41 protein-coding genes and 1 pseudogene (2 of these 42 running past the window's edge) are annotated in these 57,671 nt (G+C 59.8%); 27 read left to right on the top strand and 15 right to left on the bottom strand.

Features of this window, described 5'->3' with window-relative positions:
* The 6 genes from selD to LAP85_13680 form a co-directional block, all read left to right on the top strand.
* Window positions 1-951, top strand: the 3' portion of a protein-coding gene (gene selD, locus LAP85_13705; protein ID MBZ5497451.1) for a selenide, water dikinase SelD. It extends 753 nt beyond the left edge of the window; 951 of the gene's 1,704 nt are visible here — the last part of the coding sequence; its start codon lies off the left edge, out of view; the stop codon is at window positions 949-951.
* Window positions 952-955: 4 nt separating this feature from the next.
* Window positions 956-2,944, top strand: coding sequence for a selenocysteine-specific translation elongation factor (gene selB, locus LAP85_13700; protein MBZ5497450.1), 1,989 nt, complete (start codon window positions 956-958; stop codon window positions 2,942-2,944).
* A 7-nt stretch (window positions 2,945-2,951) separates the two neighbouring features.
* A complete protein-coding gene (locus LAP85_13695) occupies window positions 2,952-3,209 on the top strand; it encodes a hypothetical protein (GenBank protein MBZ5497449.1) in 258 nt (85 codons plus the stop codon).
* Between the two features lie 110 nt (window positions 3,210-3,319).
* Window positions 3,320-4,027 carry a 4Fe-4S binding protein gene (locus LAP85_13690; GenBank protein ID MBZ5497448.1) on the top strand — a complete coding sequence of 236 codons (708 nt, stop codon included), beginning with the start codon at window positions 3,320-3,322 and terminating at the stop codon, window positions 4,025-4,027.
* 351 nt (window positions 4,028-4,378) lie between these two features.
* A complete protein-coding gene (locus LAP85_13685; GenBank protein ID MBZ5497447.1) occupies window positions 4,379-5,599 on the top strand; it encodes a hypothetical protein in 1,221 nt (406 codons plus the stop codon).
* A gap of 156 nt (window positions 5,600-5,755) precedes the next feature.
* The gene (locus LAP85_13680; GenBank protein MBZ5497446.1) at window positions 5,756-6,481 is read left to right on the top strand and encodes a hypothetical protein; all 726 of its coding nucleotides are present in this window, start codon (window positions 5,756-5,758) and stop codon (window positions 6,479-6,481) included.
* 62 nt (window positions 6,482-6,543) lie between these two features.
* On the opposite strand, the gene LAP85_13675 is transcribed toward LAP85_13680, so the two are convergent.
* From LAP85_13675 to LAP85_13665, 3 genes are all read right to left on the bottom strand, one after another.
* The gene (locus tag LAP85_13675; GenBank protein MBZ5497445.1) at window positions 6,544-7,995 is read right to left on the bottom strand and encodes a hypothetical protein; all 1,452 of its coding nucleotides are present in this window, start codon (window positions 7,993-7,995) and stop codon (window positions 6,544-6,546) included.
* A gap of 246 nt (window positions 7,996-8,241) precedes the next feature.
* Entirely contained in the window at window positions 8,242-9,609 is a 1,368-nt protein-coding gene (locus tag LAP85_13670) for a M24 family metallopeptidase (protein ID MBZ5497444.1), read from the bottom strand.
* A 242-nt stretch (window positions 9,610-9,851) separates the two neighbouring features.
* Window positions 9,852-11,381: a hypothetical protein gene (locus LAP85_13665; protein MBZ5497443.1), complete on the bottom strand. Its 1,530-nt coding sequence runs from the start codon at window positions 11,379-11,381 to the stop codon at window positions 9,852-9,854.
* A gap of 361 nt (window positions 11,382-11,742) precedes the next feature.
* Between LAP85_13665 and LAP85_13660 the strand changes: the two genes are divergently transcribed.
* From LAP85_13660 to LAP85_13650, 3 genes are all read left to right on the top strand, one after another.
* Window positions 11,743-13,170, top strand: coding sequence for an insulinase family protein (locus tag LAP85_13660; protein MBZ5497442.1), 1,428 nt, complete (start codon window positions 11,743-11,745; stop codon window positions 13,168-13,170).
* A 137-nt stretch (window positions 13,171-13,307) separates the two neighbouring features.
* Window positions 13,308-14,744: an insulinase family protein gene (locus LAP85_13655; protein MBZ5497441.1), complete on the top strand. Its 1,437-nt coding sequence runs from the start codon at window positions 13,308-13,310 to the stop codon at window positions 14,742-14,744.
* Window positions 14,745-14,777: 33 nt separating this feature from the next.
* A complete protein-coding gene (locus LAP85_13650; GenBank protein ID MBZ5497440.1) occupies window positions 14,778-16,190 on the top strand; it encodes an MFS transporter in 1,413 nt (470 codons plus the stop codon).
* A 33-nt stretch (window positions 16,191-16,223) separates the two neighbouring features.
* Here LAP85_13650 and LAP85_13645 read toward each other — a convergent pair whose 3' ends face one another.
* On the bottom strand, window positions 16,224-16,937 hold the full coding sequence (locus LAP85_13645) for a hypothetical protein (protein ID MBZ5497439.1): 714 nt from the start codon (window positions 16,935-16,937) through the stop codon (window positions 16,224-16,226).
* A 291-nt stretch (window positions 16,938-17,228) separates the two neighbouring features.
* Here LAP85_13645 and LAP85_13640 point away from each other — a divergent pair, with 291 nt between their 5' ends.
* From LAP85_13640 to LAP85_13620, 5 genes are all read left to right on the top strand, one after another.
* A complete protein-coding gene (locus tag LAP85_13640) occupies window positions 17,229-19,259 on the top strand; it encodes a hypothetical protein (GenBank protein ID MBZ5497438.1) in 2,031 nt (676 codons plus the stop codon).
* A gap of 45 nt (window positions 19,260-19,304) precedes the next feature.
* Entirely contained in the window at window positions 19,305-20,594 is a 1,290-nt protein-coding gene (locus tag LAP85_13635; protein ID MBZ5497437.1) for an aminotransferase class V-fold PLP-dependent enzyme, read from the top strand.
* A gap of 82 nt (window positions 20,595-20,676) precedes the next feature.
* Window positions 20,677-21,261: an LOG family protein gene (locus tag LAP85_13630; protein MBZ5497436.1), complete on the top strand. Its 585-nt coding sequence runs from the start codon at window positions 20,677-20,679 to the stop codon at window positions 21,259-21,261.
* 298 nt (window positions 21,262-21,559) lie between these two features.
* A complete protein-coding gene (locus LAP85_13625; protein ID MBZ5497435.1) occupies window positions 21,560-22,510 on the top strand; it encodes a ketopantoate reductase family protein in 951 nt (316 codons plus the stop codon).
* Between the two features lie 66 nt (window positions 22,511-22,576).
* Window positions 22,577-24,082, top strand: coding sequence for an MFS transporter (locus LAP85_13620; GenBank protein ID MBZ5497434.1), 1,506 nt, complete (start codon window positions 22,577-22,579; stop codon window positions 24,080-24,082).
* A gap of 284 nt (window positions 24,083-24,366) precedes the next feature.
* On the opposite strand, the gene LAP85_13615 is transcribed toward LAP85_13620, so the two are convergent.
* A complete protein-coding gene (locus LAP85_13615; GenBank protein ID MBZ5497433.1) occupies window positions 24,367-25,335 on the bottom strand; it encodes an arginase family protein in 969 nt (322 codons plus the stop codon).
* Between the two features lie 442 nt (window positions 25,336-25,777).
* Between LAP85_13615 and LAP85_13610 the strand changes: the two are divergent.
* Window positions 25,778-26,617 (top strand): annotated as a pseudogene (locus tag LAP85_13610) (hypothetical protein).
* Between the two features lie 2,074 nt (window positions 26,618-28,691).
* Here LAP85_13610 and LAP85_13605 read toward each other — a convergent pair.
* From LAP85_13605 to LAP85_13590, 4 genes are all read right to left on the bottom strand, one after another.
* On the bottom strand, window positions 28,692-29,657 hold the full coding sequence (locus tag LAP85_13605) for a class A beta-lactamase-related serine hydrolase (protein MBZ5497432.1): 966 nt from the start codon (window positions 29,655-29,657) through the stop codon (window positions 28,692-28,694).
* 298 nt (window positions 29,658-29,955) lie between these two features.
* The gene (locus LAP85_13600; GenBank protein ID MBZ5497431.1) at window positions 29,956-32,388 is read right to left on the bottom strand and encodes an ABC transporter permease; all 2,433 of its coding nucleotides are present in this window, start codon (window positions 32,386-32,388) and stop codon (window positions 29,956-29,958) included.
* Between the two features lie 33 nt (window positions 32,389-32,421).
* Window positions 32,422-33,273, bottom strand: coding sequence for an energy transducer TonB (locus LAP85_13595; GenBank protein MBZ5497430.1), 852 nt, complete (start codon window positions 33,271-33,273; stop codon window positions 32,422-32,424).
* The gene (locus LAP85_13590) at window positions 33,270-33,566 is read right to left on the bottom strand and encodes a hypothetical protein (GenBank protein MBZ5497429.1); all 297 of its coding nucleotides are present in this window, start codon (window positions 33,564-33,566) and stop codon (window positions 33,270-33,272) included. The genes LAP85_13595 and LAP85_13590 overlap by 4 nt, the downstream gene beginning before the upstream one ends.
* A gap of 248 nt (window positions 33,567-33,814) precedes the next feature.
* Between LAP85_13590 and LAP85_13585 the strand changes: the two genes are divergently transcribed.
* Window positions 33,815-34,738: a TIM barrel protein gene (locus tag LAP85_13585; GenBank protein MBZ5497428.1), complete on the top strand. Its 924-nt coding sequence runs from the start codon at window positions 33,815-33,817 to the stop codon at window positions 34,736-34,738.
* A 101-nt stretch (window positions 34,739-34,839) separates the two neighbouring features.
* Window positions 34,840-36,114: a Gfo/Idh/MocA family oxidoreductase gene (locus LAP85_13580; protein ID MBZ5497427.1), complete on the top strand. Its 1,275-nt coding sequence runs from the start codon at window positions 34,840-34,842 to the stop codon at window positions 36,112-36,114.
* A 179-nt stretch (window positions 36,115-36,293) separates the two neighbouring features.
* Here LAP85_13580 and pepT read toward each other — a convergent pair whose 3' ends face one another.
* Together pepT and LAP85_13570 are read right to left on the bottom strand one after the other, a co-directional pair.
* On the bottom strand, window positions 36,294-37,544 hold the full coding sequence (gene pepT / locus LAP85_13575; GenBank protein MBZ5497426.1) for a peptidase T: 1,251 nt from the start codon (window positions 37,542-37,544) through the stop codon (window positions 36,294-36,296).
* 223 nt (window positions 37,545-37,767) lie between these two features.
* Window positions 37,768-39,015 carry a hypothetical protein gene (locus LAP85_13570; GenBank protein ID MBZ5497425.1) on the bottom strand — a complete coding sequence of 416 codons (1,248 nt, stop codon included), beginning with the start codon at window positions 39,013-39,015 and terminating at the stop codon, window positions 37,768-37,770.
* 244 nt (window positions 39,016-39,259) lie between these two features.
* Here LAP85_13570 and LAP85_13565 point away from each other — a divergent pair, with 244 nt between their 5' ends.
* The 3 genes from LAP85_13565 (at window position 39,260) to LAP85_13555 (ending at window position 43,037) form a co-directional block, all read left to right on the top strand.
* Window positions 39,260-40,159: an endonuclease/exonuclease/phosphatase family protein gene (locus LAP85_13565; GenBank protein ID MBZ5497424.1), complete on the top strand. Its 900-nt coding sequence runs from the start codon at window positions 39,260-39,262 to the stop codon at window positions 40,157-40,159.
* Window positions 40,160-40,421: 262 nt separating this feature from the next.
* The gene (locus LAP85_13560; protein MBZ5497423.1) at window positions 40,422-41,405 is read left to right on the top strand and encodes an aldo/keto reductase; all 984 of its coding nucleotides are present in this window, start codon (window positions 40,422-40,424) and stop codon (window positions 41,403-41,405) included.
* Window positions 41,406-41,642: 237 nt separating this feature from the next.
* Window positions 41,643-43,037 carry a SpoIIE family protein phosphatase gene (locus LAP85_13555; GenBank protein ID MBZ5497422.1) on the top strand — a complete coding sequence of 465 codons (1,395 nt, stop codon included), beginning with the start codon at window positions 41,643-41,645 and terminating at the stop codon, window positions 43,035-43,037.
* 83 nt (window positions 43,038-43,120) lie between these two features.
* Here the strand turns inward: LAP85_13555 and nrfD are convergent, their stop codons facing one another.
* Genes nrfD through LAP85_13540 form a run of 3 tightly spaced genes read right to left on the bottom strand, consistent with a single transcriptional unit; the run spans window position 43,121 to window position 45,832 of the window.
* Window positions 43,121-44,338, bottom strand: a complete 1,218-nt coding sequence (gene nrfD, locus LAP85_13550) for a polysulfide reductase NrfD (GenBank protein MBZ5497421.1) — start codon at window positions 44,336-44,338, stop codon at window positions 43,121-43,123.
* A complete protein-coding gene (locus tag LAP85_13545; GenBank protein MBZ5497420.1) occupies window positions 44,335-45,075 on the bottom strand; it encodes a 4Fe-4S dicluster domain-containing protein in 741 nt (246 codons plus the stop codon). Before LAP85_13545 ends, nrfD begins: the two co-directional genes overlap by 4 nt.
* A 16-nt stretch (window positions 45,076-45,091) precedes the next feature.
* Window positions 45,092-45,832, bottom strand: a complete 741-nt coding sequence (locus LAP85_13540) for a hypothetical protein (GenBank protein ID MBZ5497419.1) — start codon at window positions 45,830-45,832, stop codon at window positions 45,092-45,094.
* A 540-nt stretch (window positions 45,833-46,372) separates the two neighbouring features.
* On the opposite strand from LAP85_13540, the gene LAP85_13535 reads away from it, so the two are divergent.
* The 4 genes from LAP85_13535 (at window position 46,373) to LAP85_13520 (ending at window position 51,572) form a co-directional block, all read left to right on the top strand.
* Window positions 46,373-48,382 (top strand): hypothetical protein, encoded by a 2,010-nt coding sequence (locus LAP85_13535; GenBank protein MBZ5497418.1) that lies wholly within the window; start codon window positions 46,373-46,375, stop codon window positions 48,380-48,382.
* A gap of 284 nt (window positions 48,383-48,666) precedes the next feature.
* A complete protein-coding gene (locus LAP85_13530) occupies window positions 48,667-50,016 on the top strand; it encodes a Gfo/Idh/MocA family oxidoreductase (protein MBZ5497417.1) in 1,350 nt (449 codons plus the stop codon).
* 71 nt (window positions 50,017-50,087) lie between these two features.
* Entirely contained in the window at window positions 50,088-50,930 is an 843-nt protein-coding gene (locus LAP85_13525) for a sugar phosphate isomerase/epimerase (protein MBZ5497416.1), read from the top strand.
* 165 nt (window positions 50,931-51,095) lie between these two features.
* Complete coding sequence (locus LAP85_13520) at window positions 51,096-51,572, top strand: thioredoxin family protein (GenBank protein MBZ5497415.1); 477 nt, start codon at window positions 51,096-51,098, stop codon at window positions 51,570-51,572.
* Between the two features lie 5 nt (window positions 51,573-51,577).
* Here LAP85_13520 and LAP85_13515 read toward each other — a convergent pair whose 3' ends face one another.
* Window positions 51,578-52,921: a M48 family metallopeptidase gene (locus LAP85_13515; GenBank protein ID MBZ5497414.1), complete on the bottom strand. Its 1,344-nt coding sequence runs from the start codon at window positions 52,919-52,921 to the stop codon at window positions 51,578-51,580.
* 156 nt (window positions 52,922-53,077) lie between these two features.
* On the opposite strand from LAP85_13515, the gene LAP85_13510 reads away from it, so the two are divergent.
* The 3 genes from LAP85_13510 to LAP85_13500 form a co-directional block, all read left to right on the top strand.
* Window positions 53,078-53,788, top strand: coding sequence for a hypothetical protein (locus LAP85_13510; GenBank protein MBZ5497413.1), 711 nt, complete (start codon window positions 53,078-53,080; stop codon window positions 53,786-53,788).
* Between the two features lie 1,252 nt (window positions 53,789-55,040).
* Window positions 55,041-56,618, top strand: a complete 1,578-nt coding sequence (locus LAP85_13505) for an alpha/beta fold hydrolase (protein MBZ5497412.1) — start codon at window positions 55,041-55,043, stop codon at window positions 56,616-56,618.
* Between the two features lie 134 nt (window positions 56,619-56,752).
* Window positions 56,753-57,671 carry the 5' portion of a SpoIIE family protein phosphatase gene (locus tag LAP85_13500; GenBank protein MBZ5497411.1) on the top strand. It continues 62 nt past the right edge of the window, so 919 of the gene's 981 nt are visible here — the first part of the coding sequence; the start codon lies at window positions 56,753-56,755; the stop codon falls past the right edge of the window.

Genomic DNA, 57,671 nt, shown 5'->3' with positions numbered 1-57,671 from the left:
TCCATGGCGACCCTCAACCGGGATGCCGCGGAACTCATGCAGGAATATCAGGCTCACGCCTGCACCGACATCACCGGATTCGGCCTGGCAGGCCACCTCGTCGAAATGGTCCGTACCAGCGGGGTTTCTGCCGAGATTGACTTGTCGCGAATTCCCGTTTTCGCAGCCGTGCGGGCCTGTCTTGATAACGAGATCCTCCCCGGCGCCATTGAACGGAACCAGGAGTATGCCATGGCCTGGATTCGGGCAGCCGATCCGGAGGCCGGGCAGGATCTGCCGCTACTTTATGATCCTCAAACCTCGGGCGGTCTGCTGGTAGCGTTGCCTGAGGAGAGGGCCGCGGCATATGTTGAAGCGATGCACAACCTGGGTCACAAGGCCACGTCGATCATCGGCCGGATCCAGGAAAAGACAGGTCCTGAAAGTGAAGTTGTCGTGGTCGATGCACATCTCGGCCGTTTTGTCGCAAATGAAAAAGGGGACATGCCGCATTCCCGGTATCATTCTGATCTTGCGGACGATAGTAGCAGGAAGAGCGGAATGTCCCCTCTATCACCGGAGGAAATCATGGTCCCAACCAAACCGAGACAGGAGGGAAACCCCGCCAATCCCGCGGCTGGTCACTCCGCCCCCTCTGAATCTGCCTGTTGCGCATCCCCGCCGGGGCCGGGAGCTGAGATATCCGAGGAGGACCGCCTGGCCCTTTTCAAGGACTTCATGAAAGCGGCCAACCAGCCGGGTCTGATCGATCGCCGGGCCAAGAAACTGATGGCCATTGCGCTCTCGGCCGTTCAGCGATGTGAGCCCTGCATGAAAAGCCACGTCAAATCAGCACTCGCCATGGGCATCACGCCGGCTGAGATCGATGAAGCTGTCCAACTGGCAGTCTCTTTCGGCGGCTGCACCGTCATGATGTTCTATAGTGAGATTCGCAAAGAACTGAAGATCTGATCCTATGAGTCCGCGGCCGCCCGGTTTGCTTCGCCCAGAGCTTAATCCCGACGTCATCATGATGATGGCGACGGCCGGCCATGTCGATCACGGCAAGACCAAGCTCGTGCGCCTGTTGACGGGGTGCAATACCGACCGGCTCAAAGAGGAGCAGGAGCGCGGCCTCACCATTGAGTTGGGTTTTGCTCCCTGCTGGATCGGCGGCAATTTGTGCGTGGGGGTGGTCGATGTGCCGGGTCACGAAAAGTTCGTGCGCACCATGGTGGCCGGCGTCTCCGGCATCGACCTGGCGCTCCTGGTCATAGCCGCCGACGACGGCATCATGCCTCAAACCATAGAACACGTGGAAATCATGTCCATGATGGGTGTGCGCCACGGCATGGTGGCGCTCACAAAAATCGACCTGGTAGACAAGGTCCTGGTTGAGCAGCGCAGCGCGGAGATTCGTTCCTTCCTCAAAGGCACCCTCTTCGAAGGTGCGCCGGTCTGCCCGATCTCCTCGGAAACGTTCGAAGGTTTTGAGCCTTTCTATGAGCACCTGGTCGAACGCGTGAAGGCCAGTGTTTCCACGCGGGGGCGCGGCATTTTCCGGATGCCCGTTGCACAATACTTCTCCCGCCCCGGTTTTGGCACGGTCGTCACCGGGATTCCGGTGGATGGCTCCATTTCGATAGGGGCGCAGGTTGAGTTAACCCCCGGCGGTGGGACTGGCCGCATTCGCGGCATCCAACGATTCCTGCGCGATGCCGGCGAGGGAGGTTGCGGCCAATGCCTGGCTCTGAATATTCCCGAGTTGCCCAAACTGCAATTGGCGCGAGGCCAGGTGGTCTGCCTGCCGGGTTACCTGCATCCCGTTCGTCAGGTCCAGGTAAGGCTCACGGCTGTCAGCCGGCTGGAAAGGCCGCTGCAAAATGCTGAATTGATCAAATTTCACACCGGCACCAGCGAAACAGGAGGCAAGCTTTACTTGCTGGAGGAAAAAGTCCTCCCCGGCAGCCGGCAGAGTTTTGCCACCATCCTGCTTGACAGCCCGATCGCCGCAGCGGCTTACGACCGATTCATTCTCCGGCGCCTCTCGCCTGCAACGACGGTTGCGGGCGGAACCATCATGGAGGTAAGTGAAGAAACACGGCGACTGCCGCGCAAGGAACAGGCGCACGATCTCATGGCCCAGCAGGCCTTTCTTGAAAAAAACGTTCCCTCGAGTGAGCAATGGGATGCCGGGCGAGTGGAGTATTTCCTGCTCCATGACAGGCCCATGGGAGCCTCTCCGCAGGAAATTTCGGCGGGAACGTTGCTGCCCATCGACACCATCCGCCGGATCATGCCTCGCCTGAATCGCGACAGCCTGGTGATTGCCTTGGAGGCAGAATATTTCATACATGCTCACAATTACCGGTCTTTCTATGACGCCGCGCGAGAACGGATCCTGCAGGCAAGCAACTCCAAGCAAACGATGAGTCTTCGGCGTGAGGAGCTGCGCCAGGAATTGAACTATCCCGCGCCTTTGTGGGACAGGCTGTTGCTGGAACTGGAACAGGCGGAGCTCATCCGTCCTCAAGGGCACAAAGTAGTGCTCCCGGCGGCAGCGGAGATGATGGATCAGGCTGAAGGCCCCTTGATCAGGCGTCTGCTCGATATATACGCGCAAACGGGCTTCAAATCACCGCGGCCTGATGAGCTGCCCGGCATGCTGAGCGAGTCCGAGGAAAAGATCCATCGGGTGCTCGAGCACCTGTTTGACCAGGGAAAGCTGGTTTCTGTTTCAAAAAACGTGGTTTTGAGTGCACAATCATTCCATCGGGCGCAAGCCCGGGTCGTCGCAATCATCCAGGAAAAAGGAGTGCTTAACTCGGCAGACTTTAAATATGAAATCGATTCCAGCCGAAAATATGCATTAGCCATCCTGGACTGGCTCGATGCCCGGCGTGTCACGCTGCGAATCGGCAACGACAGGAAACTGGCACCCGATTATCAGATACACCTTTTGTGAAATGTCCATGAAGATTACGCGCGAAAGAATCCTCCAAATTGTTCTGGGGCTCGCAGCAGTCATCTTCTTGATCGCCGGCAGCTACCGAGAGCACAAGGTCTACGACAAATCCAAGGAGGAGTTCGGGCTGCGGAGTTACACCGGAATAAGCGAATACAAACTGGTCGAGGATGCCACCTTCAGCGGCACGATTCGCAAATGGGGCGAGCTGTACAGCACTTACGATCGTGCTGTGCCGAAGGGTAAGATGGCTTGTCCTACTTGACAATGATATACCGGGCAGTCATGGCGGCTGCCACTCTATAGCCAATGCAAAAACGGCGTACGATACAATATATTTCTCTTCTGCTGCTGCATAGCTCGTGGGGCCCGGAATTGAAGTGGCTCTGTAATCCGGTTCTCAGCTGTCATTCGTGCGCGCTGTCCTGGTTCGCCTGCCCCATCGGGGTTTTCGTCCATTTCTCCGGATACCACGTTTTCCCTTTCCTGCCGCTGGGGATGGTCCTGCTGGCGGGTGTATTCCTGGGGCGGCTGCTTTGCGGCTGGGTATGTCCGTTTGGTCTGCTGCAGGATCTGCTTCACAAGATCCCTTCCGTCAAGGTCATCCTGCCGAATTGGACCAACTATATCAAGTATGCCCTCCTGTTTCTGGTGGTCATCCTGACTCCTTACCTTTGGGGTGAGAGCACGCTGTACTCCTTTTGCCGGCTCTGTCCCGCAGGCACTCTCCAGTCCAGCGTGCCGAGCGTGATTGCGGCGGGCTTTTCAACATTTCAAAGCGCGACCCTGGTGCGCTGGTTGGTGCTGCTGGCCATTCTGGTGTTCGCGATTGTGAGTGCGCGTTCCTTTTGTAAAGCGCTCTGCCCGCTGGGCGCCCTTCTGGCTCCATTGAACTACTTGAGTGTGTGGGCAATCAAAGCGCCCCAGGAAACCTGCCTGAACTGCAAAAAGTGCGATGCCGCCTGCTCGATGGATATCCAGCCCTCGGTCCGCATCAACCAGGGGATCCCTGCCAACCGCGACGCCGAGTGCATCGTCTGCCACGAATGCCAGACCGCCTGCATACACGAAAATAAAAGATAACAGTATTCTTAACCCGGATTATTCATGAATGTGCGACCAAAATGCAGTTTTGGACGCGGAAAAGCTCCAGCCTGCGTTTATCCGCGTCCAATTCTGTTGCTTTTCACGGGCGTGCGGTTCTGCTTTAATAATTCACGTTAAACCGGGAGAGGCGCAGCGCCTTTTGAGCCTCCATCTCCAACTCTCCGCAACTTCAACTGTGGTCCGCGCGCTATGCGTTGATCTTTTGGTCTCCATCAATGTCAATGCAACAGCAAAATAGGTGGATTCGGCGCGGCGGACTGGCTTAATATGTAATGAGATTACCGGGCACTGCTATTCACCTGAAGCCATCGGATATTGTGTGAGACCATGATTTCCAAAACCAAGAGAGTAGCTTTCACTCGCCTGTTCAGGAAACCTTCTTTTATTCTCTTTTTCGGCTGCCTGCCGGCATTGTTTATCGCTCCGGGCATATGCCTTCTTCACCTGCCCGCACAGGCTCAAACGCGGTCCACGGGGGCGGTTGTCTCCTTTCCCCTGAACTACGTCAAAAAAAGCACCGTTTTTCCCATCAGCCCGGGGAAGCAGGAAGTGAAATTCCGCAAGGAGCCGGATTTCGGCAGAGACAAAATCTTGCGGCGCGCGCTCGTGACCGGGCCTGACAAGAACGACTTCATGGGATTCGCCGTCAACTTCACGGAACGAACCCTATACCTGGACCTCAATCAAAATCTGGATTTGTCCGACGATCCGCAAGGCATCTATAAGGGAACGGGAGGCAGCAGCTCTCTCCAATTCAAGGATGTCCAGGTCAGTCTCCACAAAAACGGAGTGGATCGCTTCTATTCATTGGACTTACTTCTAATCAACGGAAACATCGCCTATCTCTATGTAACATCCTCCTACAATGGTGATATCGAGCTCGATGGCAGGAAATGGCGGCTCATGGTGCAGGACAATCTCGACGGGGAAATCAATCACCAGGACCGGTTCTCAATCAGTCTCATTGCCGGCAGTGCCGAAGATAGACAGCGGGGCCTGGCCTACGATGCGATGCCGGTCTCAAAGGACCTTTTTCTGTGCGGCCACAACTACCAGGTGGATTTCAGTTTTAGCGCCGGATCCGAGGCCTTCGCGCCCCTCACCGCCCATTTCACGGAAATCAATTCGCCCACGGGAGAACTGATCCTTGACGGTCAATTCATTCAGCGGTTGGTTCTTCAAGGGGAAGACGTGCTTGCTCTTGTGGATGTTTCAGCCCAGTCTACCGTTCTTCCGATCGGGAAATATCGTGTTCAGGCGATTTATCTGGAGTCTCCATTCACGAATTCCTTTAATGCGACCAGTTTAGATCAAATACCGCAGTTTTCCCTCGTCCCGGGCACTCCGTATCGCTTGAAGGCAGGCGGGCCATTGGAAAGTAGTGTTACCGCAGCGGTCAGCGGCAATGTCTTGAAAATGAATTATGTTTTGAGGGGGGCCGGCGGGGAACAGTACGCGAATGTCAATCCGGACCGCAGTAAGCCACCCCGATGGGCCATCTATAAAGGTGATCGCCAGCTGGCGAGCGGCAATTTCGAGTTTGGCTGAGGCGGAACCTGCGCGTACTCATGGCGAGTACCCTACTCTACTTCCGGCGATCTCAAGATTCTCACTTCGTACGACCTGGGCGCTTTGAGCCCCAGGCAATCGACGCCAGTCGTTGTTCATTGGCCCCTGATTAGAGTGCTGGCGCCTTGTCTACCCTTGCTCATCCTGTTGCCCTTCCTGCTTTTGAAACCCAATCGCCAAGCCAGGGCCTGGTCAGTGCTGGTTCCGTTCGGGGTGATCGTGGCGATCATGATTGCGGGCCAGTGGCTGCCATCAACGGGGCTGGCCGACGGCTTCGCCTATATGTATCCGTACATCGTCATGCTGGCAAGCAGCCTGGGCATCCTCGTCCTGTTGACCTACGCCATCCCTTCCGGGTCCTCCATAGCGAGATATCTGGTGGTTCCGGCGCTGGCTGTCTTGCCGGGTGTGTTGATCTTGTTATTCGTACAGGGAGTCGGACAGACTGAAAGTGCGATCCTGCTTACAGGTTACAGCCTGGTTTCAGTGGTACTGCCGCTCACTCTGTTCCTGGCGGGACGGCATTGCAGAAAACGCTGGAACCTGGGGCGTTTCACTGGATCGTTTCTGCGGTGGGATTTCATATTGGTGTCAGTGCTGAGCGTGCTTCTTGTGGCAGGCGCGATTCTGATGGCACCTCCTGCCGGGCATCAATGGTGGCGGGTGGTTTTGGCGTTTGTCGTTCTCGAGGTGTTTGCGACATCCCTGCTTTTTGCTCTTGTTTTCCCGTTTATTCTTACGGTTTTTCTAAGCCCACTATATCGTGAGCGGCTGACGGCAGCCTTCAAGGTGGAGCCGGTGCCGCGCCCGGAGCCGCCCATGATCGAAGAAGTTTCAGGATCGCCGGGCGATGCCGGGTAAGGGAAATGAAACCGCTGATGAATCCGGATTGAACACGGACGACTGTCTGCGTTCATCGGTGTTTATCGGCGGTTTTGTGATTGGCTTCCACCATCGGCACGGGCCGGCCATGAGGCATAGACACTGCGGATATGCTCGATGGCAGCGTTCCGGCGAAGATTGAACTGCCTCAGATATTCATTTCCAGCATAGTGGCGTTGCTCCGGTTTGGGGTTGGGGCCGTCCACTGCCACCATGTCGTGGTCGGGAAGACATCGATGCCACGAAAAATCCGGTGAGGTCTCCAGGTCGTCGGGAAACGTGGTGAACCAGCGCCACCACTGGCCGCTGATGAGGCTGCCCTTCCAATGAGCGGCAGCCTGGCCCGGTGTCGATTGACAGCCCGGCAGCGGAATGAAGGACTGAAAATCATAGACGAGCTGGTCTGGAGGCGGCGGATGCATCGGGTCGAACGGCTCAATGGATCCATCACCCTGTGCCGGCGCGAAGTCGGCATAGAAAGAATGCGCATAGAAATCGCCGATGGCATGAGCCGCAAGCGCGAAATCTGTCAGATCGCCCGTGGCCAGCCGGCGTCTGACGCGATCCCAGGCGGCGTCGATGTAGGCAAAGTCAAAATGATCGCGAGGATCATAGCGGAGAACATCGGTGTCCACCCAGAGACTGGCCCGCTTGACGCGCTCGAGGTCATCGTCAGGCATGCCGGCGAGAGCTTCATCGAATATGCTCCAGTGCACCTTCGCCGCGAATCGAGGCTTGTAGCTTTGCCAGAATTCACGATCTTTGCGGGTTCCGACGTAATCGGTAAGAGTCCTCGCCGCGGCGGATTCGGCGGCATGCAGTCTCCACACGTGATTCCTGTTGAAAACAAAATGAGGAACATATTCGACGTCGGGATGCTTCTGCCGCAGACGGATTGGCCGCGCCGGACGGGAAGGGTGCGCCCTGCGACCCTCATGAACCAGGGCCACCGGTTCCAGGAGTTCCCATGCACCTCCTTCGTTTTGATAGATGACCCACGCGTGATCCCAGCGCTCGGTCTTCTGCGGACCGGTGTGATTCACCACCGTTCCCAAGGCGACACGGAGGCAATAGGGGCTGATGCCACTGGCCTCGAGCAGGGCAGCCAGGAGAAACGCGAGATCCTCGCAGTCCCCTCCCCCCAGCGCCAGTGTCTCCTCGGGAAACAGCCACTGATCGAAACGGCGCGGAGACCACCGGTAGTGAAAACGGGACATGTATGCGGCGACTTTGGCCAGGCGCAAATCGAAGGTCCCTGATTCCCTCGAGAAAAAGCCTGCGCGTGCGGGGCCCGGCAACTCATCAATCAGCATTTCCAGGTGTTTTCGAACGACCGCATTATCCTCGATGGAGAGAAATTCACGGAGATCAATCGGATAGTGCTTGCGCTTGCCGCCGGGGAGGGTTCGGGAGGCCGGAATCACAGTATCGTGGACGATTTCGTCCCCCGCCCAATTCCATTTCTGGTAAGGACGCACATGACTGGTCTGCAAGCACATGATTTCCTGCCCCTTGAAAGTATTCCCTTTTCCGGGTATCCCCTGACTCTGTCGCGCTGAAAAGAAAAGTCGAACGGGTCCAAGTTATGGATTGTGAATCCCAGGTCACTGCTTGTTGAACACCGCCACGGATCTGACCCGCTAGCCCCGTGCGTCAGTGCTAATGCAGGTAGTGGTAAGCGTCTTGCCGTCCGGGGAAACCACGACGGTTTCCCTCACTCCGGGCCGCGCGTCCCCGCGCTACCTGATCAGGATCAGCGCCGTCTGCCGCTTTTCGAGGAAGGCCGCGCCGTTCTTCGTGAAGGCGGCATCCTGCTCGAGTGCAAACGTGACCTCCTGGTTGCCCCACTCGGGCACGTTGGCTTTGACATTCAGCTCGATCGAATGAACGGTGTCCTCATGCAGCTGGAAATCACCCAGGCCGGGGACCCCTTCCTGACGGTCCCAGAGCCCGACGATCGGCCCGGCTGCGTGGCCGTGAACGCCAAGAGGATGGGTGTAGATGCTCGGATTGAGGCCTTCAGCTTTGGCACGCGTCAGTGCCGCGAGCAGGATTTCGTTTCCGGTGCGTCCAGTCTTCATTTCGGCAAGATGGATGTCCTGGAGCCGGTTCCCCTGAGCCAGCCCGTCTTTCAATCCCCTCGGCGCATCGCTCTCACCATCCTTGAGGACGTAGGCCAGCTGCTGCGTGTCGGTGCAGAGCTTGAGGTACGTGATTCCGAAGTCGCAGTGGAGCATGTCCCCGCGGTGGATGACCTGGCTGTCCTTGTACGGGCTGTCTTTCGGCCGCTGGATGGAAATCGACGGCTGGAACCAGTTTGTCATTCCCAGTTGGCGCGTCCGTTCCCGCATCCACCACACCACGTCGTCAGTCGTGGTTATGCCGGGCGTGATCACATCGCGCGAGAACGCCTGGGCGATGAGGCCGTGGGCGATGGCAACGATCTGCGGGTAGACCTCCAGTTCCTCGCTCAAGCGGCGCTCGAGCCAGCGGATCGCGAGGCGCTCGGCCGGCTGCAGGCGCGCAACGTACTCGGCGGGAAGCGCCGAGACAAGCTTCTTTTTGAGCGTAGCCGTCAACCCGTCGCCGTAGTTGAAGGTGTCGGACTCGTTGATGCCTATCTTCTTCGGATTGCGCTCTTTGATGATCTCCGCCAGCCTCACCCACTGGTCGATTTTGTCCGGATTCCAGGCGCTCCGGTAGAGCAGCCCGATACCTGACCGGCTGACGGTGAGGCGCTCGATTCCTTCGGAGCCCTTGTCGAAGAACACCAGCATCGATGTGCGGCTCGCATAGAGCGACGTGAACGGCACCAGCGCGAAGAAGACGGGATCCTCGTTGTTTTCGCGGCAGATGACGAGCCACATGTCGAAGCCTTCCTGCCGCATCAGTTCCGGCAGGATCCGTTCCAGCCTGGTCTTGAGCCAGGCGTCATAAACCGCCGCCTGCGCCCGCAGCGTCAGGATCGCGGGGCGGTCTCCCGCGGCCACGGCATCGGCAGCGACGCCGGCCTGGGCTCTGGCAGCAAACTCAGGCCGGAGAGAAGCCGCGACCACGCCCATCAGTACCAGTACCGCCAGCCCGATTTTCCGAATATATGGGGACATCGACCTACCTCCCGGGAAGAGATTCAGGGACGATTGCCGTTGTGATCTCGACGGATAGCCTCAGTCTGTTGCTCAATATCGGTCTTTATGACCCATTTTTGCCAGTGTTTTTTGTGACTGAAAAGCAAGAGATCAACGCTGAGGGCGCAGAGAGGGGGGAGCGCGGGAGTGAGATGAGGAATGTTCTGCGCTCTCTGCCACCCTCGACGTCCGCCGCGTCGAGCCGTTGCGGCTCAATGTATCTACCCCCTCTTTGCCAGTTCGCGGACGGCACGACCGACGGCCTTGAGGTTCGGGACGTGCATTTCCTCGTATTCACGGGAGACGACAATGCCGCCGGCGCCGGCCTCGAAGGCCTTGAGGGTGGCCTCATAGATTTTTTCGGGATCGTCGGGCGGGCTGCCGGGGACATCAAAGCCGATGCCCGAATAGATTTTCGTTTTTCCGTTTGCCGCAGCCACGCTGCGCTTGGTCTCGCGGTAGACGTAATCAGGAGAAAAACCTTTTTGCGCTAGCTCGTCGACCTTCGGCTCGATGTTTCCGTCATAGCCGAAGAGCGCGTAATAGATCCCGAGCGATTGCTCGAGCGATAGTTCGCTCAGGATGGTCCGCCGAAAGCGGTCGAGATACCATGAGCGGATGCGCCCGCCAAGCACGCCGTGGTAGAGGATGAGCTTGATGAAATCAGAATAGGGGGCCATTTCCTCGTAGCTCATCTCGGCCCGGTAGACGATATCCCAGCTCGAGGGCTGATGGTCGACGTGCCAGCCGACCTGCGCCGAGGGCTTGATGGCTTTGATCGTGTCATACATGCCCTTCATAACGTCCTCGCGTGAGAGGCGGTACTGGTACTCCCAGGAAAGGATTTCCGGATAGCGGATCAAGTGCCGGAGGAAGACCGTGAAGACTCCTTCGGCGGGTTTGGGATCCCCCGCAATCCGTTTGCGCACGTACTCGTACAGTGTCCTGTAGCCTTCGCGCGCACGCTCGGGATCGATGCCCCTGGCCTTGCCGCGGGCGATGCAATGTTCGCAGAAGCAGGACGGCGGTGCATCGTTCCAGGGCAGGATGACGTTCATCAGCGGACCCATGCGCTCTGCGCCCCACTGGAACCCGTCCAGATCGTAGTTTCGGAACATGTCCTCGACGACGGCGGCCCAGAAGTTCTTGTAGTCGGGATTCGACCAGCAGCCCACGCCGGTGCGCTTGCCGTAGACATCGGTCGTCACGACGCCGGCAAAGTTCTCGATCGAGGCGCCGGAACTCTCCAGGATGCGCGCGTAAACCTTCATGCCGCGCCGGCGCGCCGGCTCTGCCATCTCGGTGAACAGGTCGCGGTTGGCGTACTCGAGCTTCGGATCCGTCGGCCGGACGCGCAGGCGGGTATTGCGGAAATACTGATCATGGTGCTTGACCCACACGGAAGGCAACGGGCTGCGATTCACCCGCGGAGGCTTGCCGTGATCGTTCGCCAGCGCGCTGGCCGGCTTGCGCAGGTCGGCGTGAAAAGCATGGCTGTAAGTAAAGACGGCGTTGATGTCCGCAGTTTCCTTGATCAGGTCGAGACAGGACTCGATGCCTTCGTCGAGCATGGTGTGCGGGCCCATCTGAATACCGTTAAAAAGGGCCCGCGGCGCTTGGTTGGTCGACGCCCCTGGACTACTGGCGGTGCCGGGCCTTTGCTGGACCTGTGCCGATCCAGACCGGCCGAAGCCCGCCTCGGCCGCGCCAAACGCAAGAGCGAAACCCCGCACAAAATCACGCCGGCGCATCGCCGGCCTTCCGGACGAGAATCTTGTTTGCCTGGTCATAGAGGCCCCACTGAGATTGAGAACGACAATATGCCAGAACGGGGGCACAAAACTCATTTAAATTGTGAGCGGCATCGGCATCGATTGACGCCGTGGTAGGCTGCTGCTAGCATGAAAGTTTCTTTCGCGCCGGCCGCGATGGTTTTCAAAGAGATCGCCGGTGAGCAGGAGTGTTGCATGAACAGCCCGCCATGCGCCCGGGGCACACCCTGCGACGCATGAAAATCGGGGCGGTGTTGGGAGACATGGGGCGGGTCGCGTCTGGCAGCTGCGCCCGGCAAAGTCTGTTTTCGGAGCAGGGACTATACTGAAGGAGAATGGCATGATTCCGCGAAAAATTACGTGCCGGATATCCGGCTACGCCATGCTGTTGGCTTGGACTTTTGGAATCGCAGCGGCCGGGGCTGACCAGGGGACAGCTCAGAAGCCATCCTCGACGCAGGCCGCAACGCCCGCCAGGAGCGAATCGGCTGTCCGACCGCCCGAGCTGAAAATCCAGCCGCATTCGTTTGCGAACGGCTTGCAGGTCTTGATGTTCGAGGATCACTCGGTGCCGGTAATCAATCTCCAGGTGTGGTATCACGTCGGTTCCAAAGACGAAAAGACGGGGCGCACCGGTTTTGCCCATATTTTCGAGCACCTGATGTTCAAAGGCTCGGCGCACGTGGGGCCGGACGAGCACTCGCGCATCGTGGAGGCCGCAGGCGGCTTCGACAACGCCTACACCAACGACGACGTCACCGTCTATTGGGAAACATTCCCTTCAAACTACCTCGAGCGCGTCATCTGGCTGGAAGCCGATCGCATGGGCAGCCTCAATGTGGACGAGGCCAACTTCAAGTCCGAACGCGAGGTGGTGAAGGAAGAGCGCCGGGTCGGCGTCGAGAACTCCCCCTATGGCCGCGTCGAAGAGGATCTCGCCGACGCCGCCTTCACCGTGCATCCCTACAAGCACACCACCATCGGCAGCATGGAAGATCTGAACAAAGCCTCCCTCGAGGATGTACGCGAATTTCACGGCATTTACTATCGCCCCGACAACGCCACCATGATCATCGCGGGCGACTTTGCTCCCGCGCAGGCGATTGCATGGGTTGAAAAGTATTTCTCCGGCATTCCCAAACCCAGCGCACCCATCCCGCGCGTCACCGTCCAGGAACCGGCCCAGAAGGCCGAGCGCCGCCTCAACAAATGGTATGGATCGCTTTCGCCGCTTCAGGCAATCGTCGCCGGCTATCACATGCCTGCTCAGTTCACCCCGGATTCATATCCGCTCATTCTTGCTTCCAATATCCTCTCAGGCGGGGAGAGCAGCCGGCTCTTCAGAAAACTGGTCTACGAAGATCAGATTGCCGTGCAAACTGCCGGCATGGGTAACTTCACCGAACACCCGAACCTCTTCTACGCCGTCGCACTTCTCAACCCGGGCAAGAGCATCTCAGCCGGTGAGAAAGCTCTGGAGGCAGTCCTTGAGCAGATGAAGACCCAGCCGGTCGATCCCATGGAACTGGAGAAGGCCAAAAATCAGCAGATTTCAGGCGACATCCTCGGCCGCCGCTCCTTGCAGCAGAAAGCCGATGCCATCGGCCGCGCCGCTGTGATCGGCCGGGATCCAAACCTGGCCAACGTTTCCCTCGAGAGCTTTCTGCGCGTCACTGCCGCCGACATCCAGCGCGTCGCGCACCAGTATTTTGACAAATCCCAGCGCACCGTTTTATTGATCGAGCCGCCCAAGCCGGCGGCCAGGTAAGAGCGGGAGGACTATTTATTATGAACAATAATTCCTTTTCTCGAAGAACGATCGGAATTTTGCTGCTGGGCGCCTTATGGATTGCGGCGTGTTCTCGACCACAGCAGCCCCAGAGTGAATCGGCATCCAAGAGCGGCATGCAGACGAAAGGCACGGGCATTGTTCCTCCGGGAATGAAGCTGGCTGCGCAAATGCCCGCGGCGGCGCCGGCAAAGCCCTATACATTTCCCAAAGCAGCCACGCGCACACTCGAGAACGGCGTGCAGACGTTCGTCGTTTCCGACAACGAACAGCCGATGGTGACGGTGCGGCTCGTGCTCACGGGTGCCGGATCGGTCAACGACCCCACCGGCAAGCCCGGTGTTGCCGCTACGACGGCCGACCTGCTGACACAGGGTACTGCCTCACGCTCGGCTCAGCAGATTGCGGAAGCGATCGATTTCGTGGGTGGTGCGCTCAGCGCCAGTGCAGACAACGACGGCGCCTATTTGACCATCAGTGTCGTGAAGAAGGATTTCGGGTTGGCCATGGACCTGCTCTCGGACATTCTGCTCCGCCCCGCGTTCAAGAAAGATGAGTTGGAGCGCCGGCGCCAGCAGGCGTTGTCCAATCTCCAGGTTCAATACTCCGACCCGGGCTATATTGCGGAGGTCCTGCTGGAGCGGATTGTTTATGGACAGCATCCTTATGGCCTGCCCGGCAGCGGCACGCCGGACTCGCTCCAGAAGATCGCGCGCGATGATCTGGTGCGTTTCTGGGAGGCACATTTCGGGCCGGAAGGCGCTCTTCTCGCCTTCGCCGGTGACATCACACCCGAAGCAGCATTTGCAGCCGCGGACAAGTACCTCGGCAAAGGCGCTTGGCCCGCGCGCGGCGCCAAACCGGGCGCCCCTCCGGCTCCCGAGCCGACTCAGGGCATGCGCATCGTGTTCGTGGACAAGACCGACGCCAACCAGAGCCAGATCCGCATCGGCCGCCTCGGCATCCGGCGCAACAATCCCGATTACCTGCCGCTCTATGTCGCCAACCGGATATTCGGCGGCGGATTCAATTCCCGTCTTTCGACAGAAGTCCGCCAGAAAAAGGGTCTGACGTACGGCGCCTATTCCAGTTTCAACAGCTACCTGCAGGCGGGTGATTTTTCCGCTTCCACCTTCACGCGTACGGAGGCCACGGTCGAGGCAGCCAAGTTGATGGTGGACCTCATCGCCACAATGTCGACCGGTGCGCTCGGTCCGAATGAGCTTGACTTCGCGCGCGACTACATCGCCGGCGTGTTTCCCATCCAATCCGAAACCGGCGAGCAGGTGGCTTCGCGAATCCTGGCCGTAGCCCAGTACAATCTGCCTGCGGATTACAACGACACCTACCAACAGAAGGTGCTCGCGGTAAGTCCGGCGCAGATCAAAGAAATGGCGGGGCGCTATTTTGATGCGTCCAATCTGGTCATGGTTCTGGTCGGCAACGTCAAGGAATTCCGGGAGGCGATCAAGAAGGAATTTCCAAAAGCCCGCTTCGAAGAGCTGCCCTTCGAGAAAGTAAACCTGCTGGCGCCGAATCTGCGACGTCAATGATGGGGTCTTCAATCAGGGCTTCGGATCAATCATATGGCTATGGAATACGCACTCGACGGCAGGCCGGTTCTTGATTCTGAGTTCCGCAGGCGACGTGTGATCAACTGGATGTCGCTTGGATTTCTCTACGCATGCTTTTACATGACACGGTACAACTACACTGCGGTAGTGCCGGTCCTGGCGGATTTCTTCGGCTGGAAAAACACGGAGCTGGGTGTTTTCGAAACGATCATGCCGCTGGTATATGGACTTTCTGTGGTTTTGAACGGACCTCTGGCTGACCGGATCGGAGGCAAGCGAGGGTTTCTCTTCGGCGCCATTGGCGTGGCTTTCATGAATCTGCTCTTCGGCATGGCGAGCCTCGCCGTGGTGTCCCCGGCAATCTGGGCAGGGACGGGCCTCGCGCGCCACGTTGCCACCCCCGCGATGTTCAAGTTCGGTTTGTCCGGCGGCATGATTCTCACCCTCATGGCCATCGTCTGGGGCCTGAACGGTTATTTCCAGTCCTTTGGCGCGCTTTCTATTGTCAAGGTAAACGCGCAATGGTTCCACGTGCGTGAACGCGGCACTTTCGCCGGAATATTCGGCGTGTTGATCCGTATGGGTTTGCTGCTGGCATTTCAGGGTGTGCCTCTCATCCTGCTCGCATTCCAGTGGCAGTACACGTTCTGGATCCCCGGAGCATGTGTCGTCGTGCTCATCGTCATCAACTATTACTTCATGGAAAATTCCCCCAAAGATGCGGGATTGGGTGATTTCGAGACCGGCGATGACATTGAGGATGATGACAGCAAGCCATCATCCCTCAAGTTCGTGCTGCGGAAGGTCTTCGCTTCACGTGTGATGTGGATGATCGCGCTGGGATCGATGATGATCGGCTTCGTGCGCCGGAGCGTGGTGGATGCGTGGTGGCCCAAGTACTTTGTAGACTTCCACGGTGCCGATGATACGCTGTTCGTGACCTATCTTCCTTACATCGTGGCAACGTGGGGTATCGCGTTGGCCGGTATTCTGGGCGGATTCGCGTTTGGGATTGCTTCTGACCGGAGATTCGGAGGGCGGCGAGCTCCGGTAATTACGTTTGGATTTATCGGTATGGCGATCTTCCTCGCCCTTTTCGGTCTCTCGGATCTCCTCAGGTTCGGTCCAGTTGCTGCTGCCTGCTTTCTGGTTCTTCTCTCATTCTGTGTAAATGGCGCGCACGGCATGATCGGCGGCGCTGCTTCGATGGATTTCGGTGGCAAGAAAGCAGTGGCGACTGCCGCAGGACTGTTCGATGGCATGCAATACCTGGCCGGCGCATTTGTTGGCATCGGGGTCGGGTACATCACTGTAAACTGGGGCTGGGAATCATGGCACTGGGCGCCAATTCCATTCGCTCTGGCCGGCGCATTGGTGATGTCGCGCCTGTGGAATGTAATGCCCAGGGGCAGGCGCGTGCAGTGATTGCCCTGATAAAAAACCGGGATGTCCCTGCTTTTAATGCTTTATGATCCTCCACAGCTTCGCCGTTGCGCGCCCGAGTTCCACGTCTATTAATTTCGGATCGAGAGTCTTTTCCGGCACGTTCTCAAAGACGGCATACGGGATCCTGCATCCTCTCACCTCGATGAAGTTGGGGTCGCCGGCCTCGAGCTGGTCCCAATCGTTGGTCTTATAGTAAAACTCCATTTTTTCATCGGGCAGCGAGTGGTAGAGGATCGAATCCTCCTCGCCTTTGCGTGCACGGCGGCGGTTCTTGCGCACCGACTCCTCGTAGGTCACGCGGATGTACAATAGCGCCGCCTTGCCGAGCATTTCATCGGAAAGGAATGATAGCGCATGGCGGATGGCATCATCGCCTCCGCGTGCAAACTCCACGAGCGTCGTCAGCCTGTCGTGATAGGCGGGATCCTTCACGGTTTTTTTCCTGTAGTCCAGCGCAAGACGTTTGATGTACAAGTCCCAGATGTACGGATCCTTGAACCAGTATTTCTCATCGCTCCAGACACGTTCCCTGCCCATTTGAGTCATCAGATCATCGAGTTCAAATGTTTCCCAGACATAGCGAAAATCATCGAGCTCCTCAAAGTTGGCAATGTGGTATTTCTCGAGGCGCACGATCGGGTCGCAGCTTTTGAGGAAATCAATGATCTCGGATTTGCCCGCCGCCGGCCGGCCGGTGATAATCAGAATCGGGAAATGGTTATGCATAGTCTCCTTTCGGTTCCGGATCACGATTACTCTTATGACATCTATATCACACCACCGTCGAGTTGACATCAAACTGTGCTTTCTATAGCATGGCCGCCGGGCTGGGCGGCCATATTTCGAGCATGACAGACGGCGAACGGATCCGATTTCAATTGAATGTCAATATGGTTATGGGGGCGCAGGCCACGCTGGACCTACTCTGAGTGCTCGACGCTCGCGGAAACAGTATCCGCTGGATCATGATCTGATGCCGCCGGCATAGGGGCCGGCACCTCTACGAGGGGAGAACTCATGCCACAAGCTGTCAAACCCGAGACCGTCGCACAGGTCCAGCCGTTCCCAAGCTCGTTCTGGACCGCCAACGTCACCGAATTGTTCGAGCGCGCCGCATATTATTCGATGGCGAGCTTCGTCGTCATCTACCTGGGGCAGCTGGGATTTGGAGAATCCTGGCCGTCTTTCCTCAATTCCACGGTGCTTTGGGGGCTGGTCTATTTCCTGCCGATCCTCTCGGGCACGATCGCGGACCAGATCGGGTTCCGCCGCGCTCTCCTGATCGCATTCGTGCTGCTTTCGCTCGGCTATCTCCTGATGGGATATCCGGTCTGGTTTGGCGGCAGCAAGCTCGCACCGACGATCGCCAAAGAGGTCACAGCGAGCACACGCGACGTGGTAGCCGTCGTGGCCGCGATCCTGTTGATCGGCATCGGCGGATCGGTGGTCAAGCCGTGCATCTCGGGGACGGTGCAGAAGACCTCCGGAACCAGGGCCACCCTCGGCTTCGCGATCTTCTACATGGTCATCAATATCGGCTCCCTGTTCGGGCGCGGCACGGCGTTCGTCGTGCGCTCGGGCTCGAGCACCCAGACGGTGCTGATGGTGGTGGCGATATGCACCCTGGCGGCGGCCGGCCTGGTATCGCTGGTCTACTGGACGACCAGGGCGAACAAGGCGAAGATCAACGTCTGGATACCGACGTTTGGCTTCCTGCTGATCGTCGTCGCAGCAGCCATGGCTATTAACGGGATTTTCGGCGCGCGTGCGGCGGAGCGCGCCGGCATCGATCCGGCCCAGCTGTCCTACATCTTTGCCGTTGCCGCCGTTGCCGCCGCCGTCGCCTTCTTTGTCGTGCTGATTGCCTACCGCGAGCCGGCAGCTGCTGCCGGAACACCGGTCAAGCCCAAGCGCTCGGTCGGCCGCATCCTGGCAGACATGGTGCTGGTTCTGGGCAGTCTCCGGTTCTCGCTGTTCCTGGTGGTGATGGCCGGATTCTTCTTCATCTATAATCAGGTCTACAACGTGATCCCGCTCTATGCCAAACGGGTCGTCGAGTCGAATCCCGCCATGGATCTCTACACCGCAGCCAATCCCTTTGTGATTGTCTGCCTGCAGCTGCTGATCTCGCGCACCTTCGGCAAGATGAAGCCCATTCGCTCGATGATCGTCGGCACCCTGATCATCAGTGTGGCCATGATCATCAATCTGAGCCCGCTTTACACCGCGGGCGGCATTCGCGCGATCGTCGCCAACTGGCTGCCGATCGCGTCGGTGTTCATCATCCTTACGGTCGCCCTGATCGCGCTCGGCGAGTTGTTCACCTCGGCGCGCATGTACGAGTATATCGGCGCGCTCGCACCCAAAGGGCAGGAGGGGCTGTTCCTCGGTTATGCCAACCTGCCGCTGGCGCTCGGTTCCATGGTCGGCGGCCCGGTCGGCGCCTACATTTTCAACCGGATCATGGCGAAGAATGCCACCAAGCTGCCGAATGGTTTGCTCGAGCTCGAGCAGACCCAGAACATGCTCGGGTGGCTGATCCTGATGGCCATCGGCCTGGTTTCGGCCGCGGCGCTGTGGCAATTCAACCGGTGGCTAGAGCGGCCTCAACGGCGCGCGCAGAGGAGGGATGAGCTGCGCCAGCCCTCCCAGCCCCCAGCAGCCACTCAGGCGAGGCCCCCCGTTGCCATATCCATGGTTGGGGGCATCAGTTTCGTATTGGCCGCGTGGTCGCTCGGTGCTGCCGCGCTTCTCGCATGGAACACTTTGGATCGCTTCGACGCCATCTCTCGTCGCGAAGTGATATCGGGATGCTTCATCGCTTGCGGTCTGCTCGGCTGGACTGCCCTGCAGGCAAGTGTCGGGCTCCAGATGTTGAGAAGGAGAAGTTGGGCACGCGGCGTCTTCATCGTAGCATTCCCGACGTTGTGGGCGCTATCGGCGGCATGGTTCACTCCCGCGGCCCTGACGGCCAGCGCAATCTCCTGGTTGCTTGGCCTGGCACTCCTGACACGAGCTTCGGCGATCGAGTTCTTCGGCGAAGACTAGCCCGTGCGGAACCGGCTCGTCATCGCCCGGAGGAAGGAGGCAAATATGGTACATAAGCATGATGTCAGCTTCAGCAGAAGGGATTTTGCCCGGCTCATGGCGGCAGGGAGTGCCGCCTCGATACTTCCGGCAACTGCCATCGCGAGCCTGAAGCCGTTGCCCCTCCCACCGGTGCCGGCCGTCCCGGACGAGTCGTTCTGGACGTCCGTCCGGCAACAGTTCCTCATGCCCCGTGATGTGACCGTTCTGTGCGCGGCGAATCTCTGCCCGACACCCGCGCCCGTCATCGATGCGCTCATCAACACAACCCGCGACATCGACCGTGATCCCGGCGCCGAGAATCGCCGGAAGTGGGGCGAGGGCCGGGAAGCAACGCGCCGCACGCTCGCCGCGTTTCTCAATGCCGCACCGGAGGAGATCGTCATCACGCGCAACACCTCCGAAGGCAACAACATCGTGTCGAGCGGGATCGATCTGAAACCGGGAGACGAGGTCCTCCTGTTCGCCGACAACCATCCAAGCGTCAACACAGCGTTTCAGGAGAAGGCCAAGCGCTTCGGTTTCACGACCAGGGTTGTCGATCTCGTCGACATGCACCCCGGGCCCGAGTATTACGTCGATGCTTTCCGGAAAGGCATCGGTCCGAACACCAGGCTTCTGGCCTTCACGCACGTGACCGGCTCAGTCGGCGATCTTTTCCCGGCGAAGGAGATCTGCCGTGCTGCGCGGGAGCGCGGCGTGCTGACGCTCGTGGATGGCGCGCAATCCTTCGGCGTTCTGGACATCGACCTGGCCGACATGCAGCCGGATTTCTTCACCGGCAGCGCGCACAAGTGGCCGTGCGGGCCGAAGGAGTTCGGCGTGCTCTACATCAACAGGAAAGCCGAGTCCCGCATCTGGCCGAGCATCATCAGTCTTTACGCAGGCGAGGTGGGTGCATCGAAACGGTTCGAAGCCCTCGGCCAACGAGACGAAGCCGGCTTCATCGCGTTCGGCGAAGCGCTCAAACTTCAGAACAAGATCGGGCGGAAAGTCATTGAGGCTCGATCGCGCGAGCTGGTGCAGAGATTTATCGAAGGGCTCAAGAAGATCAATGGCGCGAAGGTCTGGACTCATCCGGCGCCCGAGCGTTCGGCCGCCATCCTCACCTTCTTGCCGGGCGGCACCGATCCGGCGAAACTTGCCGCCGCGCTCTACGAGAAGGAGCATATCGTAACGAACGCGCGCGGCTCGGGTGTGCGCGGCGGCATCCGGCTTTCACCGCATTTCTACGTGCTGCACGAGGAGGTCGACCGCACGCTCGCGGCCATCCGCAGGTACATGGCCGGCATGTAGCCGTTGCATTTCGAAGCGCAAAGGGGACTGTCCCCATTGCGCGCGGCTCGCGCGGCCATTCCATTGGCAAAGGAGCAAGGGAGTGTTCAGTCTGCCCGACGGTGTGAAGAAGATTACGGTTTTTGGCGGGCGCCACCCGGTGGCAGGAGACGCCGAATACGCGGAGGCATTCAGGCTCGGATCGCTGCTCGCTGCCGCCAACTATGCCGTCATGAGCGGCGGATACTCCGGCGTCATGGAGGCCGTCTCCCGCGGCGCGATCGAAGCCGGCGGCACGGCGATCGGCGTTACCATGGAGATATTCGGAAATCTCGCGCCGAATCCTTTCCTGACCCACGAGATTCGATCGCGCAATTTCTTCGAGCGCCTTGAAATTCTTGCCTCCAACTCGAGCGGCTTCATCGCGATGCGCGGGGGCATGGGGACCTTGACCGAGATCAGCCTCATCTGGAATATGCTTCAAACCAAGACCATGCCCGACAAGCCGGTCATCCTGGTCGGGAGGTTCTGGAAGTCCTTGCTCCAATCCGTGGCGGGACATCTCGTGATCTCCCCGGAGGAACTGGAGATCTTTCATTACGTCGACAGTGCGGACGAGGCTGTTGCCCGCCTCAGTTCCCTTGATTTCGGCAGATCCGATCCCATCGAAAGCGAAAAAAGAAATTGAACTGGAACCCAAGCGGGCGTATTTTAATGCGCACGGGGTTGGCGGTGGGTACCGACTGTCACCAGCCCTAGAAAATATCGAGGAGAAAAAAACAATGGCTGCACTTGCTGTGCTTGGTGGATTGGTTGGTGGCGCTGTAATATTGGCTACGATACGCTCGAAACGCAATGCTAAGAAGCCAACTCATATTCAGACGTTCAAGATCCAGTAACTAGCCTTACGAACATGCCATCAAGAGGGCCTGTACCGAGCGATCGGTAGAGGCCCTTTCTATTTTCAAGAGCATGAGGAGTGGAGCATGAGAATCGCGGTGATGGCAACGGGCGGCCTGGGGGGCTACTACGGCGCCCTGCTCGCGAAGAACGGCCACGATGTGGTCTTTATCGCGCGCGGCGCTCATCTGATCGCGATGCGCGAAAACGGGCTGGCGGTCAGGAGTGTCCATGGCGATCTATCCATCAGGCCGGTGCAGGTCACGGACGATCCCAGGACGATAGGCCCCGTGGATTGGGTCCTGTTCACCGTGAAGACCTATGACACCGAAGCGGCTGCCCGGGCGATTCAGCCGATTTTGGCCGACGACACGGCGGTCGTGACCTTTCAGAATGGCGTCGAGGCGCACGAGCAGATCGGCGCCATCATCGGCATGGAGCACGTGCTGGTCGCGCCGGTCCAGATCGTTTCGAATGCGGTCGCACCCGGAGTCATCGAGCAGCGGAGCCAGTTTCGTCTCATGACGATCGGCGAAGCGTGTGGGGGCGTGACGCCGCGCGTCCGGCGGCTCGTCGCCGAATTCAGAGACGCCGGCATGGAAGCCTCTGCAACTGCAGACGTTCTCACACCCCTCTGGCATAAGTTCGTTTTCATTGCCTCCATCGCGGGATTGAGCTCGCTCGCCCGAACCGAGCCGTACGAGCTGCTTCAGCTCGCCGAAGCGCGCGCCACGCTGCACGCTGCCATGGAGGAGGTCCACGCAACCGGCGAAGCGCTTGGAGTCAGGATGGACGCCGACATCGTCGAGAGGCAATATCAGTTCTGCCTGAGACTGGGCCCGGGACAGAAAGCCTCCATGCATCTGGATCTGGAACAGGGCAAGCGTCTGGAAATCGATGCCATGAGCGGCGCGATAGTCCGCCTGGGTGCGGTGCAAGGCGTGCCGACGCCTGTGCACCGGACGATCTATGCGGGTCTGAAAATGATGGACGAGCGAGCCAGGCGGAAAACGGCAGATGCACCCGGATCCCGATAGATGTTATATATGTTCCTCTACGTGGCACTGCGTTCACCTGCGGTTCACCGGAGCTGAGAGGAAATCATGACCAGGATCAATATCTTCCGCGACTACCCCCGCACCTTCTGGATCGCCAACGTCATGGAGCTGTTCGAGCGGGCCGCTTACTATGGGCTGAATTCCATTCTCGGGGGCTATCTCACATTGGCAGTGGCCGAGGGAGGACTCGGCTTCAACACCCAGGCGGTGGGTTTCCTGCAGGGGATCGTCTATGCGTTCACCTATGTCCTGCCGATCCTGGGAGGGGCACTTGCCGACCGCTACGGTTACCGGCGGGTGCTGCTGGTTGCCTTCTCCTTGCTGGCGACCGGATACTTCGCGGCCGGCAACATGTCCAGCTATGCGCTCGTCTTCCTCTTTCTGCTCGTCATGGCCACCGGCTCCGGCCTTTTCAAGCCGATCATTTCGGGCACCATCGCCCGGACGACCGATGAGCGCACCTCCGGACTCGGCTTCGGCATTTACTACTGGATGATCAACCTCGGCGCTTTTCTCGCTCCCCTGGTCGTGAGTGTCCTCAAGGGGTTCTCATGGCAATACGTCTTTACCGCCTCGGCGGCCTACTGTGCGGCAATGCTGCTTCCCGCCTTATTTCTTTACCGGGAGCCGCCGCGGCCGGTGAGCACCAAGAAGCTGGGCGAGGTCCTGGCCGGGGCGGCCGAGGTGCTCGGCGACGCCCGCTTCATGCTGATGGTGGTGGTTTATTCCGGGTTCTGGATCCTGTATTTCCAGAACTTTGGCACGGTCCTGTGGTATCTGCGCGACGTCATCGACAAGGAGCCGGTCAGTACCGCAATCACAGGCCTGCTGCATGGAATCGGTCTTCCCTGGAGCTTTCAGTTCGACATCGAACACGTAACCGCAATCAATGCGGGCACCATCATCCTGCTGCAGGTGCTGGTGAGCCGGATCGTCTCCGCCCGCAAGGCGCTGCCTACCATGGTGACGGGCATGTCGATCGGAGCGGCCGGCTTCCTGCTCCTGGCGCTCTCGCGCAATCCCTGGGTGTTCGTCGCGGGCATTGCGGTGTTTTCAATCGGCGAGATGACGGCGCATCCGAAGTACTACAGCTTCATCGGCCTGGTGGCGCCGCAGGATCGCAAGGCAGTGTATATGGGATACGCCTTCCTGTACGGCGTGTTCGGCTCGCTGCTGGGCGCGAACGTCGGCGCCCTCCTCTACGCGCGCATGATCGAGCCTGTGCTGCGCACGAATGCGATCGGGGGGCGATCCACTCTCTTCTGGCTCCTGTTTGCCGTACTGGACGTGTGCGCGGCGCTGGGACTGATTCTGTTTTTCCGGAAGTTCGGATCCGACACGGCGGATACCCGGCGGCGGGCTGCGCGCGCCATGAACGTTGCCTACGGCCTCATCGGGCTGCTTGGGCTGGCATTCCTGGTTTTGGGAGTAACCGCGCAGCCGATACAGTACCGCACCGTCGTACAGGCCGTCATCTTCCTGACTCTCGGCGTCGGCGGGCTGTGGATCAACCGGCACGGCGCAACGCGGGCCGTGCAGGCAGCTGCGTGACTTCACCACCGAATATACGAAACTCTTGAATCTCAGATAATAGAGTGACTGGATTCCATGGAAAGAGTGCCGTCCTTTCAGGGCTCATTTTTTCTCCGGCTCTCAACCCCGGCTCACGCCCGGGTCTACTCACTGACGCCCCTTTGGGGCCGGGAGTTTTATTTCCGTCACTATATTTCATGATCATCAATACTTTCGCGTCTTTCGTGCACTGGGCGGATTGAATTCTTCCCGGCGATTGTTGAGAGAATGGCCATCGAGCCGCAGGATTTTCATCAATTATATTACTGCCTGGCCTGTATCCCGCGGATTGCTCCCTCGACAAGCGCATATGCGGCTCTTAGAGAAATCTTATCCTGATCCCTGTCGGCCGGATAGGACGCGATCCCGAGCGCCGCGGCCTTTTTGTACTGGAACATCGTCGTGAGCGCACCGGCAAGCTCGCGGCTCGCAGGCCCCCCGGCGACGGTCAGCGAATGGCCTGAAACCTCCTTCGGATCCAGCACGTCCATATCGATGTGGATATAGATCAGGTCGGTCAAGTCGCTCAGCCGTTTCATCTGTTCGTGGATTTTCTGCGACGACCGGCGCAGGTCGGCGACGGGTATCATCTCGATTCTGTGCCGATCGAGCAGTTCCTGCTCGAGTGGATCCACGTCTCTCACGCCGGCCATCACGATGTAGCTGAAGGGTAAGGCGGGATCGAGACCGGACTGCAACCGGAGGCGCGTCAGGCAGAGACCTGCAGCGACGGCAACCGGCATGCCGCCGAGCATGCCGCTCAGCGTAGTCTCCGGGATATTGAAATCGGCGTGGGCGTCAATCCACACCAGACCGACCTTCAACGGCCGGGTGGTCGGCCCTGAGTGCTGCAGGCCTGCAAGCATACCCATCAACCCGTTGCAGTTCGCGAGCAGGCCGACCGGGAATCGGCCTTCCTTGAGGCTGTCGGCGACGATTCTGCCGAGGTGCCCGTTCGCGAGTCCCATACGCTGCCATGCGCCGTACTCTTTTTCCTGCTCCGCCGTCAACCGGGCGTTGCGCGGCGGCGCCACGTCGCAGCCCAATCCGGCCAGCATCTCCGCCAATCCTGCGCGCTCGAGGGCATCCGGACCCGGCGAAAGCTCCGCCTCCTCGCGCGACCCGGAATAGGCATTCTTGACCAAGGCTACCTTCACGGATCCGGGCGATTGAGCCGGGGAGATCGTTGAACCCATTGCGATAACGCCGAGCACCCACAGGATCAGCTTCATGGTTTCCTCCTCCGGCCGAGTATAGCTCTTCTGCTCAAGAAATGTCCTCCGTTCCACCTGGAGCGTGGCAGAATTCCGCTGATTTCCTGTCCGATCGGTGCTATTCTGCTGCGACCAAGGAAGAGCGAGTTACCATCGCTAGATTCAAATACCTCAGACATTCCGCGCATTGGAGGGAGTTATGGGTAAGCAGAAATTTCGGCGAACGCTGAGGATGACGCTCATATTCGGCGTCGCGTTTGCCCTTGCTGTCGGCGCCGGCGCATTTCAGGCACGCAAGCAGACCCGCCCGGCTGCGGTGCAGGCGCAGGTGCAGAAAAATGATGATGACTACACGAAGCGGATCCTGGACGCCACACCGGACAAGCGGATTTTGACCGAACTGGTCGATCACATGCCGCTCTCGGCAACAGTCCCGTCCCCGCTGGCATTTTTCAAGTACGTGCCCGGTGAGAACAACAGGCTTACGTATCACAAGGACATCGTGGCGTACTACGAGGCGCTCGACAAGGCGTCGGACCGAGTCACGATGTGGGAGATCGGCAAGACCGACGAAGGGCGTCCCATGGTCGCGCTTGCAGTCGCCGATGAAGCGACGATCAAGTCGCTCGAAAAATACAAGCAGATCACGGCGCAACTCACAGACCCGCGCAAACTGACCGACGCTCAGGCCCGGCAGCTCATCCAGACCGGCAAGCCGATCTACTACATAACCGGCAGCCTCCATTCGAGCGAGGCCGGCAGCCCGGAGATGCTGATCGAGCTGGCCTTCCGCCTGGCGGTCGAAGAGACTGCGTTCATCCAGCAGATCCGCAACAACGCCATCGTCGTCATCACGCCGGTGAGCGAGGTCGACGGTCATGAACGATATGTAGACAGCCGGCGCGCGTCGGAGGCCGGCCAGCCGTCATCCTTCGTGTATTGGGGCCACTACGTCGCGCACGACAACAATCGCGACGGGATCGGCAAAGGCCTCGTCCTGACTCAAAACATGCTGAAGGCGTTCCTCGACCTGCATCCTCAGGTCATGCACGACCTGCACGAGTCGGTAACGCTGCTCTACACGTCCACGGGCACCGGCCCATACTATCCGGAGATCGCGCCCGTCCTGGTGACCGAGTGGTGGTGGCTCGCGCAGACGGAGATCATGGAAATGACCAAACGCGGCGTGCCCGGGGTGTGGACGTACAACTACTATGACGGCTGGGTCCCGAACTACATGTTCTGGATTGCGGTCACGCACAACTCGATCGGCAAATTCTACGAGACTCAGAGCTACGGAGGCGGCGGTGGCGGTGGCGGCCGTGGCGGTGAGGCCCCGGCCGCCGGGCGCGCGGGAGCTCCCCCGGCGGCCGCAGCCGCTGCCGGCCAGCCGCCGGGCGAGGCCGCGCAAGCCGGCGGCCGTGGACGAGGCACCGGTGCGGGGCAGAGCCGCGAATGGTACCGCCCTTTCCCGGTGCCGCCCGGAGGTGTGCAGTGGAGCGGCCGTGAGAACATCAACATGCAGGAGTCGGCGATCCTCTTTGCGATCAACGCGGTCGCGAAAAACCGGGAATTGTTCCTCGAGAACTACTACATCAAGAACAAGATGATGATCGAACAGGGCAAGACGCGGGCTCCGTACGCCTATGTGGTTCCCACACAGCAACGCCGCCGCGTCGAGGCCGCCGACCTGATGAATCACTTCCGCCGCGAAGCGGTCGAGGTGCACACCGCCACCGCGCCGTTTGCGATTGGCAACGTCCAGGTGGCAGCCGGAGACTACATCATCCGGCTCGATCAGCCGTATGGCGGCCTGGTCAATACGCTCCTCGGCGTGCAGTGGTACCCGGAACAGAATCCGCGTCCGTACGACGACACAGGCTGGTCGTTGCCGCTGCTGCGCAACGTGCAGACTTACCGTATCGAAGACAAGAGCATATTCGACAAGCCGATGGCGCTGGCTGCAGCCGATTTCAAGGTGCCCGGAACGATTACCGGCAGTGGCAGCACGATCGTCATCGATCACACCACCGACAACACCCTCGCCACGTTCCGTTTCGCCAATGCCAAAGTGAAGATGTCGGCGGCCGAGCAGGCGTTTGACCTGGGTGGCCACCACTTTGCCCCCGGGGCATTCATCATTCCGAACGCCGACCGCGCGGCGCTCGAGCCGCAGATCCGCGATTTTGGACTTTCGGCCTGGGCGACCGACACGCCCCCCGGCGTGCCGATGCATGACCTCGACGTGCCGCGCATCGGCTATCTCCACTCCTGGTCGAGCACACAGGATGAAGGCTGGGTGCGGCTCGTGTTCGACAAGTTCAAGATTCCATACACGTACTTCGGCGACAACCTCGTGCGCCAGGGTAACCTGCGGGCGAAGTTCGACGTGATCATCTATCCGAATGGCCCCGTTACCGTGGATGGCGGTGAGATCCCCGCCACGGGCGCGCCACGGCCATACAAGAAAACCGACCTCACGCCGAATGTGGGCACGCCGGATTCGTCAGAGGATACGCGCGGCAGTCTTGGCCGCGACGGCTTGAAGGCCCTCGAGGCCTTCGTGCAGGAAGGCGGTCTGCTGATCGCGGAAGGCACGCCTGCCGCTCAACTGGTGGATTACCGGCTTGCCCCCGGCGTGTCGATTGACCAGCCCGAAGGCCTCTATGCGCCAGGCTCAGTGATCAAGGTGCTGCTCGGCGACAAGACCAGCCCCATCCTTTACGGCTACGATCAGAACGCGCTGGGTGCCATGTATAAGAACGGGCCGAATCTCGCGTTGAGCGCCGGTGGCGGGCGTGGAGGCGGCGGCGGGCGCGGCGGCTCGCCGGCAGGAGTCGGCGGCGGCAACCTGCAGCCCATGGCTACACCTCCGCGGTTGACGACTCTCGATGCGGGTCCGCCGGCCGCTACCACGACCGGTGCCGGCCGCGGCGGCCGTGGCGCCGCCGGCGGTGGCGGCGGATTCGGCGGTGGACAGTTCGGCGGGCGCGGCGGCGGAGCAGCGGCCATCAATGCTCCGCGAGTACTGCTGTCGTATCCCACCGATGCAAATGATCTGCTTCTGTCGGGCGAACTCGTCGGCGGCGAGGGTCTGGCGGGGCGGCCCGCGCTCGTGGATGCGTCGCTCGGCAAGGGCCACATCGTGCTGTTCGGTGTCCGCCCCTTCTGGCGTTATGAGACCCAGGGCAGCTTCTTCCTGGCCTTCAACGCCATCCTGAACTGGAACCACCTGAACGCCGGCCGTGCCGGAGCAGCCGGCACGGGCGCAGCCCGGTAACGCTCAGGCGTGCCACCAGCCCGCAGGTGCGTGCCGGCGTCTCACCACGAAGCCGGCACGCACCACTCGAAATCGGGGGACGAAGGCTCCCGCATCAATTTGCGAAGTAAAAATAGTCGTATACGAAGCGCGCGATCTTGGCGATGATCTCTTCGACATCGCTCGTGTCCGCCGTGAAATCCTTGGTCAGGACGGTCAAGGCGACGTGCCCCTGTCCGTCGGGAAGGTAGATGATTCCGCAATCGTCGACCGTTCCGGCGAGGGTTCCGGTTTTATGAGCCACGACTGTCCCCGGTGGAAGTTCCCCCTTGATCCGTTTCTCGCCGGTCTCGCATTTCAGCATGATCTGCAGCGCCAGGCTGGAGAGATCCGGGTCCGGGATCTCTTTTTTGTAGATCTTCTCCAGCAGCGTGTTCATGGCCACAGGGGTTGCCTCATCCTCGGGATTTTCTCCGAATTTGACGATCGCGGCCTTCCTCTGTTCGGGCGTCCTCGCGCCTGACCGCAGCGCCTGGAAATCCGTGATCAGTTTCTGGCACGAGCGGTTCACGGACATGCCCGTAATGCCGAGGTTCTTCAGCCGGGCGTTGACGTTCTCCGCACCGACTTTCTCGAGCAGGATGTCGGCGGCCGAATTGTCGCTGATCATCATCATGAAGTGGGCCATGTTGAGTACGCTGAGTTTTATTCCGGGCATGACCAGGCTCGAGATCATCCCGCTGCCGATATGCTGCTCGGATTTCTGGACCGAAATCTCATCCTCGAGCTTGAAACGGCCCTCCTTGACCTGATAAAGGAGTTCGACGAGGACGGGGACCTTGAACGCGCTGGCCATCGGAAACAGCATGTCCCCGTTCACGTTCAGCGTCTGACCGCTCTCGAGGTGTTTGATCGCGACCCCGACCTGGCCATCCGCCCTTCGGGTCAAGCGCTCGATCTGCATTCTCAGCCGGTCGATCCGCGTCTGAGGAGCCTGATCCTGGGCTCGAACCATCCCGGCCGTCACCGCCAGGACGAGGAGCACAGCACTGACTGCCGATTTCTTTGCGGGCATATTCATTTTGTTCCTCCATTTTCACGCCGATAATGCCACCGCGCATCAGACTTCGAGCGCGAACCCGTGAAGATGATTCCGACCGAGCCGCTATATCATTCAGCCTGAGTTACACTGCTGCCGGATTTCTGTGCAGGACATTATACGGCATCAAGGAAGGATCACCCGGCTTTTGATGCCCCAAACCGCGGCGTGAGGTCACCACGAAACGCACGAAACGGTCCCCGTGTAGGCTGAGAATGGTCGCGTTTGCAAAAAATCCTGAATCCGATTCCGGATACACTTCGGTCATTTCCTGCAGTCCCTACTCGCGTCTCAGGGCGATCAGCGGATCTACCTGCATGGCCCGCCGCGCAGGAATGATGGCGGCAACAAGCGCCACGGCCCCGAGGATCAGCGGGACGGCCGTGAAGATGGCCGGATCGATGACGGTGGAACCGTAAAGCTGGCTTTCGATGAGGCGCCGGAGTGCGAACGCTGCCGCCAGACCCACGACTTCCCCGGCCCCGGCCAGCAGCATTGCCTGGCCTGTCACCATCCAGAGCACGCGTTCCCCGGGGGCGCCCAAAGCCATGCGAATTCCTATCTCGTGCCTCCGCTGTGCGACGGAGTAGGAGATGACCCCATAAATTCCTACCGCTGCGAGTATGAGCGCGACGGCCGCAAAAATGCTGAGAAGCAACATAGTCAGCCGCCGCGAGGAAATTGAATCAGTCAGGATCTTCTCCATCGTCTGAATCCGCGCTACCGCCAGGTCCTTGTCGACTGAACTGAGCGCCTGCCGCACCGTGTTGCCTAAGCGTGAAGGGTCCGACCTGGTGCGGACCGCCACGGTCACGCGCATCGGGCTCAGCTGCCGGTAGTACAAGAAAAGTTCCGCATCCGGTTCCTGAATCAGGTTGGTATGACGCACGTCGCCGGCAAGACCTACCACCGTAAAAGCCGGCACATTCGGACCGGGTGCCCCCAGCGTGAAGCGTTTTCCAAGCGGATCCTCTCCCGGCCAGAAGCGGCGTGCCAGGGTACGATTGATGATGGCCACGGGCGGGGCGGGCGGATTGTCCCTTTCGCTGAACTGCCTACCCGAAAGCAGGGGTATGGACATTGCCCGGAAGTAGTCCTCACTCATGAACCGCAGCCATACGATCGGGATTTCTCCGGGCCGCGGCACGGCGCGTCCTTCAGGAATGAGCCCGGTCCCGGAGTTGCTGCCCGAGAGAGGCAGCAAATCGACCAGACCGGCAGCCTCAACCTCGGGCGCGCGCGCGAGATTCTGCAGAAACTCCTGATATATGGCAAGGCGTTTGGGCCCGGTCGGATATCTCTCCTGGGGCAAGGTGATGTTGGCGGTAAGCACGCCTCTGGCATCGAATCCCGGATTCACCTGCTGCAGACGGAAGAAGCTGCGCACCAGAAGGCCGGCGGCAATAAGCAGCATCAAGGAGAGTGCGACTTCGAAAACTACCAGGAGCGCACGGATGCGTTTGCTCGACCGGGTCGCAGAGACAGTAGAGGATCCTTCCTTGAGGGCTCCACTGAGCACTCCCCAGGACGACCCCTCCTGCGCCATGGTAAGCGCGGGAACGATTCCAAACATCACTCCCGTAACCAGCGAGAGTGTCAGCGCAAAGGCCAGAGTGGTTGCATCCAGCGCTGCACTTCTCAGTAACGGGTAGCTGCCGGAGCTGGTTTTGACCAGTGTGTTGATCCCCCACAGCGCCAGCAGGATCCCGAGCACGCCTCCGGCCAGCCCCAGGACCACGCTCTCGCTCAGGATTTGCCGGACGATGCGCCTGCGATCCGCCCCCAGAGCCGCCCGGATCGCCATCTCCCTCCGGCGCACATCGGCGCGGGCGAGCAGAATGTTGGCGACATTGGCACAGGCGATGAGAAGTACGAGTCCGACTGCGCCTGCCAAAATCCAGAGGCTCAACCGCACGTCCCGCACCATGAACTCACGCAGCCCCCAGACCCGGGCGCCCCGCGGAATGCCCCCAGGGTATTGCTGATTCAGCCGCGCGGTGATGGTGTCGATGTCGGCCTGCGCGGTCTTCAGCGTCAAGCCGGGCTTCAGTCGCGCATAGGCGCCTACGGACACGCTCAGACCCTGCGGATTCCGCAGGCTCGATGCGGCCAAGGGAACGTAAAGGTCCAGTTCGGTGCCGCCGAATTGGAAACCTCCGGGCAGGACACCCACGATCGTGTAGCTGTTGCCATCCAGCGTGAGCGATTGCCCGACAATGTTGGCATCCGAGCCAAATGCCTGCTGCCAGAGAGGGTGGTTCATTACCGCCACACGTTGTGCTCCCGGCTTGTCCTCCTCCTGGAGGAAACCCCGCCCGTGAAGCAGCGGCACGCCGACCATATGAAAGAAGCCTGCATTTACCTGCAGGCAGTTCAGCCTCCGAGGCTCGCCACGATTGGTCAGATTCAGAGCCACCGACCGATAGGCCGACATCGATTCAAAGGAGCGGCTCTGCTCCCTCCACTCGGCGAAATCAGGATAGGGCACGAAGTGGTACGGGACATTCCGGCTCAGCATCTGACCCCAGATCTGAACCAGCCGGTCCGAGTCCTTGTAGGGGAGGGGACGCAGCAGGACCGCGTTGACCACACTGAAGATGCCGATGTTTGCGCCGATCCCCAGGGCGAGCGCCAGCACTACCACCGCAGTCACACCCGGACTGCGCCGGATCACGCGAAAGGCGTAGCGGATGTTCTGAAACCAGGTGTCCATAGCCCGTTCCTCAGCCACAGGAGACTAAAGACGTCAGCGCCACTTGAAATCAAAGGAGATCGCGGTGCGTACGGCCAGGGATTTGCCGTCTGGCCTTCTTGCCGGCTCGAACTTCCACTGTTTGAGAGCCTCCAGGGCCGCCTGGCTGAAACTCGGGTCAGGCGAGTCCAGGACCTTGGCTTCGGCGATCTGGCCGGTTTCATCGATGATGACCTCGATGACAGCGACACCGCTGATCTTCTTTCTTCTCGCATCTTCCGGATAGACAGGGAAACACTTGTACAGGATTACCGGCGCCGTCAGCCCCTCCATTTTGTCGCCGCTCCCCGCAGTCTGCGGTTCGACAATGACGAAAATGTGAGGAGCCGAATCCCCGTCCACTCCCCCCACAACCGCTCGCCCGTCCACGGCAACATTGACAGTAGAATCAGCCAGCGGCTTCGGTCCCTGCTTAAAAACCACCCTAAACGTGGCGGTCTTATCGCTAAGGCCTACGAGAGTCGCCGATATGGCGAGCCCGGCATTCTCGATTGGGGGCAACTCGGCCGGCCTTCCCAGCGTCAGCGTAGTTAATATCGATTTCTGTGGTTGCCGGCTGGAGTCGAGCCGGAAGGTCGCCCACAGTCTTTCTACAACCTTGTTGAAGGACGAGCTTTTTTCGAGAACGGAATCCTTCTCGTCGCCACTTCCGGAGCCCACGGGAATGACCGATCCCGGCACCAGGAGAGGCACTCCCGTTACCGGCTGCTCCCTGGATGGGAATCCCACAAGAATCGTGAAGCGGGTAACCAACCTATCCGATTCCGGCCGCTCGGATCCCAGGCATGCCCAGCCGCTCAACCACAGGAGAAAGCCAAGGGATAGTCCTTTGAAGGATAGCTTCATCGTTTCCCTCCTGAAGAGTCCGGGGCATCCGGAGGCTGAAAGGTCATGTATAGAGGCGTGCGATCATCAAGCCAGATCAAGATCTCTCCCTTTCCCAAAGAAGAAACCTCTCGGGTTTCAGCCGGCGGCTGAGAAGGGGGAGCCTGCCGCAACACCAGGAACACGGAGACTCCTATCGAGCACATCACTGCCGCGGCCGCCGCCAGAGGGATCCATCGTGGCCGGCTCACCTGCTTCGGCGTTTGCAGGAGGCGGGCGACCTGGGCGGCAGCCTCGAAAGGCTCCTTTTCCAAAGGATGTTCCAGCCAGCTCTTCCATGCCCGGGCGAAACGCTCTTCTAAAGAGTATCGTAAACGGTTTGAACGTGTATACGGGATGTTGCAGAACGGGCAGAAGGCAGCCACGAAACGCACGGTTCGCCATAGCCGCAACAAAAAATCTGAGGGCGGAGGGCGCTAAGATTTTTAGTCATAAATTCGATTCGCTTCTCGCGAGAAAATGATATAAGCATTTCCTAATCTTGCGTGAAGGGGGTGCGCTCATGAAACGCAGGGATTTTATTGCCCAGAGTGTAGCGGCGGCCACAGTGCTGGCAATCCCGACCTCGGCTGCGACAGCCGGTCAGGCGGCCGTGCCCGCCGGAGGCAAACCCGGCCGCTTCAAGCTCAAATACGCGCCGAGCTTCGGCCAGTTCAAGGCCCTCGCCGGCGACGACCTCGTTGCTCAGATCCAGTTCGCCGCGGATCAGGGATTCAGGGCCATGTTCGACAACGGAATCATGAACCGCCCGGTCGATCAGCAGGATCTCATCGCTCGAGAACTGCCGAAGCGCGACATGATCCTGGGCCCCTTCGTTCTCTACGCTGATTTCAGCAAGAAGAGCTTTGTCACTCGCGACAAGGACGTGCGGGAAATGCTCCTGCAAAAAATGAAGCAGGGCATCGAGACGATGAATCGGACCGCCTGCAAACAAGCCCTGGTCGTGCCGGGACGCTACGATGAGAGCCTGGCCTGGGATTACCAGACCGCCAACGTGGTGGAGAACCTCCGGGCATGCATGGATGTCTGCCAGCCTGCCGGCCTCGTTCTTGTCCTCGAGCCCCTCAATCCCAAGAACCATCCCGGTCTGTTCCTGACGAAAATTCCCCAGGCCTACGAGATCTGCAAGGCCGCCAACAGCCCGTCATGCAGGATCATCGACGACCTGTACCACCAGCAGATCACCGAGGGCAACCTCATCCCTAACATCGAGGCAGCGTGGGACGAGATCGCGGCATTCCACATCGGCGACAATCCAGGACGGAACGAGCCGACGACGGGTGAGATCAACTACCGGAACGTCTTCAAATGGATTTATGGGAAAGGCTACCAGGGCGTGCTGTGCATGGAGCACGGCCAGAGCAGACCCGGTAAGGACGGCGAGCAGGCGGTGATCGACGCCTATCGCGCCTGCGACCAATTTTGAAATGACAGGGGAGCCAACTCCCTGTTGCCGACGGGCGATGTAGTCCTTGGAATGCGCAAGCTTGCGCGCGCCCTTCACTCCAGGAAAAAGAGGAGGAAACAATGGATAGCTTCGAAAGTTCGGCAGTGACCCGGCGTGATTTCGTCAAGACGGCTGCTGCGGCTTCGCTCGCGACGGCTATTCCCGGCAACCTGGGGCTCTTCGCCGCAGGGGCGGATACGATCAAGGTGGGAGTCATCGGCTGCGGCGGTCGCGGGACGGGTGCGACCATCGACTGCCTCAACGCTGCGGCCGGCGTCGAAGTCGTTGCGTTGGGCGATCTGGTGCCCGACCGGGTCGAGAGCGCTCTCAAGAGACTCAAAGAAACTTTCCCGGACCGGATCAACGTGCCGGCGAATCGCTGTTTTTCCAGCTTCGACAACTACCTCCAGGTCTGTGCCTGCCCCGATGTAAACCTCATCGTCACCGCCGCGCCCCCCGGCTTCCGGCCCATTCACCTCAAGGCGGCCATCGAGGCCGGCAAGCACGTGTTCATGGAGAAGCCCGTGGCCGTGGACCCCCTCGGCGTGCGCTCGGTCATTGCCTCTTCCGATCTGGCCAAACAAAAAGGGCTGGCCATTGTCGCCGGGACTCAGCGACGCCACCAGAAGCTCTATCGCGAGATGATGAACCGGGTTCACGGTGGGCAGATCGGCGAGATCGTGGCGGCCCAATGCTACTGGAACATGGGCGACCTCTGGGTCAGGAAGCGCGACCCGAACATGACTGAAATGGAGTGGCAGTGCCGCAACTGGCTCTACTTCACTTGGCTTTCGGGCGACCATATCGTCGAGCAGCACGTCCACAACATCGACGTTGTCAATTGGGCCCTCGGCACGATGCCCAGGAATATCATGGGCATGGGTGGCCGCCAGGTTCGTGTCTCTCCTGAATACGGCAACATCTTCGATCACTTCTTCGTCGAGTTCGAGTACCCGAACGGCGTCCGGGTGGCCAGCATGTGCCGGCAGACCAAGGGCTGCGCCGAGCGGGTCGAGGAACGCATTGTCGGCACGAAGGGGGTGGCATTGAGCTCCGGCGAGATCAGGGGCGAGAAGCCCTGGAAGTTCGCAGGCGACGAGCCGAATCCCTACGTCCTGGAGCACGCGGATCTGATCGCCTCGATCCGGAGCGGCCAGGTTCTCAACGAGGGCCGCCAGATTGCCGAGAGCACCATGTGTGCGGTGATTGGCCGGATGAGCGCCTACACGGGCCGCGCGATCTCCTGGGACTGGGCCATGGAGTCGTCCAAGCTCGATCTCTCTCCGCCCAAATACGAGTTCGGACCCAATCCCGTGGACCCTGCGGCCGTCCCAGGGACCACACCGCTGATCTAAGGTAACGGAGGAAATTCTAAGCCTGAAATATACAAGATGCGCGAACTGTCTCGTGCTGCGTACGATCGGATCCCTGCCCGGCGGGCGGGAATCTCAAATGTTCTGCGGTTTCTGCGATCTCAGCGTTGAGTTTTTTGGGATGCGGCTAAGGCGCACTTTGTATTTCGTGGGTTGATTTCTTATGAGCATTTTTCGACCCAGATTTGAACGAGGTTTACGACGGTCTCCACCGATTTTTCCATGCCGTAGACCGAAAGCCATTCTGTGGGCCCGTGAAAATTCGCCCCGCCAGTGAAGATGTTCGGGCACGGCAAGCCTCGTTCCGTGAGCCTCGAACCGTCCGTGCCGCCCCGAATCGGCTTCCATTTCGGATCGAGCCCGGCGCGTTGCGCTGCCTCCCAAAGGCAATCGAGGACCCGTGGGTCGCTGCCCATGTAGTCTTTCATGTTCCGGTACTGTTCGATGATCTTCAGCTCGATCTTCGCCCTCGGATGCAGCCCCTGCACTTCGGCCACGATTTCTTCCAGCTTTTTTTTCAGAATGTCCAGCCCCGGCGTGTGGAAGTCCCTGAGGAGTATTTTTAACGTGGATTTCGCTTCAGCCCCTTCCAGGACGTGCGGGTGGATGTAGGGTTCGTAGCCCTCGGTCATCTCCGGTGCGATGTCCTTCGGGATCCGCACTATGATGTCCCCCATCGCCCTGATAGAGTTGATCATGATCCCCTTGGCGGTCCCGGGGTGGATGTTCCGCCCGTGAACGGTAATGATGGCCTGGTTGGCGCTGAAGGTTTCCTTGTTCAGCTCGCCCGGCGTGTCCCCGTCCAACGTATATGCGAATCGGGCGCCGAATTTCTGAATGTCCAAATACTTCGTGCCTGCCCCGACCTCCTCGTCCGGCGTGAAGCAGATCCGGATGTCCCCGTGCAGCTGAGCGGGATTGGCGAGCAGATTCTGCGCCGCGGTCATGATGATGGCGATGCCCGCCTTGTCGTCCGCGCCCAGCAGGGTGGTTCCGTCGGAAGTGACAATGGTTCTGCCGAGCTCGTCGAGTAATGCCGGATTCTCCGAAATCCGGATGACCACGCCGGGATCGCCGGGCAGGCTGATGTCGCCGCCTCTATATTCGACGACCTGCGGCTTCACGTCCTTCCCGCTGGCCGATGGTGAAGTGTCGACATGAGCGATCAAGCCGATGGCGGGCACGCGGCCGCGCGCCGAATGGCCCGGCGGCAGATTGCCCGGTATGGTGGCCGTGACGTAACCATGTTCGTCGATTGTCACGTTCTTTAATCCCAGCCCGGTTAACTCCGCCACGAGCAGTCTCAAGAGGTCCAACTGTTTTTCCGTGCTCGGGTAGCTTGGTGCATCATCCGCGGACTGGGTGTCAATCCTGGCGTAGCGAAGGAATCTCTCCAATGCGGTCTCGTTCATGGGCCTTCTCCCCGGCGGTAGAATTCGAAGTCAATGAATAAGAATGCCTGCACAGCCGATCCTTGTCCATTTAATGAGCATCGACATCTTTGCGGGCCCAAACCGAAATCGGCAAGCGCACCTCACCCGGCCAGGCTATCCTGATCACGCTCGCCTCCATCGATGCCAGGTGAGCATGCCGCCTCGCGGGCCCACCCCTATTCCGAGGTTGCAGGTTCCCGGGTTACCGCGTCCAGATCTGTTGAAAATCAGCGATGTAATCCCGGATCGCCGTCGAACCTTGAATGAACAGGGCGTTTTCGAAGTTGTTGTCCTCTGCGCTCGCAGACCAGTTGTAGCTGCCCGTGAACAGGAGCGCGGAGTCGATGATCATGTACTTGTTGTGCATGATTCCCGAGAGGAGCCCGGAGGACCTTTTCACTTGGAAGCCCAATTGCTCGAGGCGGCTGATTTCGCTCCCCGGGCCGTTCGCCTGGCTCATATCCGCGATGATGCGTATCTGCACTCCCCTGTCGCGCGCGTTGGTCAGGGCATCGCGAATCTGGTCGGCCGTGAAGGAGTAGATGGCTATGTCGATCGTGGATTCTGCCTTATCGATCTCGGCTATGAGCCGGTTTCTGACACCACCGTTCGGAGAGAACATGACGGCGACGCCTGCGCCGGCAAATCCGGGCTGCCCGACCGACACGGTGCTGAAAACAGAGGAGGTGTGGTAACGGAGTGCAGTCGCCGCGAGACAGCCTGATGTGAGCGCAATCTCAGCTCTCCCAGACGGAGCGCGCTCCCCGAAAATCTGCCACAGGTACGTCGCAACGTGGTTGCCCGGTTTCACGGATATGGGCCGGGTATCGAACACCGTCCCGTCTAATCTCCGCAAGGTGAGCATTCCCTGCGCCGTAGTCGCGCCGGGATTGGCCAGGGCGAAGCCGGTTCTGAAGCCGCCTTCCTCTTCAGCATAGAAATCAACGGTGGAGACCGGCAAGACCGCAGGGACCGAAGCTTCCGAGAACAGGCCCTGGTCATTGAAGAACTGGAACACTGCGGTGCCGTTCAGTTTGACAGATGAGGAGGTCGTAACGCTTGCCCACCCTACAACTGCCGATGCCGGGACGCCGGATGTCGTCACTTTTGCGGATCCCTGCGCCGGTAGGAAGATCGGATGGGAACTCGCGGTTGCGCCGCCGATTGTCAGATCCAGCGGAGCACCCGTATCGGAGTGAAAGGTCAAGGTGGCTATGGTGTCTGTAGTGGTCGCATTCGTGAGCAGGAAGTTCGTCTTGTATCCGCCACCGTCGGCGAATTGCGGAAAGATCATGATCGCGGGGTCTTCGGCGTAATCCGGCACTGCTGCGGTCCGGTTCGAAGTGCCGTCCGAAATGGCCCCTATGGAACCCGCTCCATGGAGTGGCAGCGAGAACAACACGCTTATAGCCAACAGCAGCCTTGCGCTCTTTTCCGAAAGCCCAATCATGGCAGACCTCCACCCCTCCCGGATATGCGGAGCGTTGCACACGGTGCCGTTCCGACTTGGGGAACTCCACTCTTCTAACACAAATCGGGGGGCAGGCGGCGCCAAAATGTGCTGCCGGCGGCCTGGCATCCTGGCCCACAGGAGCAGGCAATCCGCGGCCAGCTCCAATCCGTTGTGATATTCTTAGCCGGACCTGTTCAAACCGCTGATGGACTGCGGCCCGGAAAGGGGGCACGATGGCATCATGTTAAACTGCCGGTGGAAGATCCTCTCCGTCCTTGCGGTCACGCTTGCCATCGTAGTGACTGGCGCTGCCGCGGCCTTCTACGCTGCCTCCGGGCTTGCCTCGGAAGCCGTTTCACTTCGCGTAATGACATTTAACTTGAGGTATGCTGGCTCCAAACCGCCCAACTCATGGTCCGAGCGGTGGCCGGTGATGCGCAATTGCATCCGGCGCCTGGCGCCGGACCTCATCGGCACACAGGAAGGGCTTTATGCCCAGCTGAAGGACCTCGCCGCCGACCTTTCGGACTACGAGTGGATCGGCCTCGGGCGCGAAGGCGGCAGCCGGGGCGAATTCATGGCGGTGTTCTACCGGCGCGATCGCTTTGAGCCGTTGACATATGACCACTTCTGGCTGTCGGACACGCCGGCAGTTATCGGTTCCTCGACCTGGGGCAACACGAACCGCCGCATGGTCACATGGGTGCGCTTCCGCGAGCGGTCCACGGGACGCGAGTTCTACTTCTGGAACACGCATCTCGACAACGACATCGAGCTGGCCCGCCAGAAGGGCGCCGCCCTGATCGTCGAACGCGTCGACCAACTCAGGACCGATCTGCCCGTGCTGCTGACCGGCGACTTCAACTCGGCGGCCGGCAGCAGCAAGCCGTATGAGATCCTCGTGAAGGATGGCGGTTTTGCGGACACGTGGTCGCTCGCTCGTGAGCATGTGAACGAAAAGCTCAACACTTTCAACGGCTTCAAGCCTCCTGTCGAGGGAGGATCGCGCATTGACTGGATCCTGGTGCGTGGAGCCGTGGCGGTGGAAAAGATCGAGATCGTCACCTATTCGGAAAACGGGCAAACCCCGAGCGACCATTTTCCCGTGGTGGCGTGGCTCACCCTGGCGGCAGCAAAATAGCTGACCGGCGAAAAGGAGCGTTCCGCTTTTCCAGCGCTGTCGACCGTTCGAACATCCGGGCTGGGAAATCCCATAGTTCCGCGGATCCACCAGCTCAACATGCCTTGCACTGTCGGATATGGGGGGTAAGATCTGAAGTTGCGCTGGCTTTTGGGATCAGGGTGATCTCAGCCGGGACCCTGAAGTGACTCACGGGACCCGGGGCATCGAACGCTCCGGCATGGGGCTGTGGCAGGATTGGAAGGGAAGGGAAAGGAAAGACATGGAATACGTGCGACTCGGATCAACAGGGTTAAAGGTTTCGCGGCTGTGTCTGGGAGCGATGACCTACGGATCGAGGCGATGGCGCCAATGGGTCTTCAACGAAGAAGAGAGCCGCCCCTTTATCCGACGCGCCTTGGAGCTGGGAATCAACTTCTTCGATACCGCGGACATGTACTCGCTTGGAGCCAGCGAGGAAGTGCTGGGGCGGGCTCTCCGTGATTTTTGCCCGGCGCGGGACAAAGTCGTAATTGCCACCAAGGTTTTTTGGCCGATGGGCGAAGATCCCAACCAGCGCGGCCTGTCCCGGAAGCACATTATGCATGCGATCGACGACAGCTTGAAGCGGTTGGGGACGGACTACGTCGATCTTTATCAGATTCACCGGTTTGACTACGAAACCCCGATCGAGGAGACCCTGCATGTGCTCCACGACATCGTCAAGGCGGGCAAGGCTCGCTATCTTGGGGGATCATCGATGTTCGCGTGGCAATTCGCGAAGATGCTTTACACCGCGGATCGCCTGGGCCTGACGCGCTTCGTGACTATGCAGAATCACTATAACCTGATTTACCGCGAGGAGGAGCGGGAGATGATTCCGTTGTGCCTGGAAGAGCGCATCGGCCTCATACCCTGGAGTCCGCTGGCGCGCGGTTTTCTGGCCGGAAACCGGCGCAAGCACGATTTCGGGGACACTCTACGCGCGAAGACCGACGACTACGGGCAGAAGCTTTACTACCAGGACTCCGATTTTGCCGTGGTCGATCGGGTCACCGTGGTGGCGAGGAAACGCGGAGTTCCCAACATGCACGTTGCTTTGGCGTGGATTCTGCAGCAGCCCGGCATTACCGCACCGATCATCGGGGCAAGCAGGATCAGTCAACTTGACGAGGCGGTTGCAGCCATGAGCCTCAGGCTGGACGACGAGGAGCTCAAGGCACTCGCCGAGCCCTACCGTCCCCACCCGATTCTCGGCCACTGGTAATCTCCAAGCGCAGATGCAGGCGGATCGCCGCAGAGATCAAGCTCGGGTGAAACAGCTCAGACATGCCTTCCGAGATCGGTTGGATTGGAGTCGTCTGGCGCGTCTGCCGTGAACAGCTTCCTTGATCCGGCGATGCTTTGGGATAGAATTTCTATAGAGGCTTGGCAGCGGCGGCGCGCAGCTTGCTCGGGATTGCCCCGCCGGGAGGACAAGCCCGGTTCAAGGGTGTGGGATAGTATGCCGGAACGGCATTACAAAGCGGCGGCATTTACTCAGTCGCCTGGAGGTCACGACTCGTTCTCTGCGCAGGCCGGCAGCGAAGCGCTTGCCTATTCTGCCGGCGATGCCCATCTCTCCTCGGCTCTCATCGAGCAGGCGCGCATCCTTGCCCTGCTGCACGACATCGGCAAAGAGCTCACGTCAATCCTTGATTTCGAGGCACTTCTGCGAGCCGTCGGCGAGCGTGTGAAGCGGCTCGTGGATTACGACCTCTTCAGCGTCATGCTCTTGAACCCCGAGACGCGGCGGCTCGAACACGCTCTTTCCCTGTGCTACGACGAAAGGATTCAATTACGAGCTACGTTGGCCCTGGGTGAGGGACTCTGCGGCACCGCTGCCCTCGAACGGCAGCCGATCCGCGTAGACCGGGTGGAGTTCGACCCACGGTACATCCGGTGCGAGGGGAGCCCGTTGGTGGAGTCGGAGCTGGTCATTCCTTTGATCGTGAAAGACCGCCTGCTCGGCGTCCTGGATCTCGAGAGCATCGAGCCGTGCGCATTCACCGAAGATCACGAACAGATGCTCGCCACCCTGGCCTCCACCGTGGCTATCGCCCTCGAGAATGCCCGCCTGTACGATCAATTGCGCCGGGCCGAGCAGCGCAGGACGGAAGACCTGGAGCGGGCGCGCGAGGTCCAGCAACTGCTTCTGCCAAAGGAGATGCCCCGGCTGCATGGAATTGATATCGCCGTGCTCTATCTCCCTGCACAGGAATTGGGCGGCGACTTTTATGATCTTCTGCCCTACGGAGAGGGGCGCCTGGCCATCGCAGTGGGCGATGTTGCCGGCAAGGGGCCGGCGGCCGCCCTGCTTGCGTCCTTGGGCGTTGGCATCCTGCGCGAACATGCCGTCCACTCACCTTCTCTCCCGGCCGAGATGCTGGCCGATCTGAACGGACATCTCCAGATGCCCGGCAGCAACGGTCAGTTTATTGCAATGGCATTCGGTGTCTACGATGGGGTTCGGCGCGAGCTGTGCCTGGCCAACGCAGGGTTCCCTCAGCCGTTTCTGGTGCGCGACAATCGCGTGGAGACGGTTGATGTCGCCGGAGTGCCGCTCGGCCTCCTCCCCGACTCCACCTACGAGTCGGTGTGCCTGCGTCTGCAACCCGGCGACTTTGTGGTCTTTTGCTCCGACGGCATCCACGAACAAACCAACGCGCTCGACGAGGAATTCGGCCTCAGGCGGCTGATCGCACAGCTGGGCGAGGCGTGCGCGTCCTTCACCGCGGAGCGAATCGCGGGAGACATCGTGAAAGCCATCGAGGTTCACGCCGGAAAGGACGGCCCCCGCAGCCAGCCTCGCGATGATCGTACCATCGTAGTGCTTAGAATTGGCGCCGGACCACGATAAAATCCGCAGCCATTTGCAGTGTCAGGTGCCGATGACGACTGCAATTCCGACCATCGCGATTTCGGCGCCGCCCCGGCCTTGATTCAGCCCTTTGCCTGCTCCAGACTGGTTTTCGGAGCATCGCCCCACGGGGGAAGCAGCTTTACGAGGATCGTGAGCACCAGCAGCGGCAGAACCAGCAACGCCAGGGTCATGAGAAGACCTTCGATCCCGCCGATTTCCATCTTGTAGGTCGTCAAGCCCCGGAAGCTCTTGGAAAACATCTGTCCGCCGATCACTACATTCCACCGCGTAGCGAAGATGCCCAGCTGAATCAGGATCACGGAAAGGAAATACAAGAGTTTTCTGAGCTCGGCATCGAACTTGAAAAGCTTGATGCAAACCATGATCCCGAGCGGCAGGAGCATCCCAAGAAGCACCTGGATGATGGCCAGGCTGACGAAGAGCTTGTTCATTACCAGCTCGCTCAGGATCCGGATGGACTCCTCGCTCTCGTAGAGCCGGTGGATAAAGTCGAGACATTCCAACGAAAAATCGACGATCACCGAGTAAAACAGGAAAGAGGACATTCGGTCCAGGCACTGCATGTCGATTTTTTCTCCCCTCAGGGGGAGGATGATCATGTAAAGCAAGATCACCAGCGCGATGCCCGAAACGATGGCGGAGAACAAAAAAACGATCGGCATCAGCACGCTGCTCCACCAGGGATTCGCCTTGATCGAACCGAAGATGAATCCGACATAGCCGTGGAGCAGGAAGGCCGAAGGGATGCCTATGATGGTGATCGCCTTCATCAGCTTGCGGTCGAACTCGAGCGCCCGCGGGCTCAGATCGCTGGAGAACAAGGCCATGATTCTATGGATCCAGCGCATCGGAAAGGTTTCATGCTGCGCCCATTCGATGAGATCCTTGCGATAGGCGAACCAGATCTCCAGCACCAGCACCACCATCAGGTACCACGCGTAAACAAATCCGAACATGGCCATGGCGGAGCTGAAGTTGGGATTCAGGAAGATCTCGTAGGCCCGCTCCGGGTGCCCCAGATGCAGAAGCAAAGGGAGCGGCGCAATCAGAAGAAATGCCAGTGCCGTCAGGAGCGCAAGGCGGTAGACCGCCTGTACTTCTTTCACGTTGAATACTTTGACGAGCGAAGCGAGGATGAACGCCCCGGCCACCAACCCGGTCAGGTACGGGTAAATCACAATCAATATGGACCAGTGGACTTCGACCTCGTTCGGATAGATAAATCCGGTCACCTGCTTCAAGAGTTCGTACAAGGTGTCGATAGCCGCTTGATTCATCTTACTTCTCCATCCAGGTTTGCGTAGAAAACTTTCGGCTCAGTGTTCAGCGACGGCTTCAGGCGCTGAAGCTTATTCATGCGCTTGAAGCGCGTGAGCGGGCTGGCTTTGATTTTCAGATCGCCGAATACTCTTGCCTGGGTCGGACAAACCTCCACGCACGCCGGAGACAGGTCTTTGGTGATTCGGTGATAACAGAAGGTGCACTTGTCGGCCGTTTTCCGGACAGGGTGCAGATACCTGGCGCCGTACGGGCATGCCTGGATGCAGTACCGGCAGCCCAGGCAGCGATCATTGTCCACCAGAATGACACCTTCCGTCGTCTTGAAGGTCGCGGCCACCGGACATACCTGCACACAAGGAGGGCTATCGCATTGATTGCAGAGCTTCGGGACGAAGAAGCTGCGCACCACATCAACGTCGGGTCCCGGCTGACTGCTCGTTACGAGCCTCTCATCTAAATTCTGAACGATCGCCTCGTTATTTGACTTGATGAAGTATCTTTCCACCCACGTCCTGAAGAAAAAAGGCTCCTTGGGAACTTCGTTTTCTTCTTTGCAGGCCTGCACACACCTGCCGCAACCGATGCATTTGTCGGTCTGGATTCCCATTCCGTAGTAGTGATCGGCCGGATTGTATTTTGCGTCTTCTGCCACGGCCACTCTGAAGAGCGCTGCCCCTCCCAATGGGACCAAGAGGAAGGAGATGAGCTTCTCGGCGAATGTTCTTCGATCCATGTCGTTTCTGTCCATCCTACTTCACCTCCGGCATGTGCGGATAATGGCATTGCCAGCAAAGGTATCGTCCGCCATGAGTGTCAATGTCGATCTTGGGCGTCTCCTTATTGCTGGAGCCCTTCGCGTGACATTTGCCGCAGAAATCTCTGCCGCCGGGAATCGCCGCGCGTATCGCCCTGGGCGTGACCTTGTGCCCGTCCGGAACGGTGTGGCAAGTGGTGCATGCGAGCAGCACGTGCGGGGAGACCGCCTTGGTGCGTGCAATCTCGCCGTGGCAGGCCTCGCACTCCTGCGGCACACTGGGCGGCTTCGGGTCATGCGGATTGTGGCATGAAATGCACGGTTTCATGGGGTTGTGCACCGCAAAATTGATTTGGGGGAAACCGGTCGGCCTGGAGCGGTCATAAGCATGGCAGAGCGTGCAGAACTCCCGCATGCGCGGCGCCTCCGGCTTTACCTCCGTCGGGTTGTCGGCATGCTTTTTGGCCGGGCCATGGCAGGTTTCACATGACAGGCCGGCGTGGTAGCCTGATTTCTTGAGGTTGTACTCCTCATGGCATGCCGCGCAGACATCGGATCCCACGTAGTGAATCGGCTTCGCCATTTCCTGGTCGACCGTGGCCTTGACATGAAGGCTTTTGTCCTTGAGCGAGGCCGGAAGAAGATACCTCACCAAGACCGCACCGCCTACAAATACGACAAAGACAACCATCACCCGGACCAGCGCATCGGGCGGTTTGTTGACAAATTGTTTCATTCACACTCCTTTTTTTACCCCACGCGAGGAGCTACTCACAAGATTCCGGCGCTTTCGGCGTGATCTTTTGAGTTTTTTGTGGATTCGGATATCAGAATCACAACCCGAGGGCATTACATATCATGCAAAGGCCCAGCTCCGCAATAGATCCCTGATCAAACAATTGCCATTCAGGGAGTGGCAGAAACACGCTGCAACCGGCCGTTTGTCTGGCGTCCCTTGATATCCCGGCTGCCTGGAGAAGAAATTGCTGCTGCGACGGCGATTCCGAATCCGATACCGAACGGGGATGGCTGCAGCCACTATCGGAGCTGGTATCAACATCGCTTTGGCAGTCGCAACCGCAATCCATCTTGCGCTTGTGCATGCGGCGGCGATCCCAGTGTCTCAATGGCAGGGAACAACAAACAGTCTGCCCAGGCGAAACGTTGCGCGCCAGAGGCTACCTCGGCTACAATGATGCCAATTTCATTCGCAGCTCGGGAATCTGGCTTGAATGCAAGCTTGGTGGTTTTGTTGCCATCACAGGAGTGCGCGTGTTTGAGGTCTGTCACAGAACAGCAGACCCGCATTGCTGCGGCCCTCAGCCCCCAGGGGCGCGACGGCGGGCGGGCAGCTGCGGCGGTGCCGCTCCTCGATAATGTCACCACATCGCTTGCGTCGCGGCGCCTTGCATCTGCCCGCCCGGCGCTCGCGCCTAAGTGGACCTGTGGCCGCGCCGGGGAAGCTGGCGCGCAATTGATGTCGGCGGCCTCCGGGCGAGGATGGTTTGAGGTACCCATGGACGAACGCATTGGCAAGTTGGAATACGAAATGCGGGAGCTTGTGCAGAAGCTTCGTGACCTGGAAGGACGCCTCGCTCTGCTGGAGAGGCAGAGTACTTCAGAGGCCACGGAGGAGGCGGCTGAAAAAGACAGGCTGGCGTCCCCGGCAGTTTCCCCAATGCCGCAGAACTACGAATGGGTGGGGAATACGGGCGTTCTTTCCCTGGTTGGAAGATTGTTTCTGGTGATGGCCGGCGCCTACTTCCTGCGAGCTCTGACGGAAGCCGGCACGCTCTCCCCTTCCCTGGGGATATTTCTGGGGCTGGTTTACGCTCTGCTGTGGCTGGGAGCCGCAGATCATGCGGCCGGACGAGGTCTGTGGTGGAGCTGCGCATTTCACGGAATCGCCGCCTCGCTCACGGCCTTCCCGCTTGTCTGGGAGGCGGTGACGCGGTTCCATATATTGCAGCCGCCCTGGCACACCTGGCTGCTGGGCGCCATTACCGCCGCAGGCATGATTATTGCCTGCAGGCGCCGCTTCGAAACGCTGGCTTGGTTCGTGACCCTCGGATCCCTGGCAACTACAGTAGCAGTGATGTTCAACATGGAAGCGTTCGTTGCCGGCGCCTGCTTCTTGATCCTGCTGGGATTGGTTACTCTCTGGCTGGGCTATCAGTTGGAGTGGCGCGGCCTGCGCTGGCCGGTCGCCCTTGGCGCCGACCTGGCCGTGTTCGCTCTCACCTTTCGCGCGCTCCAACCGCACCCTCGGGAATCTTTGGCCGTGGTACTGACGGTCCAACTCCTCCTGCTTGGCCTGTACTTGGCCAATATCGCCATCCGGACGATCGTGCGGGCGCGCAACGTCATACCCTTTGAAGTCGTCCAGGTGATTGCGGCCTTTCTGCTCGGTTTTGTCGGAGCGGTTTCGATTACGCGAAACACGGGCTTCGGGAGCTCCATTCTGGGGAGTGCCGGACTCCTGCTCGGAGTGGCTACCTATGCGGTGGCCTTCGCCTTCGTGGACAGAAGAGACGGCCATAGCAGGAATTTCTATTTCTATACTTCACTGGCCTTGCTGTTCACCATGACCGGCAGCGGCCTCCTCATGAGCGGGGCGGCACTCAGCCTGGGGTACGTCTTTCTGGCAGTGCTGATCAAGTGGCTGGGATGGCGCACCTCCAGCTTCGCCCTGGTTCTGCACTCAACGATCTGTGTGATCGCAGCCAGTGTGGCCGGCGGATTCTTCTCTTACTTTGGAACCGCGTTCGCGGGCGCCCCGAGCACGGTCGGCGCCAATCCCAGCATCGCCTTTCTGATCATTCTTGCAGGTGCAGTACTCAATGAGAGCCTGCCCCTGCGCATGCAGGCCAACATCGGACGAGGCTGGTATCAGGTCCAGAACCTCATCGTCACGTTTGTATTCCTGGGCGGCTTCGGCGGAATGGTGGTATCCCTGGCCGCCCGCATGTTGGGAGGTCTGCCGGAAGGCGGCGCGGAAGCGGGAATTCTGGCAACGGTGAGGACTGTGGTTCTCGCTCTTTCCGCTCTCCTGCTTGCCTGGGGAGGCAGAAGCAAACGTTTTGCGGAGTGGGGCTGGCTGGTCTATCCGGTTCTCGCCGTAACCGGCTTGAAGATCCTGCTGCAGGATTTTTCGCGCTCACGTCCGGCAACACTTTTCCTCGCTCTCGCCGTGTATGGATGCGTGCTGATTCTCTCTCCGCGTTTGCGCCGCGGCGGACAAGAACCGGCGCGAGGAACAGAGTCAATGCCTGCTGCCACTCGCTGAGGATCTTCGGTGGAATCCGGCATAACTGCGCAGAGATCCCGGCTGGATCGAGGACATTGGTGACTTTCCCAAGACTGGAAGCTTGTTCATGAAGCCGGGAAACTGCTGCAGGAGCACGCTCTTTTATCCAGCACGGATCGCATTCCTTCCACTGGCTATTTCTACTTTCGCCCAGTTCCAGACTGACCTGGCGCACGCAAGCTCGAATTATCGATGGTCCGTCCCCAACCATCTGGTGTATATATGGACATCTTTCCTTCCATCCTGCTTGGAGGAGGCCCGTTATGAATAGAATGACGAGACGCAGGTTCCTGGGGAACACCGCCAGGACGACTGCGGCGGCGACCGCGGCCGTGGCCGGCCTGGGAACGGCAGCGGTTCTCGATGGGCGGCAGAAACAGGCGGCCCCGAGCGACAAGATCCGCGTTGCCCTGATCGGCAGCGGTGGGCAGGGCAAAGCCGATCTCGGTGCCTTCCTGAAGCTTCCCGCAGTCGATTGCCCTGCCATCGCAGATGTCGACGACAAGCACATGGCCGAGGGCGTCAAGATGGTCGCGGATGCCCGCGGGAAGAATCCCGACGGCTACAAGGATTTCCGCCAAATCCTCGACCGCAAGGATATCGACGCTGTCATCGTAGCCACTCCCGACCACTGGCACGCGCTGGCAACGATCCTGGCCTGCCAGGCAGGGAAGGATGTCTACGTCGAGAAGCCTCTGGCCACGACGATCGCGGAGGGGAGGGCCATGGTGACGGCGGCCCGCAAGCACAAGCGGGTCGTCGACGTCGGCACGCAGCAGCGCAGCGCCGGCCACTTCAAGGACGCCGTGGCGTTTGTGAAGGGCGGCAAGCTTGGCAAAATCCGGATGGTGCGCGCCTGGGCCTACCTCGACTGGAAAGGCGATATCGGCTTCCCGCCCGACGAGCCGCCGCCGCCCGAACTCTATTACGACATGTGGCTCGGCCCGGCGCCCCAGCGTCCCTACAACCGGATGCGCGTCCATCACAACTTCCGCTGGATTTGGGACTATTCGGGCGGACTGCAGACAGACTGGGGTGCCCACATGGTCGACGTTGTCATGTGGGCCATGGGCGAGGAACCCCGGGGCGCGATGGCCATCGGCGGCAAGTTCGGCTTCCCCAACGACATTCGCGAAACGCCCGACACGCAACAGTCCATCATCGAGTTCCCGAGCTTCTCTCTTGTGTGGGAGCACATGATTGGCTGCGGCATCGGGCCATGGCAGCGCGAGCACGGCTGCGAGTTCCATGGCGAAAACGGCATTCTCGTCGTCGACCGCGGCGGCTGGGAGGTTTATGCCGAGACTGACCGATTCAAGCAGCCCGAGCGCGTCTTCCGCATGATGCCGACACCACGCCAGCTTGTCGGCGGCGACTTCCACCTCGAACATGTGAAGAATTTCGTCGAGTGTCTCAAGACGCGGAAGATACCCACGGCGGACGTCGAGATCGGCCACAAATCCATCACCGCTCCCCATCTCGGCAACATTGCCGTCCGGTTGCGGCGCTATGTCAAGTGGGACCCGGCAACCGAGAATATTTCCGGTGACGCCGAGGCTCAGGCCCTCGTGAGCCGCCAATATCGGAAGCCCTGGGTTCTGCCGACGGCATGACGGACACGGTCCGGCACGATGTCGCGCGCGGCCGGAGGATGGGGAAACAATCTCCCATGACGAGGCGTCCCATGCAAAAGACCACTCGCAGAGCGTTTTTCCAAGTCACCGGGATGGGACTGGGTGCAGGGTGGGCCGCGGAGGCGCTCCCGATGCGCCAGGCACCGCAGCGTAAAACCACGGCACCGAAGTTCGAACTCGGCATGGCCTCGTATACGTTTCGGGCCTTCGGGCTCGACGGAACCCTGGCTATGACCAGGAGGCTCAGCCTCAAGAGGATTTCCTTGAAGAGTTTCCACCTGCCGTTGGAGGCAGAGGCGGACGAAATCCGGGCCGCAGTCGCCAAGGTAAAGGCCTCCGGTCTCGATCTGTATGCCGGCGGCGTCATCTACATGCAGAATGAAGCGGAAGCGCGGCAGGCCTTCGATTATGCCAAAGCTGCAGGAATGGGTATCATCGTCGGTGTCCCGAACCACGAACTCCTTCCGCTCGTGAACACCCTTGTCGGAAACTATGATATCCGCGTCGCCATCCACAACCACGGTCCGACGGATAAAATCTACCCAACTCCCGAGAGCGCCTATCAGAAGATCCAGGGCCTCGACCGCCGCATCGGCTTGTGCATCGACGCCGGACACGCGAAGCGATCGGGAATCGATCCAGCGGCGGACGCCGTGCGCTTCGCGGACCGGCTCATCGATGTCCACATCAAGGACGTCACCGCGGCCAATGAGAGAGGCGAGACCTGCGAGATGGGGCGGGGTGTCATCGACATCCCGGCTTTTTTGCGCGCGTTGATCAAGACCGGTTATGCCGGCACTGTAAGCCTCGAGTACGAAAAGGACGAGAAGGATCCCCTCCCCGGCGCAGCTGAGTCGATCGGCTACGTGAGGGGTGTCCTGGCTTCACTGTAGAAGTGAGCGACAGGATGTCTGTTCCTGTCCTACTGCAGGAGGGCGGCCTTCTCAGGGTCGATCTGAAATTCTCCTCCGCGGCGATCCGCGCGGAGCCAGCGCAATGTTGGACATGAATCAGGGAAATGGGTATTCTGGCACCAGCTCTTGAACGGGAGGTAACGAATGCGACGAAGTCTGTTTATTGCTTTGGCCACAGGCGCCGCGCTTTTGATTCCGTTTGTTCTGGCCGGCAGGCAAGCGCCGGAAGAGCTCACCAGGGAGAAGATCTTCGCCGCCGGCCAGGAGTGGCAGGACAAATACGATAAGTATGAACCGGCGGCGGACATGGTGGACGCGTTGAAGACAAAGCTCGGGGCCGACATGAAGATCGATGTCTACCTGGGGCTCTGGTGTCCCGACTCACGCAACAATGTGCCTCTGTTCATCAAGATTCTCGATCGTCTGGGAACCGAAGTGCCGGTCCGATACTTCGGGGTGCCGAGGAAGGCGAACAAAGACGTCAAGTATTACGTCGAAGAGATGAAAGTGGAACGTGTGCCGAGCTTCATTTTCTATCGGGACGGCGAAGAGATCGGCCGCATCGTGGAAAAACCCAAGACCGGCCTGCTGGAAGACATCATGGATATCGTGTTTAAATAGCGCAATCACTTGCCCGCAACGCCCGGCGACAACGGTCTTGCCTCCCGGGCCGGTGCTCCGGGCGCCCCCTGCAGCTCTGCCAGGTGCTCCGCCTTCCATCTCATTGCGGCGGTGATGCGCGTGCGCCCGCTGGGATGGTCGTAGAACAGGATTTCCTCCAACCGTCCCGGATCGAGCTTGCGATATTCGCCAAGCATCAGGTCGACCCTGGCCTCCGCGTCGGGTTGACGGGCGGCATTGAGACCGAAGATGTCGGCTTCATACTCCTGCACCCGTACCCACGAATTGTTCACCGGGGTCATCACAAAGAAGAAAATCGATCCCAGCAGCACAACCAGAGGCAGCACCGCAGTGTCACCAACACCCCGAACGCCCCACCTTTGCCCCCAACGCGCCAGCGACCAGTCGAGGGACCAACGCAGAAACGCAAAGAAAACCAGTGCCACGATGCCGAAGAACATTATGTCCTTGTAAATATGATTCAGGACATAGTGACCCATTTCGTGGCCCATGACGGTCTCGATCTCAGGCAGCGTGCAGCGTTTCAACAGGTTGTCGTTGAGGGTGATCCGCTCAGTGTCCAGGAATCCACTGACATTGGCGCTGACCCGGTTTGACTGCCGGGATGCGTCGACTTCCCAGACGTCAGTGGCGGGAATGCCGTTGGCACGCGCCATGGAAAGGATCGGCTGGCGCACGCGCTCGTCCTGCAGCCTGGTGTAGGTGTTGGTGAGAGGCGCAATGCAGACGGGAGAAATGAGGATCGAAAACATCAGAAACACGATTGACACTATGGAGCCCCAGATCCACCAGGTGCGCGGCAGCCGGCGCACAATGCCGAACAGCGCAGTCACGAGGACGCCGACGAGGATCAGGCTGACCAGCAGTTGCTTTGCGGAGTCGCCGAACCAGTCCGCGAACGTCTGGTTCATCAAGCCGTACTTGCGTTCACGGAAGAAACCCTCGTAAACCGTCAGCGGAAAAGTCAGCACGGTGGTAATGATCAGGAACTCAGTCCAGTAGATAGCGGTCTGGAGCGGTTTGAAGCGCGTGATCCGTTCGGCGGAGTCCCGCATTTTCGCGGAGAGGCGTGTGCCGAGCAGGATCAGCGCCACGCCGGCCCCGCACAGATAATCCCACAACATGAGCCAGTAGCCACCCTCGAAGTAAGCGTCCGAGCGCGCACGCGCGTCGGCCGGCACGCCCGCCAGGTACGCGTCAACGGCGGCCTTGACGTCAAACGGCGCCACGGGGGATGCGGGCGTGACAGCGCCCGCTTGCCGGGCAAGAACGACGGGACCAGAGACCAGGATGAGGCTGAAGACGCAAATCAGTGTGCGACTGTGCATTGGTCCTCCATACCGGGATGAGGTTCCAGCACTGAAATAATATCATCTCCCCAATTTCGACTTGTATCGCACGCGGCATGTGGATGAAACTGTTTTTTTGAGCAGGCAGGTAATTCGTACCAAGATGATAGGGATCCATCAACAGGGGAGGGTGCCGTGAATCGTCTCGGCTTTTTCTGCTTTGGTTTGCTGTTTGTTTTTTCGGTTCTATCCGGCGCGCAGACGAAAGTGAGTCCCGCAGGCCACTGGGAAGGCAGCATCACCATCCCTACCGGAGAATTGAAGGTGATTCTGGACCTCGATCGGGATGCCAAGGGTACCTGGATCGGCGACATTGACATGCCGGAGCAGGGGGTGAAAGACCTGCCCCTGCGCGACATATCGGTATCGGGCGACTCCGTCACTTTTGGGCTTTCCGGAGGTCAGGGCGATCCGATGTTTAAAGGGAAGCTGTCTGCGGACGGCTCTACCCTTTCGGGGGAATTCTCCCAAGCCGGCAGCAGCACCGCCTTTTCTTTGAAAAGAACCGGTGCGGCCAAGGTTGTCGTGCCGGCTAAGATTCCGGCAATTCCGGAGAAGTTCACCGGCAAATGGGAAGGGAAACTGGACAGCCCTATGGGTTCGGTTCGTCTCGTTTTCAATCTTGCAAACAAAGAAGATTCTGCCGCGGGTAGTCTTGACAGCCCGGATCAGGGGGCGGTTGGAATACCAATCAGCATGATCTCGGCAAGCGAGAATTCCATCAAGATCAGTGTGAAACTCATTCCCGCCGAATACAACGGCAAGCTGAGTGAAGATGCGAAAACCCTGACCGGTGAGTGGTCTCAGGGCGGCTCATCCTTCGCTTTGGTACTCACGAAGAAGTAACGACTACCATTCAGGGTACCCATTGCCGGCTGACGACCCAGTCACCGGACCTTTCCTCTTGTGCCGCAAGAGGGAGTGTCCTATAAACTTGCGCACAGACATTTGGATTCAGACGCGGACGGCGCGTGACGGGAGCGGCTCGATCAAATTATGCCATGCAGTGCCGCGGCCCGTGGCTCCGATACGCGTCGCATTTCCGGGACGCGTGCGTCCCGTTTCCGGAAGTTCGACGGGCGTTGCAGCCGCAAGACCGCCCGGCCGGCTTCAGAGGGTACAATCCATGCGCCGAATTCTGACCGTGCTCGTTCTTATCTGTGCCACCGGCACCTTGATGGTCACCGCCCAGCAGACGGCCCCCCAGCAGCCCGCGGCCGCGGCGCCGTCTCCCTTCACCCTGTCGGTCGACAGCATCATGCGCGGCCCGAAGCTCGTCGGTTCCGCGCCGAGTGCCGTGCGCTGGGCGCCGGACTCCTCAAAGATTTACTTTTCCTGGCAGAAACCGAACGAGGATCGCGCCCAGACATATTCAGTCACACGGGACGGTGCTGACCTCCGTCAGCTCAGCGCCGACGAGGTCCGGCAGCTCGCCGTACCCACCGGGCGCCTGGATCGGGCCAAGCGTCGGATGCTCATGGCCGAGGGCGGCAACATCGTGATCCTTGACGTCGCGGCCAACACGCGCCGGCAATTGATGAAGACGGCAAGCATCGAGTCCAATCCGCGCTGGGCGCGCAATGATACCGCGGTTACGTTCATGCGCGACGGCAACCTGTTTTTGATGGCTCTGGACGGCGCGGCCAGCTCGCCGGCTGAAGTGCAGCTGACGGATGTCGCGGCGCCGCCGTCGGAAACGCCCGCAGCCGCGGCCGCCGGAGCGCGCGGGGTGACGGCGGGTCAGCGCGGCGGCGCACAGGGCGGGCGCGGCGGCGGTGATCAGGCGCTGACCGAATCGCAGCGGCTGCTCCGCCAGGAAGAACAGAACCTGATCGAATATCTCAAGCGACAGGCCGAGGTGCGCCAGCAGGGCGGCCGTGGCGGCGGGGGCGCCGGACGGCGGGGCGGCCCTGGCGGCCAGGCCGGTCCCCCGCCCGAACCGATCGCGCGCTTCCAGCCGTCTGCGCGTCAGAGCGTAACCGATTTGCAGCTGTCCACCGACGAAAACTACGTGTATTTCGGAGTGAGCGAACGCCCGGAGATCCCGGCGCGCGCCCAGGATGTGCCGAGCTACGTCACTGAGTCTGCGTACCCGGAAATGATCCCCGGCCGCTCGAATGTGGGCGATTCCCAGGGGCGCAGGGGGCTTGCCATTCTCGACCTCAAGCAGAACAAGACCTCCTGGGCCGACGCCTCGGCCTTTGCCGGCAACGAACGGCCGATAAAACCGGGCGATGCGCCCGTACCCCGGATTCTCAACTGGAGCACGCCCGAATGGTCCGACGACGGCAGCCATGCCGTCGTCACCGTGCGGTCGCAGGATTACAAAGATCGCTGGTTCGTCACCATCGATCCCGCAACAGGCAAAGCCTCGGTGCTCGACAACGCTCATGACGACGCGTGGCTTCGGGAAGGGTCGGTGGCGACCGGCACGGGCGGCGGCGGTGGCTTCGGCGGCGGTGGCATCGCATGGCTGCCCGACAACAAGCGCTTCCTGTTCATGTCGGAGAAAGACGGCTGGATGCATATCTACTCGTTGGACGTCACCGCGGCCCAGCCATCCGCAAAGCAATTGACGTCGGGTAAGTGGGAAGTCGAAAGCGCGCGGCTCTCGAGCGATCGAACGAAGATATTTTTTACCTCGAATGAAGTTCACCCCGGCGAGCGCCACTTCTACACGATGTCCGTCGACGGCGGGCCGGCGACGCGCATCACGACCATGACCGGATCGAACGAGGCGACGGTATCGCCCGACGAAAAATCGCTCGCGATCATTTATTCTTACAGCACCAAGCCGCCCGAACTATACGTAATGCCGTTCACACCCGGCGCTCAGGCAAAGCAGGTGACGACCACGCCCACGGATGAGTGGCGTGCCTTCAAGTGGATTGATCCCAAAGTCATCATCTACAAGGCGCGCGACGGCGCCGAAGTATATGCACGGCTCTTCACCCCGGAGATGATCGGCGCTAAACGCGACCCGCGGCGCCCCGCCGTCATCTTTGTGCACGGCGCCGGGTACCTGCAGAATGCCCATAAGTACTGGTCATCGAGCTACTATCGCGAGTTCATGTTTAACAACCTGCTCGCCTCGCGCGGTTATGTCGTCCTCGATCCCGACTATCGAGCAAGTTCCGGCTACGGCCGTGACTGGCGCACGGCCATTTACGAGCACATGGGCGGCAAGGATCTCGACGACATCGTCGACGGCGCGAAATACCTGGTGGTGACGGAGAAGGTCGATCCGAAACGCATCGGTCTCTACGGCGGCAGCTACGGCGGATTTTTGACGCTCATGGCGCTGTTCACGACCCGGGATGTCTTCGCTGCCGGCGCGGCGCTTCGGCCCGTGACCGACTGGGCGCATTATAACCATGGTTACACAGCCCAGATCCTCAATATGCCTCAGAGTGATCTGGAGGCTTACAAGCGCAGCTCGCCCATCTATTTTGCCGACGGCCTGAAAGGCCACCTGCTCATTTGCCACGGCATGGTGGACACGAACGTGTTCTTCCAGGACACCGTCCGGCTGATCCAGCGCCTCATCGAGCTGCGCAAGGAAAACTGGGAGGTCGCGCCCTTCCCGGTGGAAAATCACAGTTTCACCGAGGAGACGAGCTGGGCCGACGAGTACAAGCGGATTCTGAAACTCTTCGAGGGAGACCTGAGACGTTGATCCTGATCGGGTTCTTGCTGATGCTGGCGTTTCATGTAATCTTGTTCCTGAGGCTGCTGCTGAAACTCGAGTTGAAACCACCCGAGAGGACAGCAGGTGCCATGGAATAGAGACGCTATGCAGGAGCAGGCTGTATGGCTACCCATCTCGAAAGTGTTTTACGCACGCAACTGACAACCCGCCGGCACAGGCTTCAGGACGCCATGTCCACCGCTTCCGAAAGCGCCTACCTGGCCGGGCTGCTGGATGAGGTGGACGCGGCCTTGTCCCGGATGGATGAAGGGACTTTCGGGCTCTGTGAAACCTGTCATGACTCGATCGAGGCAGACAGGCTCATGACGGATCCCCTGACACGATTCTGCCTCGATCATCTCACGCCTCCCCAGCGCAGGGCTCTTGAAGAAGATCTGGAACTGGCTGCGAGCATCCAATCGCGCCTGCTGCCGCCGCAGGACATCGCTCACGCGGGTTGGCAGGCGGCGTACCACTACGAACCGGCAGGCCCGGTCAGTGGGGACTATTGCGACCTGGTGACCACCGAGGAAGGGAGTCTCTACTTCATGCTGGGCGATGTCTCAGGCAAGGGGGTCCCCGCCTCCATGCTCATGGCCCACCTGCACGCGCTGTTTCGCGCCCTGATCGGCGTGGGGCTGCCTCTGGTCCAGATGGTCGAGCGCGCCAGCCGGGTCTTCTGCGAAAGCACCCTGGCCAGCCAATACGCCACGCTGGTATGCGGAAAGGCCGGAAAACACGGTGATGTGGAGCTCTGCAACGCCGGACACCTGCCCCCTCTCATGGTGCGCGCATCAGAAGTCAGAAGCATCGATCCCACCGGCCTGCCGCTCGGCATGTTTTGCGGTGAGGAGTTCGCATCCGACACAGTCCGGCTGGCCAAAGGCGATCGTCTCGTGCTCTTCACCGACGGTCTTTCCGAGGCACAAAACAAAGCGGGCGTGGAGTTCGGAGTCCAGCCGCTGATCGAGTTGGCAAAGGCGCAGCAGGCACTCTCGGCGCGCGCAATGGTGCGTTCTTTCATGGCAAGAGCTGATGAGT

This window comes from Terriglobia bacterium, assembly GCA_020072565.1.
In the GTDB taxonomy this organism is placed as follows: Bacteria; Acidobacteriota; UBA6911; order UBA6911; family UBA6911; genus JAFNAG01.
Note: the sequence above shows the minus strand (reverse complement) of the source record. Positions and strands in the feature narration are given on the sequence as shown.

Coding starts and splice junctions, on each gene's coding strand:
- selB (MBZ5497450.1), top strand. CDS start 956: ATGAGTCCGCGGCCGCCCGGTTTGCTTCGCCCAGAGCTTAATCCCGAC.
- LAP85_13695 (MBZ5497449.1), top strand. CDS start 2,952: ATGAAGATTACGCGCGAAAGAATCCTCCAAATTGTTCTGGGGCTCGCA.
- LAP85_13685 (MBZ5497447.1), top strand. CDS start 4,379: ATGATTTCCAAAACCAAGAGAGTAGCTTTCACTCGCCTGTTCAGGAAA.
- LAP85_13670 (MBZ5497444.1), bottom strand. CDS start 9,609: ATGTCCCCATATATTCGGAAAATCGGGCTGGCGGTACTGGTACTGATG.
- LAP85_13665 (MBZ5497443.1), bottom strand. CDS start 11,381: ATGCGCCGGCGTGATTTTGTGCGGGGTTTCGCTCTTGCGTTTGGCGCG.
- LAP85_13660 (MBZ5497442.1), top strand. CDS start 11,743: ATGATTCCGCGAAAAATTACGTGCCGGATATCCGGCTACGCCATGCTG.
- LAP85_13655 (MBZ5497441.1), top strand. CDS start 13,308: ATGCAGACGAAAGGCACGGGCATTGTTCCTCCGGGAATGAAGCTGGCT.
- LAP85_13650 (MBZ5497440.1), top strand. CDS start 14,778: ATGGCTATGGAATACGCACTCGACGGCAGGCCGGTTCTTGATTCTGAG.
- LAP85_13645 (MBZ5497439.1), bottom strand. CDS start 16,937: ATGCATAACCATTTCCCGATTCTGATTATCACCGGCCGGCCGGCGGCG.
- LAP85_13640 (MBZ5497438.1), top strand. CDS start 17,229: ATGCCACAAGCTGTCAAACCCGAGACCGTCGCACAGGTCCAGCCGTTC.
- LAP85_13635 (MBZ5497437.1), top strand. CDS start 19,305: ATGGTACATAAGCATGATGTCAGCTTCAGCAGAAGGGATTTTGCCCGG.
- LAP85_13625 (MBZ5497435.1), top strand. CDS start 21,560: ATGAGAATCGCGGTGATGGCAACGGGCGGCCTGGGGGGCTACTACGGC.
- LAP85_13620 (MBZ5497434.1), top strand. CDS start 22,577: ATGACCAGGATCAATATCTTCCGCGACTACCCCCGCACCTTCTGGATC.
- LAP85_13615 (MBZ5497433.1), bottom strand. CDS start 25,335: ATGAAGCTGATCCTGTGGGTGCTCGGCGTTATCGCAATGGGTTCAACG.
- LAP85_13605 (MBZ5497432.1), bottom strand. CDS start 29,657: ATGAATATGCCCGCAAAGAAATCGGCAGTCAGTGCTGTGCTCCTCGTC.
- LAP85_13600 (MBZ5497431.1), bottom strand. CDS start 32,388: ATGGACACCTGGTTTCAGAACATCCGCTACGCCTTTCGCGTGATCCGG.
- LAP85_13595 (MBZ5497430.1), bottom strand. CDS start 33,273: ATGAAGCTATCCTTCAAAGGACTATCCCTTGGCTTTCTCCTGTGGTTG.
- LAP85_13585 (MBZ5497428.1), top strand. CDS start 33,815: ATGAAACGCAGGGATTTTATTGCCCAGAGTGTAGCGGCGGCCACAGTG.
- LAP85_13580 (MBZ5497427.1), top strand. CDS start 34,840: ATGGATAGCTTCGAAAGTTCGGCAGTGACCCGGCGTGATTTCGTCAAG.
- pepT (MBZ5497426.1), bottom strand. CDS start 37,544: ATGAACGAGACCGCATTGGAGAGATTCCTTCGCTACGCCAGGATTGAC.
- LAP85_13570 (MBZ5497425.1), bottom strand. CDS start 39,015: ATGATTGGGCTTTCGGAAAAGAGCGCAAGGCTGCTGTTGGCTATAAGC.
- LAP85_13565 (MBZ5497424.1), top strand. CDS start 39,260: ATGTTAAACTGCCGGTGGAAGATCCTCTCCGTCCTTGCGGTCACGCTT.
- LAP85_13560 (MBZ5497423.1), top strand. CDS start 40,422: ATGGAATACGTGCGACTCGGATCAACAGGGTTAAAGGTTTCGCGGCTG.
- LAP85_13555 (MBZ5497422.1), top strand. CDS start 41,643: ATGCCGGAACGGCATTACAAAGCGGCGGCATTTACTCAGTCGCCTGGA.
- nrfD (MBZ5497421.1), bottom strand. CDS start 44,338: ATGAATCAAGCGGCTATCGACACCTTGTACGAACTCTTGAAGCAGGTG.
- LAP85_13545 (MBZ5497420.1), bottom strand. CDS start 45,075: ATGGATCGAAGAACATTCGCCGAGAAGCTCATCTCCTTCCTCTTGGTC.
- LAP85_13540 (MBZ5497419.1), bottom strand. CDS start 45,832: ATGAAACAATTTGTCAACAAACCGCCCGATGCGCTGGTCCGGGTGATG.
- LAP85_13530 (MBZ5497417.1), top strand. CDS start 48,667: ATGAATAGAATGACGAGACGCAGGTTCCTGGGGAACACCGCCAGGACG.
- LAP85_13525 (MBZ5497416.1), top strand. CDS start 50,088: ATGCAAAAGACCACTCGCAGAGCGTTTTTCCAAGTCACCGGGATGGGA.
- LAP85_13520 (MBZ5497415.1), top strand. CDS start 51,096: ATGCGACGAAGTCTGTTTATTGCTTTGGCCACAGGCGCCGCGCTTTTG.
- LAP85_13515 (MBZ5497414.1), bottom strand. CDS start 52,921: ATGCACAGTCGCACACTGATTTGCGTCTTCAGCCTCATCCTGGTCTCT.
- LAP85_13505 (MBZ5497412.1), top strand. CDS start 55,041: ATGATCCCCGGCCGCTCGAATGTGGGCGATTCCCAGGGGCGCAGGGGG.